The organism is Dactylosporangium cerinum (assembly GCF_042653625.1).
Lineage (GTDB): Bacteria > Actinomycetota > Actinomycetes > Mycobacteriales > Micromonosporaceae > Dactylosporangium > Dactylosporangium cerinum.
Genome location: NZ_JBHSIU010000050.1, coordinates 1 through 57,067, shown reverse-complemented (window position 1 = coordinate 57,067; position 57,067 = coordinate 1). Strand labels below are relative to the sequence as shown.

The following is a 57,067-nucleotide window of genomic DNA, read 5'->3' as shown; positions in this document are numbered from 1 at the left end:
ATGTTCCACAGTGTCGCGGTGTCACCGCTCGTCGTGGCAATGGTATGCCCGTCCGGACTGAACGCGACGTCGAACACGGGTTCGCCGTGGGAGTCGAGCGTGGCGAGGAGGCGTGGGGCGGCGCGGTTGGTGACATCCCACAGCGCGGCGCCGCTGTCTTCCCGGGAGGCGGCAAGCAGATGACCGTCATGGCTGAACGCCACGCCACCCGGCGGGCCCGATAGGCCGGGAAGGAGCGCGGTGCGTTGCGGGGCACCGCGTTCAGCGGTGTCCCACAGCCGGACCGGACCGCCGTCAGTGGCAGTGGCCACCGACTTGCCGTCAGGGCTGAACGCCACCGCCGACACCAACCCCGAATGGCTCAGCACGGCGGTCCGCCTGGGCGGCAGATCGGTGAGATCCCACAGCGCCGCGGTGTTGTCATCACCGCCGGTGGCGAGGGTCTGATTGTCCGGGCTGAACGCCAGCGTTTCGACTGCCTTCTGATGGGCGGTGAAGGTGGCGAGGGCACCGGGGGACGCCGGTGTGGTGACGTCCCACAGATGAACCAAGGTACCCACGCCGGTCGCGAGAGTCTTGTTGTCGGGACTGAACGCCGATGTTGCCGGATTGTCGATGGGGAGGACCGCGGTGCGGCGGGGGGCGGACCGGTTCGCGACGTCCCACACCTCGTTACCGATGGCGAGGAGCTTGCCGTTCGGACTGAACGTCGCGCTGAAAACATGATCGACGTGGGTGATCGTGGCCACCCGCCGAGGCGTGGTCGGGTCGGTGACGTCCCACAGGCCGGTGGTTGTGTCAGTCGTGTAAGTACTGGCCAGAGTCCGCCCGTCGGGGCTGAACGCGACCGCTGCCCCGACCGGTTGCGAATCGACATCGGCCGATCCGGTTTGCTCGCTGACGGTGCGGGTGATGGTCGCACTGAGCCGGGGCGTGGTCGGGTCGGTGACGTTCCACAGCGTGGTGGTGCTGTCCAGATTGGCGGTGGCGAGGGTACGGCCGTCGGGGCTGTACGCGAACGACGTCACGGCGGTTTTACCGGTCAGGGCTGCGATGCGGCGGAAGGTGCCGGGGGCGGTGATGTCCCACAGGACAACTGTGTTGTCGACGCTGGTGGCAAGGGTCCGCCGGTCCGGGCTGAACACCACCGTGGATGCGTACCCGTCCTCGCCTGGAAGGCTGCCGACGTACCGGTAGCCGGCAACGGTGGTGACCAGGCTGGAGCGGCTCTGCGGTTCGGGCGAGATGGTCACGGCGGCGATGCCGAGCCGAAGGGCGTCCACCGGCTGGGTGGTGCGGAGGAGTTCCGCCTGGATGGTGAGGCTTCGGCTGATGGCCGAGCGCTGCTGTCGGGCGGTGGCGAGGCTCTGTGCTGCCGCTACCCCGGCTGCGGTGAGCGCTCCCAACAGCAGCACCACAAGTGCGGCGCCGACGAAGCGGGCACGGCGAGCCCGCCGCCGGGTCTGCCGGGTGCTGGTGTCGAGGAACTCGACCGCGTTCGCCGGGAGGTCGACCAGGCGGGCCGCGGTAGCCCAGTCCCGGGCCAGGGCCAGGCGGGTCCCGGTGTACAGCGCGGACGGGTCGTCGCTGGCGCGCCACTCCCGCGCGGCGTCGATGAGCTGTTGGCGCACCAGTAGGCCAGCCCGATCGCTGTCGATCCACTCCCGCAGCCTTGGCCAGGCGCGCAGGAGGGCGTCGTGGGTGATCTCGACCGTGGCGTCGGTCATCGTGACCAGTCGAGCGTCATCGGCGGCGAGGGCGTTCAACACCGCTGCGGCGAGCGTCGGGTTTCTGGTCTGTGTCAGCACCTCGGCGTGCCCGATCCGGCGGCGGGAGTCGTCCGCACCGTCGCCGATGCGTACCAGGCTCAGCAGCAGTCGCCGCGCGATCTTCTGCCCGTCGGCGTCAAAGCGGGTCAGTACCCTGTCGGCGGTGGACGCCAGCGCGCCGTGGATCCCGCCGGTCTGCAGGTATCCGGCCACCGTCAATGTGTCCGTGCTGCGATGCTGCCAGGTCTCCCGCAGGGCGTGTTGGAGCAGCGGGAGCCGGCCGGGCTCATATGCGCCTGGGCTATCGGCGTCGTCGGATCGGCTGGCGCCCAGGTCGGTGAGCAGCAGCTCGACCAGGCCCGGTTCGACGTCCAACCCGACCGCTTCGGCCGGCTCCTCGATCGCGGCGCGGGTCTGGGCGACGGTCATCGCCTGGACCACGACCTGGTGGCCCTCGAGGACGGCGGCAAGTTCCGGATACTCGGTGCAGCGGCCGTAGAAGTCGGCGCGCAGGCCGATCGTCACGAGCGTGACGGGCGCAGGGTTCGCTTGGTGTGTGCCGGCCGCGAGGGCGCACAGTGCCTGAACGAACGCGTGCCGGTCGGCCGCGTTGTCGCATTGTGTGAAGATCTCTTCGAACTGGTCCACCACCAGGACCAGACCCTGGTGATGGACCAGGGCGTGTCCAAGAAGTACAGGCGCCTGCGCCGGATCCTCACGCAACACCGACGCAACCCGTTGTTTCCCCGGGTCGTCCTCGGCGGCCAACGTTCCCGTCCGGACCAGGCTCATGAGGCACACGGCGAGCATCCCGATCGGGTCCGCGGTGGGCTTGCAGACCAGCGCCAGCCAAGTCGACGAGCCTGGTACCCCGAGCTCGCCCCTTCCCAGCGCAGGCAGCAGGCCGGCGCGCAGCAGCGAGGACTTGCCGGAGCCGGATGCGCCGGTGACCATCAGCGGCCGCGGGTCGTCGATCCGGTCGGCCAGCCGTCGGACGAGCTGGGCAATCAGCGGCCGGCGGCCGTGAAACCAGGTCTCATCCGCGGCCTCGAACGCCGCCAGTCCCTTGTACGGGCACACGCCGAGTGCGGGTGCCCGCCGCACGGGCGCCGGGCGGGCCGGCTGCTGTCTCGACGGCCAGTACGCGGGGTTCACCGCGATCGGGAGGTCGCCGATCTGGCCGTCGACGCGGCGGTGCGGACGGGGAAATCCAGCGGCCGGCAGCGCCATTGACAGGTACCGGGAGACGTCGTGCAGCGTCAGCCACTCCGCGGCGCGAGGGTCGCCGGTGCGCAGCAGGTCGAGCAGCTTTCCGGTGAACGCGGTGTGCCGGGCGCCGACCGGTGCCAGCGAGACCTCCTCCCGGCCCGAGGAGGTCAGCACGAAGCCGCCGGCTATCTGCGCCAGGTTGGCGACCTCGGTCCCGGCGTCGTTCAGGCCCCCGAGCGCCTTGCCGGAGAAGCAGCAGTCGAGGATCACCACGCGGGAGCGGACCCGGCTCTCCAGCACGAGGTTTCGCAGTGTGGCGTACGGCAAGGCGGTCACCTGGACCCGGGACACCTGGCGGTCCGTGCGGCCGCTCACTGTCTGCCGTGCGGCCAGGTGCAGCGCGCCGTCGTGGCTGACGAGGCCATGGCCGATGTAGTAGATGAGCAGCAGGCCGTCGGCCTGCTCGGCGGCCTCGGCGATCTCCTGCCCCATGATCTGCGCCGTCGGGGGATCCGTGACCACGCGGATCGCGGTCTCCGACAGGCCGCAGTGGCGCGACAGCGCCAGTTTGAGGTCCGCGAGGGTGCCGGCGACGGCGGGAACGTCCGGCAGGCCGGAGCCTTCGTCGTGGGTGCCGGTGCCGATGAGGAGTGCCCGCGCGCCGGGAAACGCGCCGAGTCCGGTCGTCAACTCGGCTCAACACTCGTGCGGTCGGCGTCGCTTTCAGTCAGTACGCCGTTCGCGGACGGCGTCACGGAGGTACCGTGGTCCAGCCAGGAGCCGAGCGCCTGGACGACGGCCGGCAGCTCCGCCGCCGTCAGTCCCCGCAGCCGTGAGACATCGATCTCCACCTCGCGGCTGTCGGTGCTGCGCATCTTGATCCGCAGCGTCGATGTCCGCAGGCGAACCCACGACAGGACCGCGGCGGCGAGCACTGCGGCCGCGCCGCCGGGCGCTACCGCGACCTGCAACGCATCGACGAGTGCGCCCATCTCGCCCGGGCCGGGCGGCGACTCCACCAGGCGAACATTGCCTTGCAACTCGTCCTCATCGGCCAGCCAGTACCGCAGCGATCTGGCGTCGTCACCCGCCAGCTCGTCCTCAATTCCACTCATAATGATCACCGTGAAGGATGGCAGCTCGGGCACCGCAGGGGAGTTGTCCACCATGCGCAGAGGCTAGCTATCGACGGTGTGCTGCGGGCATCGGGCAGTCGGCTAGGTGATCGGCAAATGGCGAAAGATCGGGTCGACTCACACCGGACATTCGACGTACCTCGATGGCGTGTCAGCCCAGGATGGACAGAAGACACGGGTCGTCTGGTGCTGGTACCACCGCTGCCGGTGACCTCGGCCGGTAACCGGTTTCACCGAGCACCAGATCGGCCCTGGACCACCTGGCTCTTGACGCTCCGATCGGCGATGTGGCCCGGCTGGCCAGGGTGCTTGACAACGCGGGAGTTCCGAACAGCGGGGTCGAGGCGGACCCGGTGGGTCCAGCGATGATCACGTTTCGAGATCCCAACGTTCACTGGGAGTTCCTCGAGCAACTGCGATCGCCCCCGACTACGGCACGGGTTACGCCGGTGGGGTCCGTCGGCGGCAGGCCCGCGACGGCGGCGGCCCCCCGTCCACAACCGTGCTGCGCAAGCTCGACTCGGGCACGCGGAGGCTGACCATCAGCTGTTGACGTCGACCGCCCGCCATCAACGCAACGACCGGGTGAACCCAACCCGCACGCGTCCGTTGAGGGTTCCGCTTGCGCAGAAGGCCGGTCGAGCCCGGAATGCCGGACGTCCGGGCGGCGATCTATTCCCCGGCGCGATCCAGTCCGCGGATGACAAGCACGGTCTTACCGGGCCGGTGTTCGCGGCCAGGATTTTCGTAGGCCTGGCGTGCCTGCGACAGTGGGAACGTCTGTGCCACCACCGGCCGTAGGCGCCCGTCGTCAACGAGCTGCGCGAGGTGCGCCAGCTGGGCACTGTCCGGCCGCACGATGAAGAACACCGCTTCGACGCCGTGCCGGTTGGCCATCTCCTTGGCCGGCGGTGCGCCGAGCGTCACCAGTCGGCCGCCTGGGCGCAGGACGCCGTACGAGCGCTCCAGGATGGCGCCCCCGACCGTGTCGACAACCACGTCAAACCGCGACGCGGTCTCGTCGAACCCTTCAGTCGTGTAGTCGATGACCCGGTCCGCGCCCAATCGCCGCACGAAGGAAGCGTCGGTGCCTCGGCAGGTTGCGGTGACGTGTCCACCCAGGATCGTGGCCAACTGGACGGCGTACACACCCACGCCCCCGGCCCCGCCGTGCACCAGCACCTGCTCGCCGGGCATGAGCTTGGCATGGTCGACCAGGGCCTGCCATGCGGTCAGCGCCGCCAGCGGCAGCGTGGCCGCCTCCACATGCGACACCATTCGCGGTTTGCCGGCCAAATCGACTGCCGGCACCGTGACGTACTCGGCCGCTGCCCCGTTGCGGTCGAAGTCGATCAGCGCGAAGACGTCGTCGTCGATAGCGAGGTCGGTGACTCCGTCGCCCAGTGCGGCCACCGTGCCGCACATCTCGTGCGACGGAATCACCGGAGTCCGGTCGACACCGTCACGGGTCCAGGACTCCTCCCAGGTCAGCTCATCGAAGGTGATCGCCGCGGCGTGAACAGCGACGAGCACCTCACCCTCTCCGGCCTCCGGCTGGGGTGCCTGCTCGTAGAGCAGTCTCTCCGGACCGCCACGGCTATGCGCCCGCACCGCCATCATCACGTCCATCGCACGACCTCCCGTGTCGACATTTGGCACGACCTGGAGCAATTGGGTGTCAACCACGGGCTGATCGGCGCAACACTTACAGCCGGGTGATGAGCTGGGTCGCCTTCGACCGCGCCATGCGGCTCGCGCAGTTCCTCGGCCTGCCGGCCAACGTTCATCCTGCTCGATAACCCGCTCGACAGCGGGCGGCGACAATTCTGTAACTCGGCATGGGCAGCGGGCAGCGCCAGCCCGCAACGTAGGTCGAGCGGGCAGCGTCTTTAGGACGGCCGCGGTGCCCGCCGTCCGCGACGGCTCTGGAGTTCCTCGTCGTCGACTAGCCTGAGCATCGGTTCGCCAGGCACCATAATCATCATCACTACGAGCCGCAGCCACGTCGTTGGCAGGTTGTTGGCAGTTTGGTAGTGGATGACATCCCCGCCGGGCTCCCAGAACGCCTCGCCGGCCCGGATGACGCGCTCAGGTTCACCTTCCAGTTCAAAGATCATCTCACCTTCGAGCACGTAGCCATATACCGGACCCGAGTGGCGGTGCGGAGGCGTTCCCGGATCGCCCGGTGGCACCTCGACGAGCATGGTCATCACCTCGGGTGACTCCGGGACGAACGGGGGGGATTGGTCGAGCAGCATCGTCTGCACTGTGAGGTCGTTTCTCATCGTCATCCCAACATCGAGGCCGAAACCGCGGCGGACGGTCACCCGCCACCATGCTCGCTGGACAGCTGGGGACCGGCCACATGCCCGATGGGTGATTACAGGACTCGCCGGTTCGCCGGCTCCCACCGGGCGGTGGCTGTGACCGGACAACCCGGGACGGCCGGGACCGCCCCGACCCGGCTCTTGGACATCGCCTTGCACAACGCCCGCCCGTGGCGACAGCTCTGCCGTTCCGGGGTGCAGTACGACGCCCGCCCCGGGTCAGGGACCCCGCAGCACCGACCGCAGCGGCATCTGAGCCAGCCTGATCGCTGACCACCGGTTCGACCACCGCGTCGCAGTCCAAGATCCAGACTGGTCGGCGCGACGTAGCTGATCGGTCGGTTTCGTCACAGTCTTCGGACGGCGCCGCAGTCGCCTGGGGCCGGGAGATGATCGAGCCTGCACTGCCTGGCGAAGATCGGCGGCAAGCCTGTGCCGTGCCAGAACTGTTCGCACAGGGTGTGAGCTGCCGTTTCGCGGCTGTCGAGCAGGATACCGTGGCCACCCGCGAGGTCCACGTCGTCGGGGTCACCGGGCACCCAACCGGCGCCTGGGTGGCGCAGCAGGCGCGAAATTTGCTGATGAACCTCGACCAGCGCGCGGCGGGGCTGCGGTTCCTGCTCCGCGACCGGGACACGAAGTTCACGGAGGTCTTCGACGCGGTGTTCGCCGCCGAGGGCATCGAGGTGATCAGGACTCCGCCGCCGGTACCCCGGGCGAACTCATTCGCAGAGCGCTGGGTGGGCACCGTACGCCGCGGTCAGCATCCCTGACCGGAAGCCGTGCGGTGTGGTCAAGGGCAGCGCGTGCACGGGCGGACGCTTCGCTCTCATCGTTCGACAGGCGTGACCGTCGCCCGGCAGCGCGGTCTGCCTCGTCTACCCGCCGGTTCGCCTGGGAGAGGAAAAGGAACAGCCAGACCACGACGAAAATGGATGCCGCGTACGGCCACCACAGCAGTATCAGCAAGATGTCGACGCCGGGCTTGCCCGTCAGCCGGAACATCGAGCGCATACGCGTCATTGTTCGCGGTCGCCGGGGGTGAAAGGCAGACCTGGCATCTGCTGGGACATCGGTGGGCTCCTGCTCATTGTTTCAACGGACGCTGCCGACGGTCAGGTTGTGTCGGCCGGTCGGCGAGCAGAGCCGAGCATAAGATGAAGATCAACACCGTGGCATGGGCCGTACGGATGATCGACCCGTGCTGACACCGCCCACACGAACCCACCTTCGCTGTCGTGAAATGACGTCGGGCGTCGAGGCGACAAGCGTTGGCGAGATCGGACACGCCCGAGCGGTGACATCATCGATCCGTCCCGCCCGTGATTCGCCGGGTTCCGGCGTTGGTCGGAGAACAGCCGCTCTGCCCGGTCGCCCCAACCTTGCGTGCGCGCTCATCGGCAGTTCAGGAAACCGCCGGCGCCGCAAGGTCGATCACCGATCGTGACGGCCAGGAAGTCTCGCCGCGCACCAACGGCGGCCAGATGAGTGCGCCTGGAGGCTAGTCTTCCCTTCTGCTGTCTAGGGGAAGGTGCATGGATGGATGAACGCGGGACTGAGCTGTCTCCGGTGTGGTTCAGTGCGACGCTGCGGTTCGCCTCTTTCACGGAGGACGGCCAGTACTTCCAGCCGAATGTTTCGGTGTACACGTTCAAGGCTGTAGACCACACATCCGCCTTCGACCGAGCGTTGCAGATCGGGCGAGGTGCAGAACGTTCCTTTGTCAACGCGCTCGGCATCCGTATTCGCATTGCCCTTGTGGACATCGAGACCCTCAACATGCTCGGCGACGAACTGGACGGCGTCGAGGTCTTCTACTGGCCGGGCCAGGAGCACGACACATCTCCGTACGCCTGGGACCATACCTTCACGCCGGAACAGTCGACGCCGTACACCGCCTTGTAGGACGAAGCGGAGGTCGGCTCCTCGCATCCGCCCATCGGCAGATCCGCGTGCCTATCAGCGAGCACGAATTGCGCAGCAAGCCGGACGCGCCCGGCGGTCCACCGTCCGGCACGCCGGCGAACGGCACGCCCGCACGGGAACCGGCCCGGCGGTAGGCCGGACGCTCAGATGGCGACGGCGTTCGAGACCTTCCATGCCCCGTCGACGGGCACCATGGTGAGCACCACGCGGTTCTGGTCGACCTTCTCACCCGTGATGTTCGTGTTGCGACGGTACTGGTTGAGGTAGAGCAACAACTCGACGCGTTCCGGGCCGGCGCTGACGACGCCGGAGGCGGACACGGCCGCGCGGACGATTGCCTGTTCCGACACTGCGTTGGGTTTGAGTGCGGCGGTCGTCCGGCCGTACTCGTCGGCGAATTGGCCGGTCACAAACGTCCGCGCGTTCGCAACGCTGGTGTCGAAGCTGCGGTAGTCGTACGAGAAGATCGCCTGCGCGGCGGCGGTTGCGGCGGCGAGCGACTGGCGGACCGCCACGTCCCGCTGGTGCGCCTGCTGGTGCTCGTACCAGCCCGCGCCGGCGAAACCCAGACCCAGCGCGATGGCAAGGGCGAGCGCGACGACGCCCTTGCGGTACCCCTTCGGAAACATCGGCATGACGGACCTCCTGCTTCAGCCGACGAACTGCAGCCGGGACACGAGCCAGCGGCCCGATCCGCGGTCGTGGGCGACGTCGACCTGGATGCGGTAGTGCGAGGCGCGCCCTTCCGGCGACTTGGCGTTGCGGACGGTCGCGTCGACGGCGACCAGCACGACGGCCGTGCTGCGGTCGCCGGAGACCAGTGCTGCGCGCAGCACCGTCCCGCGCGACTCGACGTTGTTCTCCACGATCGCGGCCCGCACCTGCGTCTGACCGCGGGTGAACTCGTCGCGGAAGTCGCCGGTGGCACCGGCGACGATCCGCTGCAGGTCGCGGTCGACGCTGGCGGCGCTGACCGAGACGAAGTTGACGGTCGTCTGTTTCGCCGCGGCGAGTGCCTGCTGGTGGGCGCGGTCGAGCATCCGGTCGCCGTACCAGAGGCTGCCGAAGACGCCCGCCCCTGTGAGGGCCGCGCACATGACGACCACCAAGACGACGGTGCTGAGCGCGGGCCGGGAGAACCGGAGCCGGCTGCGCGGGGCCGGCTCGCAACGCTGCACCGTGCGGCGGTGCGGTCGCGGCCTGACCCGCTTACCCGGTTCCGGCGCGCGCTTCTGCTCCGTCGTGGACTCGGTCGTGGCCTCCGCGGCGTCCGGTGGGGCCGGGGCGTCGTCGGGCAGGACGGGCTCCTCGCCGAGCTGTCGCAGGACCGCGGTGATCGGGTCACGCTGCCGCCGCGTGCGGCGGGTGGCCGTGCGGCGCCGGACACTGCGCGGCGGGAGCTCGGTCCCGGCCGCGCCGCCCTGCACGAGCTTCAGCGTTCGGTGCTCAGGTGCGGACACAACTGCCTCCATCCGAAGGTGCGCTACGGGGCGAGCCCGGCGAGCAGGAGCTGTTTCCAGGACTGGTCCCCGGCGAGTTCGTACTGCCCACCGGTCGTGCCGAACAGCAGCGGGTGGCCGTCCGTGCCCAACGCCACCCCGGACGCCGGGTCGTACCCGCCGGTCTCGTCCGATGAGCCGGGCGGTGGCGGGTCGCTGCCGCCCGGGCGCGGTGCGTTGTTCGTGCCCCGGACGCTCGAGCCCTGGGCCTGGTCGGCGGCGCCGCAGCGGGTGCCCTGCCCGTATTTACAGGGCGGTGGGTCGTCGACGTTGAGCACCAGACCGAGGTGGGCGGTGCCATCCCCGGGCGTGACGGTGAAGCCGCCGGCGACCGCCATCGGGTACACGACGAGGATCTGCTCGATGCCGGGCAGGCGGCGCGCCGCGACGCCGTTGACCGACACGAGGTTGCCCAGCAGCGTGCCGATCGTGGGGTCGAGCGCGTCCAGCAGCGTCACGAGTTCTCGGGCGGCGGGTGGCGCGTCGGTGATGAGCCGCCGCAGGTCGGGGTCGGACGAGCGCAGTGTCGCGGCGATCTGCGCCAGTCCGCTCGCCCATTGCCGGATCGCCGCCGAGGACTCCTCCTGGGTGGTGAGCACGGTGCGGCCGTCGCGCAGCAGGGTGAGCGTCTGCGGCAGGTTCGCCGACGCCTCCCGCAGGATCAGGTCGCCGGCGTCGAGGATGCGGCGCAGCGCCTGCTCGTTGCCCTCGAAGGCGGTGCCGAGCTCGTCGATGACGACGGACAGGGCGGCCGGGTCGACGGAGCGCACGAGCGTGTCGAGGTTGGCCAGCAGCGTCTCGGGGGCCAGTGGGACGCCGGTGCGGCTGCGCGGGATGACCGAGCCGTCCCGGAGGTACGGGCCGGCGTCGGTGTCCGGGCGCAGGTCCAGGAACTGCTCGCCGACGGCGGAGCGCTGTCCGACGACGGCCCGGGTGTCGCTCGCGACCCGGACGCCGTCGTCCAGCCGCAGCCGTGCCCGGGCATTGCCGTCGTGCAGCGTGACGGCCTCGACCCGGCCGACCGGCACACCGCGGTAGGTGACCGGCGCGTTGGCGAAGAGGCCGCCCGCCTCGGCGAAGTCGGCGTGGACGACGTACCCGCGGCCGAGGAGCCGGTCGCCGAGCCCGACGTACGTGACCCCGACATAGACGACGCCGACCAGCCCGACCACGAGAAACGCCAGGACCTGCAGCTTGGCGGAGCGTCGGATCATGGCAGCAGCCCTCCTCCGAGCACGTCGGGCAGCCCGCCCTGCCGCCCGGTGACGGCGCCGGTCGCGGGTGGCAGCAGGCAGCCGGGCGACAGTGCGGTGCCGGGCGACAGCACCGTTCCGGGCGGGAAGACGGTGCCGGGCGGCACGATGCCGCCGGGCGGGAGCAGGCTGCCGGGCGGCGCGACGCTGCCGGGCGGCAGCAGGGTGCAGTCCTTCGGCAGGTTGCAGCCGGACGGGGGCTGCCAGCCGGGCGGCAGTACCCCGCCGACCGGCAGGCACGGCAACGGCAGTACGCCCGGCAGCGGCGGCGTGGTGACGGGCGGCTTCGTCGGGCTCTTCCCACCCGTCGCCGGGTTGGACTTCCCCGGTTGTGCGCCGCCGGTCGCCGCGGGCGCCGGACCGGCCGGCGCGGTCGCGACGAGCAGGTTCGAAAGGATCGTCGGGGCGTCGAGGTCCGCGGTCGCGCCGAGGTTGACGAAGTCCCCGACGATCGCGCCGGTGATGTTGGGCGGGAAGGGGAATGTCAGCATGAAGTCCAGGGACTTCGGCAGCGCGTCGCCCGCCTTCACCAGCTGTTCGAGGATCGGCTGGAGCGCGCGCAGGGACGCCAGGGTGTCGTCGCGGCTCTGGTTGACCACCTGGGTGCCGACCCGGCCCAGCTCACCCAGGGCGGTCAGCGCGAGGGTGAGCTGCTCCCGCTGGTCCTCGAGGACGGTCAGGCCCGGGGCGAGGGAGCCCAGCGCCGTGCCGATGACGTCCCGCTGCCGGGACAGCTGCCCGGTCAGGCGGTCGAGCGAGTCGACCGCGCGCACGATGTCGGCCTTCTGCTGGTCCAGGCCGCCGACGAAGGTGTCGAGCTGGTGCAGCGCGTCCTTCGCCTCCGGCTCGCGCCCGTTGAGAGCCTTGGCCAGTTCCTCGTTGATCGTCTTGAGCTGCGCCAGGCCGCCGCCGTTGAGCAGCATGCCCAGCGCGGCGAGCACCTCCTCGACCTCGGCCGCCCGCCGGGTCCGGGCCAGCGGCACGACCGCGCCGTCGGTCAACCGGCCGCGCGGCGGCTCGGTCGCCGGCGGGTCGAGCGCCACGTACTTCTCGCCGAGCAGGCTGGTCTGGCGCACGGCCGCGGTCGCGTTCGCGGGCAGCCGCACGTCCCGGGCGATCCTCAGCCGGACGCGGGCCGTCCAGCCGGACAGCGAGATCTTCTCCACGCTGCCGACGGTCACGTCGTCGACCTTCACCGCGGCCTGCGGCACCAGGTCGAGGACGTCGGCGAACTCGGCCGTCACGTGGTACCCGTCGCCGCCGGGTGCCCCGCCCGGCAGCGGGAGCCCGGCGACGTCGGGCAGCCCGCAGCCACCCACGAGGAGCGTGCCGGCGAGCACCGCGGCCAGGTGCCGTCCGGCGCGCTTCACGGCGTGCCTCCCAGGATGCCACCGACGGTGAGATCCCGCGTGACACCGGGCAGCTCAGGCAGTCCAGGTGGTGCCGGCAGTCCGGGCGCGGCCGGCTGGGCGGGCGCCGCGGCGCCGTTCGCGGCGGGCGGCGCGGCGGCCGGCAGCCCGAGAAGCTTGCGCAGCTGGTCGGTCATCGGCAGCCCCCGGGCGTTGAGGGTCTGGGCAAGTGCGAAGCACTCCTTGGGGATCTGCGCCGCCGGCACGAGGTCGACCATGACCGAGCACACGTAGCTCGCCGGGTCGTACGGCCCGAGCGCGTTGTCCCGCGTGTCGAGCGTCCCCGACCTGGCGTTGTAGGCCAGGTTGAGGTTCGACAAAGCCAGCGGGGTGACGTCGAGGATCTCGATGATCGCCTTCTGCTGCCGTACCAGGATGCCCGTCACGTCGGCCAGGGCGTCCACATCGGACTTCAGCGCGTCGCGGTTCTCCCGGATGAACGTGGTGACGTCGCCGAGCGCCGTCGCGAGGCTGCGCAGGGCGGCGGCCAGCTCGTCGCGCTCGCCGGCGAGCTGCCCGGCCACTGCGGCGAGCTGCTGGTTGAACCCCCGCACCTGCTGGTCGCTCTCAGCGAGAGCGGTGGTGAACAGCTGGAGGTTGACGACCGTGCCGAAGAGGTCCTGCCGCCCATCGGCCACAGTGGACAGTGCGCGGTCGAGCCCGTCGAGCGTGGCGTGCAGGTTGTCGCCGTTGCCCTCGAGATTCGCCCGCCCGGCGGCGACGAGGTCCTTGAGCGCGCCGTCGGCGTTGGCGCCGCCCGGCCCGAGCGCCCGGTTGAAGTCGTCGAGCGCGCGGTAGATGTCGTCGATCTCCATCGGCGCGGCCGTGCGCTCCACCGGCACGTCGGCGCCGTCGCTCAGGGCCGCGCCACCGTTGTACGCGGGGGTGAGCTGCACGTACCGGTCGCTGACGACGCTGGGCGGGATGATCAGCGCCTGGGCGCCGGCCGGGATCCGCCGGTCGGCGTCGTACCGCATCTCCACGCGGACGGTGCGGCCCTGGGGAGTCACCGAGACCACCTCGCCGATGCGCACCCCGAGAACCCTGACCGACGAGCCCTCGTGGATGCCGACGGTGCGGCTGAAATGCGCGACGAGACGCCGTTGCGGCCGCCCGCCCGCGAACACGACGGCTGCTGCCGCGGCGACGGCGAGCACCACACCCGCCGCGATGAGACGACGCCTGCGCATCTCAGCGACCTCCTGTCGTCGGCTGGTACGGCTGGAGCAGCCCGCTGACGTAGGAGTCGAACCAGCGGCCGTTGCCGACCACGTTGGCGAACGCGTCGACGAACGGTCCCATCCTCTGGATGGTCTGCTCGAGGTTGTCGCGGTTGCGTTGCAACGTGGCCACCACGCCGCGCAGCTGCCGCAGGGCCGGCTCCAGCTGCTGCCGGTTGTCGGCGATCAGGCCGGACAGCTGTGTCGCGAGCGCATTGGTGCCGACCAGCAGGTCGTGGATGGCGTCCTTGCGGCGGCTGACCTCGGCCAGCAACGCGTTGCCGTCGGTGACGAGCTTTCGGAACTCCTCGTCGCGCGCGGCGAGCACCCCGGTGACGTTGTGCGCGCGGGCGAGCAGCTCGCGCAGCTCGGCGTCGCGGTCGCCGACCGTCTTGGACAGCCGCGACAGCCCGTCCAGCGACAGCTGCACACTCGCCGGGGTGTCGGCAAATGTCTGCGCCAGCGTGGTGAACGCGTTCGCCAGCTGGGTGGTGTCGATCGAGTCGAGCGTGTCGGCCAGGCCGGTCACCGCCTGGACCACGTCGAACGGCCCGGCGGTGCGCTCCAGCGGGATCTCGGCGTCGTCGGCGAGCCGGCCCGGCCCGTCGGGCGCGAGCGCCAGGTACTTCTGGCCCAGCACGGTCTTGATCCGGATCGTCGCGCCGGTGCGGGTGCCCAGCCGCACGTCGTGGTCCTCCAGCCGGAACCGCACACGCACGTACGGTCCGGTGTTGCCCTGCGCCAGGTCGACGCCGGTGACCTTGCCGACGCGGACCCCGGCGACGCGGACCTCGTTGCCGGGGACCAGCCCGCTGGCGTCGCGGAACGCCGCGCGGTACGAACCCTGAGCGGTCAGCGCCGCGAGCGCGTCGAGCTGGAACGCGCCGAGCATCAGCGCCGCCAGGACGGCCAGGCTGACCGCGCCGACCACGACCGGATTGCGTTCCCGGAACGGTTTCACGCGCCACCCCCCGGTTGCCGGCAGCGCGCCGCCTGGGAGCTGAAGGTGGCCGGGTTGAGGTCGCCGCCCCCGGCCACGCTCACGTTGCCGTCGAAGTCGCAGAGGAAGAAGTTGAACCACGAGCCGTAGGACGCGACGCGGGTCAGCGCGGTGTACCGCTGCGGCAGCCCGCCGAGCGTCCGGTCGATGACCGCGGCGTTGTCGTTGAGCGTGCCCGACAGGGTGCCGAGCGCGTTCACGTCGGCGGCGATCGCCGGCCGCGCGTCACCGAGCAGCGAGGCGGTCGCCCCGGTCAGCTGGCCGAGGTTCACCAGGGCGTCGCCGATCGCCAACCGGTCGGCCGCGAGCCCCGACACGAACTGCTGCAGCTGGCTGATCGTCACGTCGAGATCGCCGCTGTGGTCGTCCAGTGTGGACAGTACCGCGTTGAGGTTGGTGACGACCCGGCCGATCACCGCGTCGCGGTCGGCGAGCGTGTTGGTCAGCGAGGCGGTCCGCTGCAGCAGGCTCGCCATCGTGCCGCCCTCGCCCTGCAGCACCTGGATGATCTCGAAGGCGAGCTGGTTGACGGCCTGCGGGGTCAGCGCGGTGAACAACGGCCGGAAGCCGTTGAACAGCACCGTCAGGTCCAGCGCCGGGGTCGTCTGCGACTCGGGGATGACCTGGGACGGCCGCAGCGGCACGCCGTCACCCGGTCCCTCGCTCAGCGCCACGTACCGCTGGCCGACCAGGTTGCGGTATCGGATCTTCGCCCGGACGCTCGTCGTCAGCGGGATGTCGTCGGCCACGGTGAAGGCGATCTCCGCGACGGTGTTGCCGGCGACCTTGATGTCGCGGACCTCGCCCACCTTGACGCCGGAGATGCGCACGTCGTCGCCGACGAGCAGCCCGGTGACGTCGGTGAAGCGGGCCCGGTAGCGGGTGCCGCCCGCCGAGAACGCGCCCAGCGTCTGTGCGAGCAGGGCGGTCAGCAGCACGGTCACGGCCGCGAAGACGGTCAGCTTCACCAGCGGTGCGAGCACAGTTCGGTTCATGGCGCGTTCACCACCGCTCCGCGCAGCAGCGGGCCCCACAGCAGTACCGCGATGTCCGGCACCTCGGCCGGCGGCACGCCCATCGTCGCGCCCAGCAACGGCTCCAGCAGCTTGCGCTCCTCGGCGGTGCCGGCGTCGGCGGTGGGCAGCGGCGCCGCAGGGACCGCGCCCGGGATCAGCCCGACGGGCAGCTTCGACGGTCCGGGCCGGGCGGCACCGTAGTCGTACCCGTCGTTGATCGGGGTCGCCGGCGCGGGGACGTGCGGGTCCGGCAGGCCCCGGCAGTCGGGGCCGTTCCTCGCGCCGTACACCGGCTCGTCCCTGCCCGGCACGAACCTGCCGTTGTCGCGGGTGATCTCCAGCGTGATGCGCATCCGCCCGGAGGCGAACACCTGCTCCACCCGCGGCTGCAGCGCCACCAGGCCATGCATCAGGCAGGGATACTCCGGCGCGTACGCGGCCAGCAGCTCCAGGACCGGCCGGCTCACGTCACCGACCTGGATGAGCTGGTCGCCGTGGCGTTCGAGGAAGAACCGGGTCACGTCGGCGGCCTCCGTGCTGTCGGCGAGGAACGCGGCGAGCTGGGTACGCTGGTCCGTGACGGTCGTGGCGGTCACCGACGCGTCGCGCAGGATGGCAAGCAGGTCCGGCATCGCGCCGTCGTAGACGTCCAGGACGTTGGCGAGCCTGCGCACGTCCTCGGCGATCAGCGGCATGTCCTTGTTCAGCGCGGCGAGGTAGCCGTCCAGGGAAACCAGCTGCTCGCCGAGCTGGTCGCCCTTGCCGTCGAGGGCCGTGGCGATCGCGCCCAGGGTCGCCGCGAGCTTGTCCGGCTGGATCGACTGCAGCAGCGGCAACGCGTCGTCGAGCACGCGCTCCAGCTCGACGCCGCTCGCGCTGCGGTCCTGCGGGATCACGTCCCCGTCGCGGATCGGGCGGCTGGTCTGCTGCGCGGGGGGCACCAGCGCGACGTACCGCTCCCCGAACAGCGTCTTGGGCAGCAGCCGGGCGCTGACGTCGGCGGGGATCTGCGGCACGAGCGCCGGGTCGAGCGCGAGCCGCAGCCGGGCGCCGGCGCCGTCGCTGGAGACGGTGCGCACCTCGCCGACGACCACGCCGTGCAGCTTGACCTCCGCGCCGGGGCTCAGTTGCATGCCCGTTCGGCTCGCCCGCAGCGTCACCCAGGTCGTGTCGTCGAACGCCTTGCGGTATTGCAGCACGGCGAGGCTGAGCGCCGCGCCGAGCAGCGCCACGAAGGCGAGGCCCAGGAATCTGTGCCGCGCGTTCATCCGGCGATCCGCACCGTGGTGGTCGCGCCCCAGATGGCCAGCGACAGGAAGAAGTCCACGACGTTCACCGAGACGATCGCCAGGCGTACCGCACGACCGACCGCTACGCCCACCCCGGCCGGGCCGCCACTGGCGGTGTAGCCGTAGTAGCAGTGCACCAGCACGACGATGACGCTGAACACCAGCACCTTGCCGAAGGACCACAGCACGTCCTCCGGCGGGAGGAACAGGTGGAAGTAGTAGTCGTACGTGCCGGCCGACTGTCCGAAGTACACGGTTGCCATCGTCCGGGTGGCGAGGTAGCTGGAGAGCAGGCCCAGCACGTACAGCGGGATCACCGCGATGAAACCGGCGATCATCCGGGTGGTGACCAGGAATGGCAGCGACGGCACGGCCATCACCTCGAGGGCGTCCACCTCTTCGGAGATGCGCATCGCGCCGAGCTGCGCGGTGAAGCCGCAGCCGACGGTCGCCGACAGGGCCAGCGCCGCGACGAGCGGCGAGATCTCCCGGGTGTTGAAGTACGCGGAGATGAACCCAGTGAAGGCGCTGCTGCCGATCTGGTCGAGGGCCTGGTATCCCTGCAGCCCGACCTCCGTGCCGGTGAAGAAGGTGAGGAAGCAGATGACGCCGACCGTGCCACCGGCGACGGCGAGCGCTCCGGTGCCGAAGCTCACCTCGGCGAGCAGGCGAAAGACCTCCCGCTTGTACCGCCGGATCGTCCGCGGCGTCCAGGCGAACGCCCGCAGGTAGAACGCCAGCTGCCCGCCGAGATTGTCGAGCTGTCGCAGGACCTGCATGTCAGCTCCCCTTCTGCGGCACGATCTGGAAGTACACGGCGGTGATGACGAAGTTCAGCGCGAACAGCAACATGAACGTGATGACCACGCTGTGGTTGACCGCGTCCCCGACGCCTTTCGGCCCGCCACGTGCCGTCATGCCCTTGTACGAGGCGACGAGCGCGGCGACCGCGCCGAAGCACAGCGCCTTGATCTCGCCGACGACCAGGTCCGGCAGCTGCCCCAGCGCCTGGAAGCTGGCCAGGTAGGCGCCCGGCGTGCCGCCCTGCATGACGACGTTGAAGAAGTAGCCGCCGGACACGCCCACCACGCTGACCAGGCCGTTGAGCAGGACCGCGACCAGCATCGTGGCCGCGATCCGGGGCGCGACGAGGCGGTGCAGCGGGTCGATGCCCAGCACCTCCATCGCGTCCAGCTCCTCGCGGATCTTCCGCGCCCCGAGGTCGGCGCAGATCGCCGAGCCGCCCGCGCCGGCGATGATGAGCGCGGTGACGATCGGGCCGGCCTCGCGAACCACCGCGAGCACTGACGCCGCGCCCGTGAACGACTGCGCGCCGAGCTGGCGGACCAGGGAGCCGAGCTGCAGCGCGATCACCGCGCCGAACGGGACCGAGACGAGTGCCGCCGGCAGGATCGACACCGAGCTGACGAACCAGGCCTGCTGCAGGAACTCGCGCACCTGGAACGGCCGTCGGCCGAGCCCCCGCAGCGCGTCGAGGCAGAACGCGAAGAACAGCCCGGACTGGCGCAGCGGCGCGGTCATCGGACCCGCCCCGGTTCGGTGTGGAAGGACCCCGGCGGAGGGGTGACGCCGTGCTCGAAGCACCATTCGCCGGGCGGTCGCTCGGCCCGGCGCGGCAGGCCGTCCGACGGCTGCAGTTGCGGCGGGATCGGCGGCAAGGGCGGGAGCTCGACACCGGCGTCGGCCTCGGCCTTGAGCTCGTCGGCGTCCTTCTCCTCGGCCATGCCGATCGGCCCGACCCGCTGTGCGTTGAGGAACTGCCGGACCACCGGCTCGGTGCTGGACAGCAGCATCTCGCGCGGGCCGAACATCGCCAGGTGGCCGTGGTAGATGAGCCCGATGTTGTCGGGCACCGTACGGGCCGTGTTGATGTCGTGCGTGACGATCAGGAACGTCGCGTCGATCTGCTGGTTGAGGTCGATGATCAGCTGGTTCAGGTAGGCGGTGCGCACCGGGTCAAGGCCCGAGTCCGGCTCGTCGAACAGGACGATCTCCGGATCGAGGACCAGCGCCCGGGCCAGGCCGGCGCGCTTGCGCATCCCGCCGGAGATCTCCCCGGGCAGCTTCCGCTCCGCGCCGATGAGGCCGACCATCTCCAGCTTCTCCGCGACGATCGCCCGGATCTCCCGCTCCGGCTTGCGGGTGTGCTCCCGCAGCGGAAACGCGACGTTGTCGTAGATGTTCATCGAGCCGAACAGCGCGCCGTCCTGGAACAGCACGCCGAAGAGCTTCCGTACCTCGTACAGCTCCCGCTCGCCGAGGCGGGTCAGGTCGTGCTCACCGATCCAGATTGCGCCTCGGTCCGGCTTGAGCAGGCCGACCAGCGTCTTGAGGAACACCGATTTGCCGGTACCGGACGGGCCGAGCAGGACCGAGATCTCGCCGGCGGGCAGGGTGAGGCTCACGTCGGACCACACCGGCTGGGCACCGAAGGACTTGGCCAGTGCCTCGACACGCACCTCGACGCCCATCCGGCCCTCCTGCCTGAACCCGTTGCCTGTGACATCGCGGCACGGGCGCCCGGCGTAACACCGCGGGCCGGAATTTTTCGCGACCGCCCGTCCGACTGGTGGGATCGGCCGCCGCCGGTTACCGTGCGGAAACCCCCCGGTAACGAAGGTGCGCACCCAACGCGATGACGGCAACGATCGAACCAGAGCTCGTGGACCGCGCCCTGCGGGCCGATCCGGACGCCATGGCGGCGCTGCTCGCCGGGCTGCGGCCCGGCATCGTCCGCTACTGCCGGGCCAGGCTCGGGCGGGTGGGCGGCGCGTACACGACCGCCGACGACATCGCGCAGGAGGTGTGCCTCGCGCTGCTGCGGGCGATGCCCAAGTACCGTGACCAGGGGCGGCCGTTCACCGCCTTCGTCTACGGGATCGCGGCGCACAAGGTGGCCGACGCGCAACGCGCCGCCGTCCGCGACGCCGGGACGGCCCCGGTCGACACGCTCGCTGACCGGCCCGACGCGGCGCCGGGCCCGGAGCAGCGGGCGCTCAGCACCGACCTGGCACGGCGCCTGTCCGGACTGCTGGCCCAGCTGCCCGAGCCGCAGCGGGAGATCGTCGTCCTGCGGGTGGCGGTGGGGCTGCCGGCCGACGAGGTCGGCGCGATCGTCGGCATGTCCGCGCCCGCGGTACGGGTCGCGCAGTCCCGCGCGCTGGCCCGCCTGCGTACGCTGGCAGGCGACACGTTGGGCGAGGTGGCGGCGTGAACGGGCCGGCGCGTGACCGCGCTGTCGAGCGGAGCGAGGTGACGTGGTGACGGAGCGCAGTGGCGAGCCGCCCGTCGACCTGGCCGAGATCCAGGCCGACGACGCACTGCTCGACGCCCTCGGCCGCGGCGAACCGGCACCGGACGACGACAAGTTCGCCGGCCTCCTGGCGGGCTGGAGGGCAGACCTCGGCACCGACCTACCCGCGGACCTCCCGTCCGGCATCCCGGTGCCGCTGCCAGCCCGCCGCCGCACCGGCGTCCGGAGGATGCTCGCCGGTGCCGTGGCGGCCGCTGTGCTCCTCGGTGGCGCGGCGCTCGGCGCCCGTCATTCGGGACCGGACAATCCACTCTGGCCGCTCACACGGGTGCTGTACCCGCAGCAGGCCAACGTCTTGGCGGTGGAGCACACGATCGCACTGGCCGGCGACGCGGCGGCGGCCGGACGCCACGACGACGCCCGCCGCCTACTCGACGTCGCCGCGACGGACGTGGAACGGATCGAAGACCCGGCAACGCGGCAGCGGCTGCAAAACCGGATCGAGGAAATCCGCCGCTCCCTGCCGACGGTGACCGGCCCGGCCGCACCCGCCAGCACGCCCCCCACGCCGGTCACCCCCTCGACCCTGGCGCCGTCGCCGGGCGTCACCACGCCGGGCCACACCCCCGGATCGGGCGGCGGGGACCCCACGACCGGTCCCGGTGCCCTCGTCCCCGACCTGCCGACACCGCAGGTGCCGCCGCTGCCCGGGCCGAGTCTGCCGCTGCCACCGCTGCCGTCGTCGTTGCTGCCCGGACTCACCGGCTGAACCGACCCCCCGGCGTCGTCGGCCGTTGCCGTATCCGGTGCCCTCGGATCGTCGTTCCTCCGGACCACATCGAAGGCTTCGTCCCTGTGGGTGCCGAAAATTCCATCCATGGGCTGTGACCTGCCGGTTCTCGATGCAGCTGAACGCCGTGACACCGCGTACGCCAGGATGATCCCATCGTGCTGCTGCGACTGCCCTACCTGGCGCTCACGAGCGTGTTCGCCTTCATCCGACTGCTGCCGAAGAGCGATGTGGACAAGAACGTCGAAATTCTTGCGCTGCGCCACCAACTCGCCATCCTGCAGCGCCAGATCGCCAAGCCCCAACTCACCCCACCCGATCGGGCGTTCCTCGCCGCCCTCCTACACCGGCTACCACGGCCGACACTGCGGCAACTGCACCTGATCCTCCCCCCGACACCGCCCTACGCCGGCACCGCAACCTCCTACGGCGTCACCACGCCAAGGCATCCCGCCCGAAACGGCCCGGCCGACCGCCCACCGTTCGCAGCATCCAGGCCCTCATCCTGCGCCTGGCCCGGGAAACCCGAGCTGGAGCCTACCGACGCATCCACCGCGAACAGGCCATGCCGGCAATCAAGATCGCCCCTTCCACGGTCTGGGAGATCCTTCACCGCAACGGGATCGAGCCCGCACCCCAGCGTGACCGCCAAACCTGGGCCACCTTCCTGCGCGGCCAAGCACACGCGATCCTCGCCGCCGACTTCTTCGAAACCCGAACCCTGACCGGAACACGGCTAGACGTCTTCGCCGCCATCGAACACGCCACCCGCCACGTCCGCGTCCTCGGCGCCACCGCCCACCCCACCGCGGTCTGGACCAGACAACCGGCCAGGAACCTGGTCCTGGACCTCCAGGACCCCGCCGCAACGGTGAAATATCTGATCCGCGATCGCGACAGCAAGTACACAGCCGCCTTCGACGCGGTCTTTAAAGACGAAGGCATCGCCATCGTGAAGACCGGGGTCCGCGTACCGCACACGAACGCGATCACGGAGCGGTGGGTGCGCTCATGCAGAGCCGAACTGCTCGACCGGACCTTGATCGTGACCCGGGCCCATCTTCTCTACGCGCTCCGCGAGTACGAGACCTTCTACAACCAACACCGATCCCACCGAGCGCTCCACGCCGCGGCACCCGTACGCCCGCTCCCCCAACCGATCACCGAACCTGACCGACTCGCCCACCTCGACATCCGACGACACGATCGACTCGGCGGCATCCTCCACGAATATCGACATGCCGCTCGACCTGCCCGGACGTATTTTTCGGCACCTACAGGCGCCGGACGCGCCGAACGCCGCTGTCGGCAACGCATTCCACGACACACCGGTCCGGGCCGCGAACAAGATCCCCTCCAACGCCGCCCGGTCCGAGGTCCGGGCCCGGCCCGGATAGCGGAACCGGCGCTGCCGCACCGGAATCAACGGCTCCAACCGCGACCACAGCTCATCCGTGAGCACCGCGTCAGACACCGCGCGAGTATCGATCACCCTGACCCGTCAGGCCATCAGACACGCCGACTCATTCTGAACTGATCTCTAAGGGCCGGGCCGGGCACTCAGTCGAGCGACGCGATGTTGTCCGCCTCTGCGGGGTCGGGGTCCTCGACGGCGAGAAACGCGGCGAGGACCTCAACCGCGACGTCGGGCGCGAGCCGCTTGAGGCTCATCGCGAGGACATTCGCGTCGTTCCAGAGCCGGGCGCCACGGGCGATCCACGGATCCCAGGCGAGCGCCGCCCGCCCGCCCGGCACCTTGTTGGCGGCGATCGCCGTGCCGGTGCCGGTCCAGCACATCACGACGCCGAGGTCCGCGCGGCCGTCGACGACGGCCCGGCCGACGGCGGTGCCGAGGTCCGGCCAGGGCGCGCCGGGCGCGGCGACGTCCAGCACCTCATGGTGCTCGGTGAGGTGCCGGACGACGGCCGCGGTGGTCTCGTTGGAGTCGTCTGCTGCGAACGCGATACGCACGCAACCAAACTACGGCCTAAGAACTCAGTTCAGAGGCGTGAGGCCGAAGCGGCGGACCACGTCGCCCACCAGGTGGCGACGGGAACGCCGTCGGGGTGCAGCAGCACGGCGCTCCGCGGACCGCGAGGTGGGTCGTCGAGCCGCACCGCGTCCTCGCCGTTGTGGACCACGAGGCCGACCATGGTCGACCCGCCGGAATACGGCTACCGAGCCGGCGTTTCACCTCGGCCGTGCTCGGTCAGCGGACGCGGTTGGCCCACGCCCAGTTCACTTTGAATCCGCCGACGACGTTGCCGTAGAAGTACGACCAGGTGTACGAGTCGACGTGTGGACCGATGCGATCGAACACGGCCTTGCACTCGTCGCGGCGGCCGGACAGGGCGTAGGCGAGCGCGAGCCAGTTCTCGCACGTGAGCGCCTTTGCATGGGTGGGTGGGCCGGGCGAACGCCACTTCGTCACGCACGCATCGAGTTCGCGCTGGACGTCGGGGCGCCGGAAGTAGTTCTGGCAGTCGACCAGCCCGCGCGCGCTGACCTTGCCCCAGGAATACTCCCGCATCGCGTACTCGAGATGGGCGAGCAGCGGCAGCATCGTGACACCAGTTCCGGCCGGGGCCTCGGACGCCGTCTCCCTGGCGGCGGCGAACATCGCGTCGTGGGAGCCGAACCACTTCTCGCAGAGAAACGTCACCGCGGTCGAGTTGACCTCGAAGGAGTACCTTTCACGCCGCCTTGCCTCGGCCAGAATCTCGCGGAATGCACCACGGCGACCGGCGTCGCCGAACATCGCGATCAACAGGATGTTGCACGGCACCGGGTCGTCGGGCGCAAGCGCGAGCGCGCGTTCCGCCTCGGCCCAGGTTTGCGTGGACAACTCGCCGAACGAGCGGAACTGTTCCTGCGACGTCCGCGCGGCCGGTGCAGTGCCTCGCGCCTTGCCGGCCCGCTCGCCGAGCGCGGCGGCGTGCACGGTCACCGCGATGGGGTCGTCCGGGGTCGCCGACAGCCACGCGTCGAGCCACTCACCGGCGTTGCCCGGCGCGGCCTCGGCCAGCGCCCAGATCCGGTGCCCACGACGTTCCCAGTCGGTGCCGGCCGCGGCGACGCCGTCGCGGGCGGCGGCCCAGTCACCGGCAACCGCGCGGTCACGCATCGAGCGGAGCTCGCGATCGTCGAGCGCCCGGTCGCGGTCGAGCACCGGCATGACGGGCGCTGGACCGCGCCTGAAGAGACGTCCGAACACGGGGAGAGCATACGGACCGCGCGATCGGCATCCCCGGCCACCCGGCTGAGCCGATCATGCGAACGCACCAGGCCGCGGCACACAGGGACGGTCGTCAACGCGCCTCAACCCGGGAGCGGTCCGGTCCGGAGGTCCTTGACCGAGCCGGTCAGGACGTCCTTGCCGGATGCCGCCGCCACGACACACCCGGTCCGCTCACCGTCGCGCGGCGTGGTCAGCCAGTGCGACCGCAGATCCTCTCAGGACGCCATCGGCGTAACGGCCGCAGGTGACCGCCATCGGCCGGTCCCCGCTCATCGTGCCCTGCAGGCTTCCGGTGTGCGGCGCGTCGGTGCCGTCGGAGTCGCTGACGACGATCAGCGCGCACGCCATCGACGTGAAAGTCCTTCCGCACGTAGTTGAGCAGGCGCAGCTCGATCCGGGCGTCCGCAAGCCGCCGCCAGCAGGTGGCACCCGACACGCCGAACGCCGCGGTCGGCAGTGCGTTCCACGTGACGCCGGTCCGGGCTGCGAACAGGATCCCTTCCAGCGCAGCCCGATCCGACGTCCGCGCCCGGCCCGGATACCGGAATCGCCGGCAGGTTGCCCGCCGCAGGGTAGGTCAGTGTTTTCGTGGACCCGTCGGCGTTGTACTCCATCGACGTGGTGTAGGAGCCGCTGGGCAGCCATGGCATGTTCAGGCTGGACGGGATGTCTGTAGTGATGCTCAGGGGTCGGTAGTCGTCGTCGTAGCTGGTGACGGTGCTGGTGAACGCGTCGGTGCCGTTGCTGCCGGAAACGTACCGGGTGGATGAGGTCAGCTGCCCCTTGGCCACCGTGTCATACGTCCACGAGGCCCGTTTGAACCCGCCGGTGCCGACCCGTCGTAGAGGCCGACGGCGCGGCCGAGCTCGTCGTACTTGAGGGTCGTGCTGTTGTTGCTGGGGCGGGTGTCGGTGACGGTGGTCGGTTGGCTGTTCGGCCCGGCGCTCGTTGGCGGCAACTTCGCCCGGGACGCGTTGACCGACCCGGCCGCGCGGGCCGCGGTGGCGAACTGGGCCCAGGTCGCCTGGGCCGGCCTGGACCGGCTGCGCCGCCACCAGCAGCGCCACCCGTTCGACCCGGTGCTGCAGGACCTCGTCGCGCACGCCGAGACGGCCCTCGCCGACGTCCCCCGGCCCCCGGACGCCGGGCCGGAGCTGCTGGTCTGTCCCTGGTTCCGGGTCGGTGACCAGATCGTCCGCACCGTCGTCATGGTCGCCCGGTTCGACGATCCGGCCGAGGCGACCCTGGACGAGCTGCGGGTCGAACTCATGTATCCGGCCGACGACACGGCCGAACGGTACTTCCGCGGCCAGGCCGCGGGAAACAATCTCGGCGGGGATGTCGAGAACGGCGGCGGCGGCTCCGACTGAGGCCCGACGCCCGGACGGCGGGCGCGGCGAAACGGAGGAAACCGGCATGAAGTACATGATCATGATGTTTGGTGGGCTCGGCGCATCGCTGGCCGACCGCGACCCCGACTGGATCATGCGGATGCAGACCACGATGATGCGGATGGACGCCGAGCTGCGTGCGTCCGGCGAGGTGGTCGAGAGCCGGCACCTGACCGACCCGACGCAGGCGACCACCGTGCGGTTCGTCGACGGTGCGCCGGCGGCGACGGACGGGCCGTTCGCCGAGATCAAGGAGTCCCTGGCCGGGTACTGGGTCATCGAGTGCACGCACGAGCGGGCGGTGGAGATCGCGGCGCAGGTGGTGGCGGTCACGGAGTATCCGATGGAGGTCCGCCGGGTCATGGACGAGCCACCCGCCCAGGACTGAGCCGCCGTGCCCGACGCGATCGAGGACCTGCTGCGCGGCCTCGCGCCGCAGGTCCTCGGCGTGCTCGTGCGCCGGCACGGGCAGTTCGACGCCTGCGAGGACGCGGTCCAGGAGGCGCTGCTCGCCGCCGCCGTGCAGTGGCCGGCCGGCGGAGTGCCGCAGCGGCCCAAGGCGTGGCTGTGCACCGTCGCCGGGCGGGCGCTGGTCGACCAGTGGCGCACCGACAGCGCCCGCCGCCGCCGGGAGGTCGCCGCCGCCCTCGACCCCGCCAGCGAGCCGCCCGAGCACCCGGACGACACGTTGACCGTGCTGCTGCTGTGCTGCCACCCGGCCCTGTCGCCGCCGTCGCAGCTCGCCCTCACGCTCCGGGCCGTCGGCGGGTTGACGACCGCGGAGGTCGCGGCGGCGTTCCTGGTGCCGGAGGCGACGATGGCGCAGCGGATCAGCCGGGCCAAGCAGCGCATCCGCGACGCCGGCGCGCGCTTCGAGCTCCCCGGCCCCGCCGAGCGCGCGGCCCGCCTCGGCGTGGTCGAGCACGTGCTGTATCTGATGTTCAACGAGGGGTACACCACGACCTCCGGGCCGGACCTGCAGCGCCCGGACCTGACCGCGGAGGCGATCCGCCTGGCCCGGCTGCTGCACCGTCTGCAGCCCGGCGACGGCGAGGCCGCTGGGCTGCTCGCCCTGATGCTGCTCACCGACGCCCGCCGCGCCGCCCGCACCGACCCCGACGGCATGATCGCGCCGCTCGCCGAACAGGACCGCCGCCGCTGGGACACCACGGCGATCGCCGAAGGACAGACGCTGCTGACCCGGACGCTCGGCGCGGGGCCGGTCGGGCAGTACCAGATCCAGGCCGCGATCGCCGCCGTCCACGACGAGGCGCCGACCGCCGCCGACACCGACTGGCCGCAGATCCTCGCCCTCTACGACGTCCTCGACCGCGTCGCCCCCGGCCCGGTCGTCACCCTCAGCCGCGCCGTCGCGGTCGCCGCGGTCCACGGCCCTGTCGCCGGCCTCGCCGCCCTCGGCACCCTGCACCACGACGGGCGCCTCAGCCACAGCCACCGCCTCGACGCCGTCCGCGGGCACCTGCTCGAGCTGGCCGGCGACCCGGCCGCCGCGCGGCAGTGCTACCTGCGGGCGGCGCGGACGACGGCGAGCCTGCCGGAGCAGCGGTACCTCACCCGCCGCGCGGCCCGCCTCCCGGGCCCTCCAGGATCGCCTTGAGCCGCGCCAGATCCTTCGCGTTGGCCCGGCACATCGCGGCCGCCAGCACCGGCGAGGTGACCCTGCCGAACCCGGCCGGCTCGCCTTATTTGCGCAGGATCATGCGGGTCCGGCCGGGATCGACCGGTTCCCAGGTGTCGGTCGTCTCCATCGGGAACGGGCCCTGCGCCGTACATATCACGAGCCGCTCCTCGGGCACCAGGTCGACGACCTCGTACGTGTAGGCGAGCCGCGGGCCGAGAAACCGGGCCACGAAGTCCATCGCCGACCCGACCTGCAGTGGTGGCTCGGTGCACCACTGGGGACTGGATGGAGTACCAGGCGGTGGCGTTGGACGGGTCACCGGCGAAGCCGGCGACCGTCACGCAGGGCCGGTCGATGACGATCTCGGTGCGCACGTCGACCGCTACGCGCCAATGTTACGCCTCCGCGGTGGCCAGGCCGGTCTGGAAGGCGGTGACGACCAGCTGCGCCCGGTCCCGGGCCCCGAGCTTGGTCATGGCGCGGCTGACGTGGGTGCGGGCGGTGGCCGGGCTGAGCGTCAGCGCGGCCGCAATCTCGTGGTTGCTCAAGCCTTGCCCGACGAGGGCGACGACCTCGCGTTCGCGGTGGGTCAGCACGGCGAGGCGTTCCTCGGCCCGCCGATGCCGGGTCCGGCCGGCCGTGAACTGGGCGATGAGCCGGCGGGTGACGCTCGGGGCCAGGAGGGCCTCGCCGTCGGCAACGACGCGGATGGCGTGCAGGAGCTCGGCGGGGCCGGCGTCTTTGAGCAGGAACCCGGCGGCACCGGCGGTGAGGGCGTCGTAGATGTTGGCATCGGTGTCGTATGTGGTGAGGATCAGCACCCGGACGGTCTCGAGGCCGGGCGTCGCGGCGATCTCGCGGGTGGCGGCGATGCCGTCGAGGCCCGGCATGCGGATGTCCATGAGCACCACCCGGGGCCGGTACGCGCGGGCCAGGTCGACCACGGCGGCGCCGTCGCCGGCCTCGCCGACGACCCGCAGGTCGGACTGCGCGTCTAACAGCATCCGAAACCCGCTCCGCACCAGAGCCTGATCGTCGGCGAGCACGACGGTGACCGGCTCGGTCACGACCGGGCGTCCACGGGCATCGGCAGCTCGGCCCGGACCTCGAACCCACCGTCGAGGCGCGGCCCGGCGCTCACGCGGCCGCCGAGCAGTTCGGCCCGCTCGTGCATCCCGTGCACGCCCCGCCCGTCGCCAGCGTCGCCCGGCCGGCCAGGACCGTCGTCGGTGATGGTCAGCCGCAACTGGTCGGCGTCGAAACGCACCCCGATCGTGACGGTGGCCGAGCCGGCGTGCCGGATGGCGTTCGTGATCGACTCCTGGACGATGCGGTAGGCGGCGTGATCGACCGCGGCGGGCAGGGCCCGGGCATCGCCGCCGACGTCCACCGCGACGTCGAGACCGGCGTCGCGGGCCAACGCCGCGAGCCGGTCGAGGTCGCCGAGACCCGGTGCGGGAGTGCGCGGCTCGTCGGCGCGCAGCACGCCGAGGATGGCGCGCAGCTCGCGCAGCGCCTGGGCGCTGGTCTGCTCGATCGTGGTCAGGGTGCCGCGGACCTGGTCCGGGTGGGTGTCGAGCAGGTGGGCGGTCACCCCGGCATGCACGTTGATCACGGCGAGAGCGTGGGCGACGGTGTCGTGCACATCCCGGGCGATCCGCAGCCGCTCGGCGTCGACGCGCTGCCGGGCCTCGGCCTCCCGGCCGCGTTCGGCCCGTTCGGCGCGGGCGAGAGCCTCCTCGGCGATCACCCGCCGGGTCCGGACGGACTCGCCGAGGGCGGAGGCCATCACCATGCCGCCGATGCGGAAGAACACCCAGCCGGCCGCGTTGAGCGGCGACAGGTCCGCGGTGGCCAGCCACAGCACGGTCAGCACGCAGGCGCCGCCGCCGATCACGGCGATCGACCGGCGGCCGTCGCCCAGACAGGTGACGGTGTACGCCGCGATGAACAACCCCACCCAGCCTGGGCCGTCGGGGAACCCGGCGACGTAGTAGACGACGCTGGCCAGCGCCAGGCCGGCGAACACGGCCCGCGGGTAGCGGCGCCGCACCGCCAACGCGAGACCGGTGCCGACCAGCAGGTACAGCGCGGCCCGGCCCGGCGGCGTCAGGCCGACCAGCACGGTACCGCGGACCTGGAAGTACGCCACGAACAGTGCCAGCAGCAGATCCTGCAGCCAGCCGGGCGGCCGCAACGCCAAAGGAATGCCGGCCATCACCCGATCGTATCGACGCCGTCGCCCGATCCGGATCGGCCGCAAGCACGACATGCCTACGTCCGCTGACGTATCCGGGCCGCCCGCAGCAGCCGTCCACTGCCGTATCCGCGGCCGATCCGGGGCCGACGACCACGACCCCCGCCCGGCGCCACGATCAGGGTCGATCAACGATCCGGAACGGGGGTACGGCGGTGCTGGCATGGTGGGGACGAGCCGTGGTCGGGCTGCGGTGGTGGCTGCTCGCCGCGGCGGCGGCGCTGGCGCTGGTCGGTGCGGGTTGGGGAACGGGGGTGTTCGGCGCGCTCAGCGGTGGCGGCTTCGACGCGCCGGGCAGCGAGTCGGCCCGCGCGGCCCAGCGCATCGCCGCCGAGTTCGGCCGCACCGACGCCGACATCGTCGTGCTCTACACCGCACCCCACGCCGTCGATGACCCGGCCGTGCAGGCCTCGATCGTCGCGGCCCTCGACGGGCTGCGCGGCCGGCCCGAGGTGGCCCGGGTCGTCGACTTCTACACCACCGGCGCGCCGCAGCTCGTCTCCGCCGACCGGCGCGCCACCTACGCCGCGATCACCCTGCGGGCCGGCACCGACGACGCCCGGCTGCGCGACTACCGCGCGCTGCGCCCCGCCCTGAACGTCCCGGGGCTCGACACGCAGGTCGGCGGCGCAGCCGCGCTGATGGACACCGCCGACACGCTCACCGAGCACGACATCGCCCGCGGCGAGGCCATCGCCATGCCGCTGCTCCTGCTCGTCCTGTTGGTGATCTTCCGCGGCGTGGTCGCGGCCGCCATGCCGCTGCTGGTCGGGGGCCTGGCGATCCTCGCCGCGCTCACGACCACCCGACTCATCGCGAGCCTGACCGACGTTTCGACGTTCGCGGTCAACGGCATCACGCTGCTCGGCCTGGGCATGGCCATCGACTACGCCCTGCTCATCGTCAGCCGCTTCCGCGAGGAGCTCGCCGCTGGCCACGACACCGCCGACGCCGTCGCGCGGACCATGGCCACCGCCGGACGCGCCGTCCTGGTCTCCGGCGCGATCATCGTGCACCGCCGACGCCGTCGCGCGGACCATGGCCACCGCCGGACGCGCCGTCCTGGTCTCCGGCGCGATCATCGTGCTCAGCCTGGCCAGCCTGCTGATCTTCCCGCAGATCTTCCTGCGCTCGATGGGCCTCGGCGGTTCCGCGGCCGTCCTCGGCGCCGCGCTCGGCGCCCTCACCGTCCTACCAGCCCTGCTGGCGATCCTCGGACCGCGGATCAACGCGCTGCGCATCCCGCTGCCCCGCACCCACGCCACGGCGCCGGGGCAGGGCTGGGCCCGGCTCGCGCACGCCGTCATGCGCCGCCCGGTCCGCACCCTGATCCCGGTCGTAGCCCTGCTCGCCGTGCTCACCCTGCCGTTCGCCCACGTCCGCTTCGGCGGGGCCGACGAACGGGTCCTGCCCGAGGGCACGCCCGCGCGGACCGTCGCCGAGCACGTCCACGCCGACTTTCCGCACGACATCCCGACCAGCCCGATCCGGGTGCTCCTCGACGGCGGCGGCGCCGACCAAGCCGACCGGCTCGCCGAGCGGATCCGAGCCCTGCCGTCGGTCACCGCCGTCCAGGTCACCGCCGTCCACGAGGGCCGGGCCGCGCTCATCACCGTCGGGTACACCGGAGAGGCGACCGGCGACGGCGCCTACGAGGCCGTCCGCGGCCTCCGCGCACTGCCCACCCCGCCCGGCACCACGACCCTGGTCGGCGGCGCGCCCGCCGTCGACCTCGACCTCGTCCACGACCTCGGGGCCCGGCTGCCGTGGCTGACCCTGGCCATGCTCGGCGTCACCACCGTCCTGCTGGCGGTCGCGTTCGGGTCCGTCGTGCTGCCGGTCAAGGCCGTCCTGATGAACCTCGTGTCGATCGGCGCCTCGTTCGGCGCCGTCGTCTGGGTGTTCCAAGACGGCCACCTGTCCGGCGTGCTGGGCTTCACGCCCACCGGGTACCTCGAGCCGAACCTGCCGGTGCTCATCTTCGCCGTCCTCTTCGGCCTGGCCACCGACTACGAGGTGTTCCTGCTCTCGCGGGTCCGCGAGGCATGGGACCACACCGGCGACAACCGCACCGCGGTCGCGGCCGGGCTGCAGCACACCGGCCGGATCATCACCGCCGCGGCGCTCCTGCTCGTCCTCGTCGTCGCCGGGTTCACCACCGGCCAGGTCGTCTTCGCCAAACTCATCGGCGTCGGCATGATCACCGCCGTCGTCATCGACGCGACCCTGGTCCGAACCCTGCTCGTCCCCGCCACCATGCGGCTGCTCGGCCGCTGGAACTGGTGGGCGCCACCACCCTTGGCCCGCCTGCACCGGCGGACCGGCCCGGACACCACCACGACCGCGCCGGCCACCGCGGCCGCGCCGCTCATCACGGAGGCCGCCCGATGACCGCCCGCACCGCCCTGCGCATCGCCCACGTCGTCGTCTCCGTCGGGGTCCTCGGCGCCGACCTGGCCCTGCTCACCCTCACCGCCGCCGGCCTGCACGGCACCGACCCCCACACCATCTACCCGGCCGCACACCGCATCGGGCTCTGGGCCGCCATCCCGCTTGCCGTCGCCGCCTTGACCACCGGCGCCGCCCTCGTCGCCGTCACCGGCCTCAAACCCTGGCACCACGGCTGGCTGGCCATCAAAACCGTCATCACCGTCACCCTCACCGGCCTGCTCATCGGCGTCCTCGTCCCCGGCCTCGGCCGCCTCGCCGCCGGCCAACCAGCCCACACCGGACAGATCCTCGACACCGTCGCCCCCGCCGTCGCGGCCAGCCTGCTCATCCTCAACGTCATCCTCGGCATCGCGCGACCCCGCCTCGCACGCCCGAAGCGCCCAACCCGCCCGGCACCCGCCTGACCTGCGAACGCCACGCCAACGTGGGCACCGCAATCAAACAGCTGGGCAAACACCACGAACACCTCGCCCAACGCCGGCGCACGCACCCGGCCCGTTCCTGCCCGTCGTGCACGTCACCGTCCCGCCCGCCGCCACCCCAAAAGTCCTCTCCGCAGAGTTCGGCCGGTTCCTCGGCCTGCCGCTGCCCCGCAGCCTCAACCAGGTCAACATCACCAACGCCGTCTGCGACCTGCTCTGCAAACTCGGCACCGACCCAGCCCGCTCCGCGACGGCAAGAGCCCGCCCGGCCATTGCCCATCTCCACCCGGCCATTGCCCGGAGAAGTGCTCATCTCCTACCTGCGGCGGCTCGCCGCGAACAACCGCATCACCGTCGCGATGCTCATCAACCACCTCGGCCGACGACGACAGCACCCCAACCAACGCGCCGGCGGCACACGCGGGGAACACCTCCTCAACGACGCCGCCCTCAACCGGCTCGCCATCTACAGCGGAACGCCCGCCACCGTACTGCGGCAAGCCACCCACACCCGCCCGCTCGGGACCGACGAGCCGACTCGGCCACCGACTGGACCACGCTCTATGGCGAGCGCCTCGCCCGGCCCTGCAGCCGCTGCGCCGCCACCCGCGGCGCCCCCCAACCGAGGCCACCGTCGCCCTCGCTGGTTGCTGGGCCGCCGTCGTACGTGCTGCGGACGAGCGAGGTCATGGGTTCCCTTGGGTCGATCCATTGATGGGTAGCTCGTCGTGTCGTGTTCTTGCGGTGGGATCGCCGCGCTGATTGGTAAGGCCAGGGTCGGCCGACGGCGGTCGTCTATTCGGGTTGGTTTGCGGTGATCCCGCCGGTGTGGAAGGTGGTGGTGACGCCGGTGTAGGCAAGGTGGAGGGTCATGCCGTCGGCGGCGTGTTCGAGGTTGTGGCAGTGCTCCATCCAGATGCCGGGGTTGTCGGCGCGGAAGCGGATGCGGTAGGTCTGGCCGGGGGCGACGTTGAGGGTGTCGACCCACCACGGGCTGCCGGTCGTGGGCCGGCCGTCGCGTTGCAGGACGAGGGCGTGGTGGCCGTGCAGGTGCATCGGGTGGTCCAGGCCGCTGCGGTTGATGATGGTCAGGTCGACGAGGTCACCGGCGGTGACCTGGAGGACTGGCGTGTCCGGGTAGAGGGCGTCGTTGAGGGTGTAGCCGACGACGAACCGGCCGTCGTAGAAGCGCAGCCGTTCGTCGATGCGCAGGGTGTAGTGCCGGTCCGGGGCACCGCCGGTCGGGACGGTTGTGGCGGTCAGTGTGCCGTAGGTGGCTGGGTCGAATTGGGCGGGTACGGCAACGGTGTGGGTGTCGGCACGTCCGTCGGGGCTGTAGACGATCCCGACAGTGCCGGCGCGCAGGACGACTGGGGTGGTGGGCATGGTGAAGATGAGGTCGGCGCGGGAGCCGCCGCCGAGCAGGATGCGGGTGCCGGGTAGGTCTGCGGGTTGGTGGATGTCGGTGCCGTCGATCGCGGCGACCCGCACGGTGGTGCCGGTGAGGGTGAAGGTGGCCGGGTCGGTCTCGGCGTTGATCAGCCGCAACCGGACTGGGCGGCCGGGGTCGACCTGGCGGGCCTGCAGACCGGCGTCGAGGCCGAGGGTGGTCACGCCCTCTTCGCTGCCCCACCGGTGCCGCAGGATCGCGTCGTCGACCGGCTGCACGGTGCCGGCATCGGGTTGAGGTTGGTCGCGTGGGGTGACGATGAACGCGCCGTACAGGCCGCGGCGGACCTGTTCGGAGGACTGCTGGTGGGAGTGGTACCAGTAGGTGCCGGCCTGGGCGGCGACGAACCGGTAGACGAAGGTGCCGCCGGGCGGGACGGCGTCCTGGGTGACACCGGCGACCCCGTCCATGGCGTTGGGTACGTCGACGCCGTGCCAGTGCACGGTGACACCGGCGTCAGGGAGTTCGTTGTGCAGGGTCACCTCGACCAGGTCGCCCTGGGTGACGCGGAGTTCCGGGCCCGGGATGGTGCCGTTGAACGTCCACGCCGACACCTGCTGGCCGGAGCTGAGCGGGATCGTGGCCGGCTGTGCCGTCAGCGTGAAATGGTGCACCACGGCCGACGGGTCCGGCCGGGTACCGGTCAACGCGGCCACGTCGACGGCGCCAAGCGATCCCGGTGACCCTGGAGACCCTGCAGACCCTGGTTGGTGGCCGCTGTGTCCGGTCACGGCCAGCTCTGGCGGCAGGGTACTGGCCTGAGCCGCGACGCTGATCCCGATCCCGATCGCTGCAGCGACCGCGACGACCCGGACCACGGTGCCGCGACGCCCCGGGGCCCGGAGCCGCCACCACCACAGCACCTCGGCGATGAGCGTCACGACGGCGGTGACGGTGACGATCCCGGCCAGGTCCGGGCTGACCAACTGGGCGTAGCTGGTAATGAACGCCACGGCGGTGGTGGCCCACACCGCGGCGACCGGCGACCGCCACCCCGGCACCTCGTGCGCGCCGGTAGGGGCGCTTGCACGTGGGACGGGCCGTACCCAGCCTGCGAGGAGGACCACGCAGACGACCGCGCAGCCGCCGGCGGCGGGCAGTCGGGAGGCTAGGAACACCCAGCCGAACCAGCCCAACGCCAGGGTGCACAACAGCCGGAGGATTGCCGTCGTGCCGAAGGCCACCACAGCGGTCCGGGCGGCGCTGCTGCCACGGGGCACAACGCTGCGCGGGCCGACTGCGGCCGCAGCGGTCAGCCCGAAGACCGGCAGCAGCAGCGCGAGGATCATGTCGGCGTAGTGCACGATCGAGTACAGGCCCACCCCGCCAGCCTAGACATCCATCCATGTCCACCGGTCTTGCACCCGAACCGACCGACCGCCGTTTTCGCCTGCCATGCACGGGGCCGGCGCCGCGACTGAACTGCTCACCTGCTGCCCGGGCGCCGGCGCCCCAGTGTCGTCAGAGGACTTGCATCCGGTACCCGAGTACAGGCTTACCGTCATGGAGACGGCGCCGGTGCGGCGCTGAACTGCCTGTCAAGGAGCCTGCCATGGCGTTCGCGATCCCTGATGCGTGCACCCTGCCCACCGTCGAGCGGCCGCTACGGCTGGCCGAGTTCGACGACCTGTTCGCCACCGCGGTGCGCCAGGTCGACGTGGTCAGCCCGACGCACGCGCGGATGCGGTTGACCGGCCCGGCCGGGCTGGAAGCGACGGTACGTGACCTGACGGCGCGGGAGGCCGCCTGCTGCTCTTTCTTCACCTTCACCTTCAGCGTCACCCCCGCCGAGGACGGTACGGCCGTGACCCTCGACGTGCAGGTCCCATCCCCCTACGCCGACGTCCTCGCGTCGCTCGCCGGGTGGGCCGGTGTGTCGGTGTTGCCGTCTCGTCGACGTTCGGTGACGGTGACGAAGCTGAAGGTGGGGTAGGCCATGTCGTTCGAGTCTAGTTCGGGATTGATGAAGTGTTTGCGGATGAACTCGCCGAGCAGGGACTCTGCTTCCCGTTTCTCGTCGGAGTTGCCTGTTTCGCGTCGCTGCTTGGTGTAGGCCTCGATTGCTGAGACCCGCAGTGCGATTCGCCGTCGGTCGAACTCGCGCCGCCGGTGGTTGTGTGATTCCAGTGATGCATATACGAAGAGCCCGAGGGCCGGCGTGAGTGTTGTCACCAGCGCGGTTTCGGATAGCGACAGGTATTTCGATATGGCGACGGCGCCGATTGACGCGATGATGAGAATGGCTACGGCGGTAATTCGCCATCGGTCGGCGATTCTGCTGTGGCGGTTGGCGTCTTGCGCGTATCTGCCAAAGAGTTCTGTTCCTTGCAGGAAGGTCGCGATTCGGGTGGCTTCTTCGCGGGCTTCCTTGATGCTTGCCAGGTCGGCTGCGACTTTGCCGGGCAGGTCGCTGGCGGCGCGTCGGTATTCGAGCTTGAGCACGTCGACTTGGCGGCGTAGCTCTTCGACTTCCTTCTGGAGCGTGCGTACGGTTCGGTTGTCGGGTTCCTCGTCGGTGCTCGGGTCCATCTCTAGCTCCTTGCCACGGGGAATTCGGACATCAGAGCGCGTCCGGCGAAGACCCAGGTGGTGAAGGCCATGGCGACGATGGCCGCCAGCATCAGCCAGGCGGCGCCGGAGGTGATGGGCACCTGCCGTGCGTAGAGCACCGCGTTGAGCGTGATCAGCGCGGCCGAGGCGGCGCCGACGGCAAGGGTCGAGCGTTCGAAGTTCAGAAGCGACTGTGGGGTGCGCCTGCTCTTGCTGTCGCTGGTGTCGGCGTAGAGCCAGGTCACCGGCTTGCGGACCACGATCACGGCGGTGAACGCCCACGCGGCGTAGACGAGCAGCGTCATCAGCCACACGTATTGTGGGTTGACCCCGACCAGTGGCTTGCCGTCGAATGGGCGCAGCAGGCCGAGCACGCCGTCGGCGGCGATCGTCGACACGGTGGTGATGATCGTCAGCAGGAACGCCTTGGCGTAGCGGAGCACGAGGCCGCGGAGGAACCGCTGGTGGCGGGCGATGGATGCTTCCATCTTCGCTGCTTCTTCCGGCAGGCTGCGAATGTGTGATGCGGTCTGGCGCAGCACGAACTCGCGAAGTTGCGCGGCGAGCATCTCTTCGTCGTCGTTCATCGAGTAGGCGGTGAGATCGCCTACCGATTTGGCCTCCTTCAGGATCCGTGCTCGCAGTCTGGCGGGACTCGGGACCAGCAGGTTCCTGACGTATTCGTTCTCGCGGGCGTCGTGCAGTTCGTCGATGCTGCTGAGCAGTGACGGCTCTGAGACCATGATTCCGGACAGGACGAACCGGGGGTAGATCCGGCTCTTGTTGTCGCGCCTGAACGTGCGGGCGGTGAAGTAGAACAGGATGAGGTCTCTGATCAGGAAGTACAGCGCCGCGAGCGGCAGCGTGATCGAGGCCAGGACGATGAGCAGCAGGAGCCAGCGTTGTACCGAGGCGGCCGGTGGTAGCCCAGGCGTTTCGTACAGCAGCACCAGTACGAGCAGGCCGGAGAACGTCCCGCCGATCAGCAGGGGCAGCAGGGTGAGTAGTCCGGCGCCGCTGATGAATGCGCCGGCGACGCGGTGCAGCGTCGATAGCCGGGTCTCGCCGCGCTGCAGGTATGCGCGATACTCGGCAAGATCGGATTGGTCCGGTCGCTGCTGCGCGGCTGTGTCCGTTGGAGGCGTCGGCGGCTCACCCGAGCGGTCGTCGCTGTGGTCATCGGCATTTACGTCCTGGACAGCGGTGGTGGACGCCATGAGCGCTCCAGTCGCACGGAGACAGTGATCAGCAACCATAGACGACCCGCGCAAGGATTGAATCGGCAAATGGGGTCGGCAGCGCCACCTGACGATACGGTGCAATCGATCTGGACGTCGGCCGTGTCCCGCCGGATGTCGATGCACGATCTTTCTGCCCCGGCCTCTACCCGGCACCGCCGGGTAGAGGCGGCAGACCAACTGGCTGCTAGCACATGCTCAATGCCGGCTCCGGGCAGCCCTTCGGGCGCCATGACCGGCGACGTCAATGCGGCAATACGGGGCCGCGGAAGGCGGTCGGCCTGCCTGAGTCGAACTCTGTCAGCACAGATCCGCGTGTAGATCATGTTTCGTGACGGGATCGGCTACACCATAAGAGGGATTCCGGTGACGGCGGCACCATCAGTCGAACAGGTCGCATTGGCTGCCGGGCAACGGCCCGTCCCGTTTGTGCGGCCAGCCTAGCGAGCGCGCCTGCCCGAGGCGGGCGGCCGCCGGATGGCCGAGCGTCTGACGAGACGATTTGCCAGCTTTGGTCGATTCCGTACATCGCCTGTGGGTGGCGGCGGCGAAAACTTCCAGTGGATCACGCACGTTCGGCTCTGGCTGATGCACTACATCTGGTGAGCGTGGTGTGCGACCCGGGCGGCATCGAGCTCATCCGATCAGATCTGAAGTTTGAAGGAGCTCTCTGATGTCGTCCTCACCGCCGTCCCCGTCTCCGCTTCCGATGCGTTGGATGTTGATTTTCGTGTCCGCAGCAGTGGTTGCGCTTCTCGTCGGCATGCTCACATTCGTGCAAACTGTAAGTTGGCCAACGACGCTGCTGGCGGCGCTCGGCTCAGCTGGGGCCGCGATCCGCCTGTTGCACCAGGTGCTGGGCAAGTAGTCGGCTGCAAGGGTCAACTTCAGGTACGGGAGCGGTCATGGATGACGAACGTATTGAAGCGGGCCTGGGTGGGGTCGGCGGCGTCGGAGCTTCCGGGTCGGCAGCCAGCCCTGAATCAGCTGATCTGCCATCGCTCGCTCCCGCGGCCGACCAGGCTGCGCGTGACGAGGAGTTCACATTATTTTATGTGCGCGAGATGCCTGCGCTGGTCGCGTTCCTCATCTGGCGCGGGATTGGACCGACACTTGCGGCAGATATCGCGCAGGACACGATGTTGGCCGCCTACCGGTCATGGAACAACCTGGATGCGCCTCGCGGGTGGGTACGGAAGGTTGCCCTACGCATGTGGGCAAAGCTGGCACCCCGCTACTACACCGAGCAGCCACATGAGCACCTGCCCGAGCCGAGCAGGGTGCTGTCCCAGAGCGAAGCAGCCGAACTTGTCCAACGACACGAAGTCCTCGCCCGCCTCGAGGCCCTCCCAGAGGCGCAGCGGGAAGTGATGGCCTTAGCGTTCGACGGCTACCAGCCCACAGAGATCGCCGGTCTGCTGGAAAAGAACCCTGGAACGGTGCGCTCACTGCTCCGCCAGGCACGCACCACCCTGCAGACCCAAGCGACAGCAACGGATGAGGGGATCAGATGAGCACCTCGCCGCCGATGCCGTCAGAGTCTCCGTACGCTGAGGAGCACGCTGCGTTAGTCGCCGACCTCGCCGCCACGCTGGATCTCCAGACTGGTCTAGAGCACATTATTGGCCGCCCAGTTCGGCGGACCCAGGAACAGTCCGTGACCGGTTCATCTCAGGCGTCCGGGACAGCCCCCTATCACGCCGAGCATGCTGACCTCGTGGCCGACCTTACGAGCACATTGCGTCTACCGGTCGGCATCGCAGACATCTTGGAGACCGCAGGCGCACACGCCAGCTTGCTCACAGACCTGACGTCCACCCTCGACATCCGACGCGGACTGGCCAACATCCTCACTCCGACACATGCACAAATCCCGAATCTGCCCTCCACCGGTGAGCGCATGTCGCTCCGTCGGCAGGAAGCACAGCAAGCTGCGCCGACGTCGCTTCCGCTTGTCCAGCCAGAGCTGGCTGCCCAACTTGCCGCCATCCGTGCTCTGCCCGGCCACAATCGGCTTCTACTGCGGACTGGCGATCGGCATCGCGAACTGCATCGGGCGATTCGAGCCCTTGAAGACCTTGACACTGCCCTGGGTTCGGTACCACCTGGCACCGATCAACGCGCAATGCATCTCCACAACACCCTGCAACAGCAACAACATCGCCTCGATGCCACGCTCGCCGCGTTTGCAGGCACCGCGCTCAGCAACCCCAAGCCGACCGATCTACACAGACCAGGCGATACCTTCAACGCGACCCTGCTCAAGCAGCGATCAGCGGGCGTACTGTCGGTAGCGATCGCACCGAATGGATCATGGATTGCCACTGGTGATCACGACGGCACGGTGCGAATCTGCGATGCAACAACCGGACAGGTGCGCACAGAACTGACCGGCCACACCGGGACCGTATGGTCGGTGGCGATCGCACCGGACGGAACCTGGCTGGCCAGCGGCGGCCGCGACGGCACGGTGCGAATCTGGGACGCAACAACCGGACAGGTGCGCACCCAGCTGGCTCACCGTCGAATGGTGCTGTCGGTAGCGATCGCGCCGGACGGATCATGGCTGGCGTCTGGCGGCCACGACGGCACAGTACAAATCTGGGACGCAACAACCGGACAGCCGCGTCGCGGCCTCACCGGACACACTGGGACAGTGCGGTCGATGAGGATCTCACCGGACGGCTCCTGGCTGGCCACCGTCAGCGACAACGACGGGGTGGTACGGATTTGGGACACCACGACTGGCGAGCCGCGCACCGAGCTGGCCAGCCGGCACGCACGGTCAGTGGCAATCGCACCAGACGGATCATGGCTGGCCGCCGGCGACCATGACGTGGTGCGGATTTGGGACACCGCCACCGACCAATTGCGCGCCGAACTGACCGGCCACACCGGGACTGTGTGGTCGGTGGCGATCGCACCAGACGGATCATGGCTAGCCACCGGTGGTGACGAAGGTGTCGTGCGGATCTGGGACACCGCCACCGAACAATTGCGCGCCGAACTGACCGGCCACACCCGGACAGTAAGATCGGTGGCGATCGCACCAGACGGATCATGGCTAGCCACCGGTGGTGACGATGGAGCTGCGCGCGTATGGCGGCGAGAAGAGCTGCCAGCCCACAGCGGGTCGGTGGAATCGGTAGCGATCGCAACAGATGGATCATGGCTGGCTACTGTTGACGACAACGACGGAGTGGTGCGGACTTGGAACGCGACAACCGGCCAACTACGCGCTGAGCTCACTGCACGCCTCGGGCCGGTGTGGTCCGTGGCGATTGCACCGGACGGATCATGGCTGGCCGCCCTCGAGGAAAACGATGGTGTCGTGCGTCTGTGGAACGCCTCGACAAGCCAAGTGCGCACCGAGTTGGCTCACCACCAAATGGTGTTTTCGTTGGCTGTGGCGCCAGACGGAACATGGCTGGCCACCGGCAGCAACGATGGGACGGTGCGTATATGGGATACCACAACTGGCCAGCTACGCACCGAACTGGCGGCACACACTGGCCCGGTGCAATCCGTCGCGATTGCACCGGACGGCACCTGGCTGGCCACCGGCGGCATCGACGGAGAGGTGCGTATGTGGAACACCACAACTGGTCGACCACGTATGGAACTGACCGGACGCATTGGTCCGGTGCGGTCGGTTGCGATTGCACCGGACGGATCATGGCTGGCCACCGTCGGAAATGACGGAACCGTGGAGATGTGGGACTCCGCAAACGGCCAGATCCGTGCCGAACTGACCAGCCGGCGGACGCGGTCACTAGCGATCGCGCCGGACGGATCATGGCTGGCGACCGGCGACGACGACGGAGCGGTACGGATATGGAACGCCGCAACTGGGCAACTTCGCACCGAACTGGCCGGACAAACCGGCCCAGTACAGTCCGTCGCGATTACACCAGACGGAACCTGGCTGGCTGCTGGCAGCGGCGACGGGACCGTGCGTATCTGGCCCAGCGCCACATCCCAGGGCCGTGCACACCGAGAGGGCCCAGGCAGCGAATTGGCTGGCGTGACATCCCAGCTGCGGCACTTCGCCGATCAACTGCGCCAAGTGGAGGATCGCCTTCGCAAGATGGCCCGAGGCGGTATGTCGGCAGGCGTTCGAGCTGCCTGCCGACACATCGTGGCAGTCATGTCAGAGCAGGCCAGCCGGGTGTGGTCGGCTCTATCTGAATTCCAGGGCACAGACTTGCACGCAATCGCCGACGTCGAAATCGATGATCTCGAAGGGGTACTATGGTCTGACGCCACTGCCGATGACGGCCCCACCGTCTGGTCCGACAGGCTGCGTCTCGTAGTTGGGGACCATTCGGTACCGACCGACACTGGATCCGGCGTGTTCATCGTTCAATTCGGTACGGTTGTCGGCACCGGACCAGCACGCGGGGCGTAGGCCCCCCAGGGCGTCTCGAATGGGACGATCAGTCAGGCCAGCGCGCTGCCCGCGCCGCCGGGCCCGGGCCCGGCGGCATAGACGCGCGACCAGCACTCCGCGGAGGCCAGCCGCTCTTGGCACCCGTTCCAGCCCGGCCCGGCAAACGGACCCGGTCGCGACGATCGGCACGCCGAGCCAGGAGGTGTCGGGAAGTATCCGATGGCCACCCACTCCCGCCGGCGGCAGCCACGCCGATCAGGACGCCGTGGCCCGCTCGCGCCACCGCCACTCGAGCAACGGGCGCACCAGAGGTCAGGCTACGTTCCTGATGCCATGTAGGCGGCGACGACGCAGTTGGGTGCCGGTCAGGGTTGTTATGGCTGCGGCGGATGTGGCCAGGTGTTTGAGCCGGCGGCTGGCGGCGTGGCGGTCCATGCGGGTGCCGAGCGTGCTGCGCATCTGGGTCACGTTCTCCACGGACGGAGCCAGGCAGTCATGCTTCTGTGGCCTGCCGCATCCGGAACTCGTACCAGTCTTGCGCGGCTGCCGTGATGTGTGTGGTCCACTGATCTGGGCAGGCGCCGCCGTTCTCGGTCCAGAGTCGTGCGTTGGCGGCTGCGAAGGCGTTCAGTCCGGCGATGCTGGCGGATTGCCATGCGGGGATGGTTGCGGCGTTGTGCTCGGCGGATTCGGGGGTGTGTCCGGCGGCGATGAGCCAGATCGTCCAGTAGGCGGCGTCGAGCCAGGGTGCGCCTCGGGTGGCCCAGGCCCAGTCCACGATCCGGATGTCGTCGCCGATGATGACGTTGCTGTGGTTCCAGTCGGTGTGCAGCAGGGTGTCGCCGGCAAAGTGTCGGAGGTCGTCTTCGCAGGTGACGTAGGCGGCTAGACGTTGGGTTGCGTCCCGCAGTTCGATCTGCGGTGTTGGTAGGTCGCCGATCCGGCGGATGAGGTCTGCGACGTTGGGCAGGTCCGCGGACCCTGGCTGGTAGTCGGCGCGGCGGCCGGGCAGGGCTTCGAAGATGAGGATGTTCCATCCGCTGGTCACGGTGTGGCCGATCAATGCGGGGGCGACGGAGCGCACATAGTGGGCGATATCGGCTTCGCGTTGTTGTGTCCAGACCCAGCGGTGGTCGACTGGGAGCGCCTTGGCGAAGTACGTCCCGGTTGCGGTGTGGAGCTTCGCTGCGACGGCGCTGTTGAAGCCTTCGTCCGGCGATTCGGTGGACAGGACGGGTCCGGTCGTCGCTTCGATCGCCGCTCGCGCGGCTGGAGGGAGATGTTCGTACGGGACACGGATGGTTGCCACGTCTGTTCCTCGCGGGGTGCGGAGCTCCCGGGCGGTGCCGCCATGGCGCGGCGGCCGCTCGGGGCTTCTAGGTCTCGGGTTCGGGTCAGCGATAGGGGTTGTCGTCGCTGCAGCCAGGCTGGTTGGTGTGGGTGAGCGCTTCGACGTCGGCGACGATGACAACGCCGGCGGGCTCGGCGGCTCGGTCGGCCGATCCCGGAGTGGTGCTGGTCGGGGGCGGGCGTCGGGTGAGCTGGACGGCGGTGACGCTCATGTTGGGTTCCTTTCGGCGTGCTGACAGTAGTGGTCCAGTGGTGCCTTCGCGTCCTGGTACACGCGCGCCATGGGTCGGCATACCCGGCAGGTGGAGGACAGCGTGCAGCCGCCGCATCCACTGGTGCGAAGCATTTGGGCGTCTGCGATGGCTGGCAGACGTCTCAGCCCGTCGGGGCCGTCCGCGGTCAGGTTGATCGGGTGGTCGCGGCCGATCTTGCACATCGTGGCGAGGCCGTGCGGGTCGACGTGGAAGGACGTGTGCCCGGCGGGGCAGCCGGCGAAGATCGCGCTTTTGTCGAGGTAGCCTGGCGTCTGCGTTTCGAGCGTTACGCCGTTGCCGGTGTAGGTCGGCGAGATGGACCCGTACTCATGTCGGGGAAGTCCGATCGTGTCGATCAACGCGCGCATGTCGTCCAGTTCGGCGACGTTGTGTTTGGTGATGATGATCGTTACTTCGACGGGCAGGTCGGCGGCTGCGGCTGCCTGCAGGCCGCGGTACATGCTCGTGAACGCGCCCCTGGTTTGGGTGAGGGCGTCGGCGGTCTCGGGGCTCGCCCCGTACATCGAGACTGTGATCTTGTGTGGTCGGCGTGCGGCGAACATGGCGAGGTGTTCGGGGCGGGCGAGGCGGGAGCCGTTGGTGAGGATCTCGAGCATCATCCCGGCGTCGTGGGCGCGTTCGTAGGTGGGCGGGAAGTCGGGGTCGATGAGCGGTTCCCCGCCGGTGATTTGGAGCCAGAGGACGCCCATGTCGCGCAGCATGTCGATCAGCGCGAGTTTCGCGTCCAGGGGTAGGCCGGCGAAGGGTCGTTGTTCGAGGTAGCAGTGTTCGCAGGAGAAGTTGCAGCCTTTGTTGATCTCCCAGGTGGCCCGGCTGTAGGTGACCGGTGCGGTGGAGGGGCGGCGGACCGTCACGACGCTGCCGGTGGAGCGCCCGGCGAGGTCGAGCTGCCATGCCTGCCGTACAGCGTCAACGAACCACGACGGCACTGGATGGCCGAGCGTCGCGGCGGCGGCAAGCTGCTCGTAGTGCGCTTTGGGAAGCTGCATCCCTGCCTGCGCGCCGGGTCGTACGGCGATGAAGATGTCCTCCTGCGGGCTGACGATCACTGGCATCTGTGCCCCTCTCGGTGCTGTTCAGGCAAGCGGCGTGGCAGGCTGTGCGGCCCGCTGGGCGGCGAGCGGAACCGCGGATGACGTTGGGTTGCGATGGCCGCAACGTTCGTGGGCCGGTCTGCCGCTTCGACTCGCAGCTCCTCGGCCAGTTCCTCAGCCAGCTGGGGCGCGCCGCTCATGGCAACCTCGCCACGACGGCGTCGAACGCGGCGTGTTCGGCGGGTGCCTGCGGCTTCGGGTCCTCGTCTGGATGCCAGTCGACGACCGACACGAGGCCGGGCTCGATCAGGTCCAGGCCGGTGACGAACTGTGCGATTTCGGTGCGGGTGCGGGCGCGGAACGTTCCGTGCCCGGCGACCGGTCGGGCGAGCGTGGTGAGGGTGCGGGTCGTGTCATCGGGCAGCGGGTCGAAGGTCACGTGGGACAGGACGAGGAAACTGCCGGGTGGTAGCCCTTCGATGAGGGCGTTGACCGCCTCGTAGGGGTGGTCGGTGTCGTCGAGGAAGTGCAGGACCGCGACGAGGAGCAGTCCGATCGGCCGGTCGAAGTCCAGCGTGGCGCGCGTCTGGGGGCTGCGCAGGATCGCTGCCGGGTCGCGCAGGTCTGCCCGCAGGTAGCCGATGGCGGCCGGCTGGGGGCTGGTCAGCAGGGCGCGGGCGTGGGCGACGACCACCGGATCGTTGTCCACATACAGCACTCGGCTGTCCGGGGTGATGGCGCGGGCGGCTTCGTGGACGTTGGGTGTGGTGGGGTAACCGGTGCCGATGTCGAGGAACTGGCGGATGCCGGCCCGTGCCAGCCACCGCACGGCGCGGATCAGGAACCGGCGGTTCTCCTGTGCGGCGGTGCGGATGTGTGGAAACGCCCGCGCGAGTTCGTCGGCCGAGGCGCGGTCGGCGGCGAAGTTGTCCTTGCCGCCGAGGAGGTAATCATAGCGGCGGGCTGGATGCGGTCGGCTGGCGTCGACGCCGAACTGGTGCAGTTCAGCTGGTGGGTCTGGTGCGCTGGCGTGCGCCTGGCGGTTGTCGGTCATGGCAGCAGGTCCAGCCAGACGGGGCCGCGACGCCGGCATGCGATGTCCTCGGCGATGGCGAGTGTCTGCCGGCACGCTTGGTCGGTGCACGCGTCGTCGGGGTGGTACCTGCGGGCGTGTTCGGCCATAACCGTCAGCCCCTGGCAGTGCAGCGTGAGCGCGGCGGCGGTGTCATGGTCGCTGAACGTGAAAAGGCTGACAGGATCGCTGACAGGGTGGCTGTCGGAGTCGCTGTCGGGGTGTTCGTGGTGGCGGTGGCAGCCGTCGAAGAGCAGACGTGCCCGCACGACGGCGACCGTTCCGGCGAGGGTGTTGCGATGCTGCCGGGTCCGCCAGGCAGTGACGGCGGCGGTGGCGGTGGCGAGTGCCGCATCGCAGCGCCCGTGCCGGTACTGCTCCTCCGCGATAGCCATGCGGCAGGTGACCGCGTCGTCGGGGTTGTCGGGGTCGAGGTGGTCGGTGTATTCGGCGAGGCGCTGCCACGCCCGGTCCGCCTCCTGCGGCTGGCTGAGCCGCTGGAATGTGCCGGCGGCCGTGCGGGTCGCGGTGACCGCCTGCGCGCAGTCAATGCCGGGAAGGTGCAGGACGGCGTTGTGGGCGTAGTGCGCCCAGTCCAGCGGCGCTACGGTGCACCGATCTGGGTGGGGGTCGGCGACTGTCGTGTACCGGGCGGCCACCGTGATCAGCGCCGGGTGCGGTGCTGCGCTGGCCGGGTCGTAGCCCGTCAGGAGCAGGCCGAGCAGCCGGGCTGTCATTGCTCGTTGCCGTTCGGTGGGTGGGGTGTCGCCGGTCGGGTCCGGGACGGGGCAGTCGCCGCGGTCGCAGACGGCGTCGGCGTGGACGCGGGCGGTGTGCTGCACGCCAATGCCGGTGTCTGACTCGATGCTGTCCAGGAGCGCGTCGAGCTGGTCGGTGTCGGCGAGGTCGGTGATGCGGAGGTTGGCTGCGACGGTCTCGGCCTGGTCGTGCCGGTGGCATGTTTCCAGGCCGAGGAGTATCGGCAGGGTCTGCACGAGCCTGCTGATGCTGGTGTCTGGGTGGCGGGCGTGCCGCTCGGCGAGCGCGGCGAGGGCGTCATGACTGGCCTCGTCGCATCGCCGCTCGTGCTCCTCGGCGGCGAGCAGGATGCGGCGGTCCACGACGTCGTCGATGTCGCCGCGGGCGAACGCGAGGTCGATGCCCTCCCGACTCACCGCGACCGCCTCGTCGTGGCGTTCCAGCCCGTAGAGGGCGTCGGCGTAGGCGTCGGTGCCGGCCTGGCGCCGGTCGATGTCCGCAGGCTTGCCGGGCAGGGCGCGGCTGGCGTCGTAGGCGTAGCGTGCCCACGCCAGCCGCGCCGTATACGTGTCCGGGTCGTCGTAGGTGAGGTGGACCCACAGGACGGCGGCGTCGATCAGCCACCGGTCCGGTGCCGCGCCGATCGGCGGTTGCGGCGGCAACGTCGCCTCCAGCAGCGACCGCGCGTCCACCGTCCGGCCCTCATCCAGCAGCCGTCCCGCCCGGCCGACGGCGGCGCGGCGGGCGGTGCGCCGCGGCATTCGGGACCTGCCGAGACGTCCGATCATCTCGGGACCTCCGAACCATCGAACGCCGCGACAGGTGCGGGCAGCGCTGCCAGATGGACGGCGTTGCTGGTGGTCATGTCGGATCCAATCGGGTGCGCGGCGGGCAGTGCGGGTTGAGTGGGTGCGGGGTGGCCCCGTGCCCTGGGAGGCTCGGCTGGGCCACCCCGCACAGGGCAGCGGCTCGCCCCTCGGCGGCGGAGGCGTTGTCGCCGCTGCCTGACTACGCGTCCCGGGCCGGTTCGCAGGCGGCTCGGGACGTGCAGACCGTCGGGCGCGGTGGTGCGCGATCCGGCGCTGTCAGCCGTACACCGCCACCGCGGTCTCGGCGATCAGGTCGTCGGTGGCGGTCAAAATCTGGTGGACTGCCGGGTCGTGTTCCTGGACCCGGGCGGTCATGTACCCGAGCAGGTCCCGTAGATCGGGCCGGTCCAGATACAGCTCGGAGGTGAGGCTCAGGGCCTGGATCAGGCCACCGAGCGCGTCGGTCTGCGGATCGGGGTGGGTGTACCCGGTCAGGACGCTGCACAATCGGCCACGGGTGCGGGCGATGTTGCCCGGGTCGGTCGGCGGGTACCGGCGTCCACGGTTCAGGCCGCGTCTGGTGACCTCCCGGGCAAGGTCCCCGGCGTACAGGCCGGCGGTGGTGCGTTTGTAGGCGTCCACGGCCAGAACACGGATCGCCTCCCGCAGCGGCATCGACCGCTGCCGCTCCGACACCGACCTGACCCTGGCGCCGCCGAGCGCGGTGACCGCCCAGTCCGCAACGGGGTCTGCGGACACGTCCGGGTTGACCACGATCACCTGCGTGCCGAACAGCCGGAGCCGGTCGTGCGGCTGCAGCTGACGGTCGTTGCCCTGCCGCCACAGCGGGCGCAGCAGATGGTCGACGATGATCGCCCCGGCCAGTGCCACAGCGAGGGCGGCGGTGTTGGCGAGGGGTTCGCCGGTCTCGGAGTGGGTAAGGAAGAACAGCTCCACCCGCAGCGGCTGCCGCAGGTTCGGTGGTGGCGCCTCGCCGATCGGGTAGGTCATGGCGGTTTACCACATCGCCCCGGCCAGCTGCCGCAACCGCCGGTGCACACCGCCGTACGCGGCAGCGCCGCGCAGCAGCACGGTGTCGATCGCGGCGTGCATCGTGTAGTTCGGGTCGCACACGTTGCCCGGCGCCGCCCGCCCCGCCTGCGACACGAGCTGGTACGCGTCCAGGACGTCCAGCCCGGTCAGCTCCACGACCCAGTCGATGAGGTCACGCTGACTCATGCGGAAGGCGTCCTCGAGCGGGCGGGCGACACCGATAGACATCAGCTGCCGGTCGGTCTCGATCCGCGGCCACGGCGTCCGGACGCCTTTGATGACTTCGACGGTGAGGGTGACCCGCATGGCGCATTCGACCCCGACGCCGCACACCTCGCCCTGCCCTTGGCGGGCGTGGCCATCCCCGAACGCCAACAGCGCACCCGGCACGTTCACGCCGAGATACAAGGTGCTGCCGGCCCGCAGTTCCGGCACGTCGAGGTTCCCGCCATGCGCGTCCGGCACGATCGAGGACCGGACCTCCCCCGCTGCCGGCGCGACCCCGACCGTGCCGAGCATCGCATCCAGCGGCAGCTCGACCGTGTAGGCAGATCGCCGGGCGTGGAAACGGACCACGCCGGCGTGCCGGTCGATGTCGTACCGCCAGACCCGCTCCTCCAGTGGCGGGTGCAGCATCGCCGTGGCCCGGGTCGCGGTCAGGGCGCCGAAGTGCGGGAACGTCGCCGACGTCCCCCAGTCCTTCGCCGGGTCCAACGCCAGCAGATGCACGGCGAGGGTGTCGCCAACCTCCGCGCCCTGCACGTAGAACGGCCCGACGACCGGGTTGAACTGCTCACACACCTTCGACGGCAGATCATCCACAGTCAGCACAGCGCCGCTGAAACAGTCCTCGGTGACCGTGCGCAGGACCTGACCCGGGCGGAGCATCGCCACCGGTTCAGCACCGCCGCCGAACGTGTACAGCATCGGCTCGTCCGGCTCGAAGTCCACCACCCCGCCCGCCGACGTCACGACCGACCATCCCCAGCCAGACCCGACAGCGTCGGGCGGCGACCGGCAACGTACAACCCGATAAGCACGACCACGCCGGCACCGACCCACACGAACCCCAGCCGCTGCGCGGCAACGTTCGCGTTGATCACGACGTAGGCGAGGATCGCGAACCCGACCACCGGCACGAACAGATGCGACCACAGGTTCCGGGACCGTTGCCGGACCAGGTAATGCCAGACCACCGCCACGTGCAACACCAGAAACGCCGTCAACGCCCCGAAATTGATCAACGAGGACAGCAGCGCGATCCCGTCGGTACGCCACGCCATGTACAGGCCAATCCCGACCGACAACACACCAGTCAAAACGATCGCGTTGGCCGGGACACCATGCCGCACGGAGATCCTGCGCAGAAACGCCGGCAGCTGCCGGTCACGAGCCATCGCGAACAACAGCCTGGACGTGGCGACCTGCGCCACCAGAGAGTTGGCGACACCCCACGCGACCGCCGTCGCGACGGCACACAACGTCGACAGCCACGCCCCACCCGCCTGCCGAGCAGCGTCATAGAACGCCGTGCCATCCGGATCACCGTCGGCCAGCAGACCAGCCGGATCCGGTACGAGCAGCGCAGCCACCCACGTCTGCACGATGAACAACACACCCGCCAGGGCAAGGGCAGCAGCCATCGCCCGACCGATCTGGCTCGGGCCACCCCGGTTCTCTTCAGCCAGCATCGAGATACCGTCAAACCCCAGGAAACTGAGCACCGCGATCGACACCGCACCGAACACCAACGGCCACGTGAACGTGTCCGCGTTGAACAGCGGCGTCCACGAGAACCCGTGACCGCGACCATCCAGCAGCGCGTTCACGCCAACAGCGAGGAAGATCGCCAAGACCAGAAGCTCGCCGATCAACATGACCCTGGTGATCAGCGCCGTCATTCGGATACCGAACAGGTTGACAACCGTGTTGAACCCCACGAACCCGAGCAACCACGCCCACACCGGCACCGCCGGGACGGTGGCGTGCATCGCGACCGCCGCAATCAGGTACAACAAGCTCGGCACCAGTAGGTAGTCCAGCAGGATCGCCCACCCAGCGAGGAACCCGACCGGCGCCGCGAGCCCCCGCCCGGCGTAGTTGTAGACCGAACCGGCCAGCGGGAACGCGCGAACCATCTGCGCGTAGGAGGCGGCGGTGAACACCATCGCCACCATCCCGACCAGATACGCGAGGGCGACCATGCCGCCGGAGCCCGCGTAAACCGAGCCGAAGATCCCCATCGGAGCGATCGGCACCATAAAGACCAAGCCATAGAAGATGAGATCCCGCAGCCCCAGCGTCCGGCGCAACTTCGACCCATCACCGGCCTCAGCTGCCACCGCCGCCGGGCCGTACTCGACCGGTAGGCGTTGTTCCGTACTCATGGCTGCAGTCCTCCCATTGATCAACATCGCCAGCGCCCCTTGAGGTCGGTCATGACTCATCGGCGCGCGTCACCGCCTGGCGGCCCGAACGATCGAACACTTGAAGCGGGGGTCCAGGCTGTTCGCCGCCCACAGCCAACGCAGGGACGGCGAACAGGGCTCCTAGGTCCGCCGGGTACGGGTACTTCTCGACGCCCGTTTCGCCGCTCTGTTTGCGGTAACGAGAGCCTGGCGACCCGCTCTGGAAGCAGCCAACGGGTCTTGTACGGGCCTCACGTCGCCTACTTCCATCGCCGCGTACGGGTTGTTGGTATGCCAGACGGCCGTGTGCCGGTGGCTCAACCAGCACACCCCGTCCGACCCTCGACAGGAAGGCGATCAAACTGTCAAAAACGTCAATCCCGTGACACGCGGTCGACCACGATCCGCTAGCCTGACATCACTGTGGGAAAGACTTAGGAGAGCCATTGCCAGCTCCGTCGGACCGCATGAATCGCCCGCTCGCGGCGCGCCTGAGCGAAGCCGGCCTGACGCCGCGTGGATTGGCACGCGAACTCAATCGGCTCCTGGGTGCTGGCAGTCTGGCTGAGACCGCGCCGTATCACTGGCGCGATGCCGGCGGAGTTCCCCGCAGCCCACTGCCAGCGCTCACCGCATACGTCGTTTCCCGTCGGCTTGGAAGAATCGTCACCGCGGGTGATCTCTGGCCTGGGAGAAAAGAGGCCGCCGATGGCACGCTAGTACTCGAAGCCAGCGCTGGTCTGACCGGGCCGTGGGCATCCACGAGCATCGTGCAGGTCGCGGAAGACTGGCTGCTGGGTGGACTGATGGACCGCAGGATGTTCTTGTACGTGTCGGGCTCGATGCTCGCCAGCACGGTCGGTATCTACCTCGACACACATGCCGGCGACCAATCCACCTATCTTCCTGTCACGTCGGCCGACGATCCACTGGTCGATCAGATCGAAGCGAGTGTGCCCCGCTTGCAGCTCCTTGACGACGAACAGGGCGGCGGAGCTGGTCTGAGTTATGTGGGTGCTCAGATGCGAGCCGTTCTGTTGGTGCTCCGCGACGGAGGGCACACCGACGGCGTGCGCCGGCGACTGCTGCAGGCATTGGCCGATCTGGCGCAACTAGCAGGATGGAAGGCTATCGATGCGGCACAGCCTGGACTGGCCCAGCGATATCTGTTAACAGGGCTCCGAGCGGCGCACGAGGCGGGGTATCGCGCGATGGAGGCACACATCCTCGCCGATCTGTCGTTTCAGGCAGCATCGCTCGGCGATGCCTCTGATGGTGTCGCCCTCGGCGAAGCTGCGTGGCGCGTCGCCTACCGCTCCGCAGAAAGCGTTAAGGCTTCGGTGCAGTCACGGCTCGCATTTGCATACGCCGCAGCGGGACGTCCAGACGACTGCGAGCAAAGCTGGCGGTGCTCACACGAACACCTTGCGCGGCGCCAGGTCGAGCGTGACCCATCGTGGATGTACTACCTCACGCCTAGCCATCTGGACTGCCAAGCCGGGTACGCCATGATCCTCGGCGGGCGTTGCGCCGTAGCCGAGGGAGACGGTGCGGGCGGACGCGCATGGCTTCGCAAAGGTGCCGCTCTACTGCGGACGGGCGCATACGCGCGCAGGCCCGACGTTCCTTATCAGCGTCGCGCGCTCTATGAAGGCACCTGGCTCTCGCTGGCCTACACCGCCCACGGCAAACTGGACGACGCCTGCGCGGTCGCGCGGCTGACGCTTCCCCGCCTCAGCCGGGTGCGCTCACCACGCAGCACTGCACTGCTCAAAACCTTGACTACAGAGCTCCGCCGTCGGAAACGGAATCACTCCGTTGCGGACTTCTTGCCTGCGCTGGAGACGGCGCTGAGCCAACACGCGATACAACAGTTACCGTCAGCGTCGTGAACAAGGCCAAGTCTGAAGCGATCGTGATTGGCGCGGGAGTGTCCGGGTTGACCACGGCAATCTGCCTCGCCGAAGCCGGCGTCCGAGTCACCATCTGGACTGCTGAACCAACCGAAGTGACGACCTCGATGGCCGCCGGTGCGATGTGGGGTCCGTATCACGTTGAACCATTCGACCTGGTGGCCGCGTGGGGGGCCACCACTCTCGATACGCTGCGACGCCTTGCCGTCCAACCCAGCACCGGTGTGCGACTGGTTTCCGGTATTGAGGCGGCCCGTGACGAGGTCGACCCGCCCGCCTGGGGCGATCAGCTCGACGGGTTCAGCATGTGCGCGCGCGCCGAGCTTCCGCCTGGATTCGCAACAGGATGGCGGTACACCGCGCCACTCGTAGACATGCCGGTCTACCTCACCTACCTACGGCGACGGCTGGCCGACAGCGGCAGTCAGATCCGCATGCGACGCGTGGCAGCACTAACGGAAATCGTTGGCGAAGCTGACGTCGTCGTCAACTGCACCGGCATCGGCGCACGCGGCCTGGTCCCCGACCCCGGTCTCTTTCCCGTTCGTGGACAGCTTGTCGTCGTGCAGAACCCTGGGATCACGGAGTTCTTCTCCGAGGACACCGGATCGTCCCCGGACCTGCTGCATTACTACCCGCATGGCGAGACGGTCGTACTCGGCGGCACAGCCCAACCAGGTTTGTGGAACTCTGAACCCGATTTCGAAGTCGCGGCCGCGATTGTTCGCCGATGCGCCGAGGTAGAACCGCGCCTGCGGAACGCACGGGTCATCGCGCACCGCGTCGGCCTTCGACCGACTCGCGACCAGGTCCGCGTCGACAGCCAAGACTTGAAGGGGACTCGGATCATTCACAACTATGGCCACGGCGGCGCCGGCGTCACCCTGTCCTGGGGATGCGCGATCAATGCGACAACGCTCGCTCTCGCCGCTTGACCCTCCAATCGAACGCTCCGATTGCGCGCAAAAGGCGAGTCAAGCCACCGTCGTTGCGATGGAGCGCACCGGCTCCGCCAGTACGGCAAAAGCCGGTTCGGAGACTGGGTCGTATGCCGTGACCCACTCATCGACTCAAGGTCGGCTTCGGCACCTCCCACACAGTCGCTATGTTCCAGCCGGTCCGGCGGCTGCCGCACCGACCTTGCCGACCTTCGGCGGGTCGCCAAGCCGACCATCGACGATCTACGCGGCATCATTTGATGAGACCACGGTCGGCTGCGACGCGTCCACCACACACAGCGCGATCCCTCTCAAGCAGGCCGGAGCTCGGGTGGCAACGCCCGATCACAGCGACTGCGCACCGCGCAACTGTCACCGTTCCCGAGCAAGCAACTAATGCGTCAACGGCAGTCCAATAGGACCGGGGACTCGGGTCGCCTACTTAATCGACTTTCATCACTACTCAATCTTAGCCAAATGCGACGTTACGGTCACCTTCAGTTGCTAGCCATGGTCAAGAATGTCGATGTGTCGATAGATGAGGTGATCCGACTCGGCGTCGCAGTTGGTCGGTCCCGGCTGCGGGCTGCGGTGGCATGGCCGGACGGCACTGCGATGGTGTTGCCGTTGGCCGGGGTTGGTTGGTTCGACATCAGCGCGTTCGGTGGTGCGCGTTCGGCTGGATCGTTTACCGCGGTGCGAGACCGTCTTCGTGGAGCGGTCGCTGCTGGTACGCCGACCCCCCGCAGCTGAGGTAGGCGTTCCGCATCGGGTGACGCGGATGTGGTGGCGTTGCTGCGGCAGATCGTGTCGGCTGTTCAGCAGGTAGTTGGCCGAAGCGCCGATGTGGTGACGCTGGCGGTGCCTGCTGGGTGGAGTTCGCGGCGTGTGGCGGCGTTGCGGGAGGCGTGTAGTCGCGCTGGCCTGGGTCCGGTGGAGCTGGTGTCTGCGCCCGTGGCGTTCGGATGGCATTTGCTGGCCGGCGGTGCCCAACTGCCGGCTGGCGCCCCGGTGCTGATCTCTGAGATCGGAGAGGACGCCTGTACGGCGACGGTGCTGCGACGGGCCGGCGTCGGCTTCGAGGTCATGTCGAGCGTGGACGCCGACACGGTCGCCGCTGACAGGGGTGGCCTTAACGCCACGAGCTACAGCGCGGCCGATGACGGTGGCGGGATCGGTATGCCGGTCGGTGATGTGGCGGCTCGTGCGGTTGCCGGCGCCGAACTGCCTCCCGGCGGGTTGGCTCTGGCGTGCGCGGTTGGTACGGCGGCAGCTGACCCACGCGTCGGCGAGGAGCTTCGGCAGGCGACAGGTGTTGAGCCGATGCTTGTGGCGGAAGCCGAGCTGGCGGTCGTGCTCGGGGCGGCGCAGGCGCCGGTGTCTGCTGTCGTGGTCGACGAGGCGGCGCCGGAGGCGGGTTGGACGGACCTGGCGGCTGTGATTGTGCCGACGGCGTGGTCGGTGGCGTTGTTCTGGCAGTTCCTCGCCGGTGGTGAGCGGTACGGGCCGCGGGAGAAGGTGTACGCGTCGGGAATGCTGCTCGCGGCGTGGGGCGGCCTGGCGTTCGCCGCCACGTTCGGGTTCATCGCGGTGGTCGGCGGTTTGGTGATCACGAACGCGTTGCGGCACAGCGAGGATGGGCGGCTTAGCGAGGGTGGTGCTGACCTGCCCGACTGGGTGCGGCATCGCCTGATCGCGTTGACGTTGCTCGGTGGCGCGGTGGGTGGGGTGTTGGTGGCGGCGGTGTATGCGATGGTCGCCGCCGGATACTTCGACCTGGACATCGGGCCGTTGTTGCGGTGGTCGGTGCTGCCGGTCGTACCGGCTGCGGTGGTGGTGCTGCTGCTGGGGGTGGTGGTGTGGCGGCATCCGACGCCGCCGGGCGGATCGTGGGTGACGTGGTTGCGATTCCCGCTGCCGGTGACGCTGCTGGCCGGTGCGTTGCTGCTGTCGTACGACGAGGTTGGCCGTCCGTTGCTGTTGGATCCTCTCGCCTATCAGTTGCAGCAGTGGTTCCCGACAGCTGGAAGCCCGATCATCGGTCCAGTCGGGCGCCTCGGCGGGTTGTTGATCGGCGCGGCGGTGGGCTTGCTCGTGGTGCGGCGATTGTTGCATCGGCTGCTGTTTGCGGTGCCGATGGCGTTGCTGGTCGCCGGCGCGTTGGCGTGGCGGGTGACGGGCACGGGTCGCGGTCGGGTTTTCGATCGCGGTGGCGGGCTGGTGGGCGGCCCGCATGTTGTGGCTGCTGCTGCGGCCGAGGCTGTTCGTGCCACCGGCAACGGCGTCTCACCAACCGGTGCTGCACGGTCATGCGCTGCCCGGCGGTGCGCACGGCGACGTGGCAGCGCCTGCGCGCTCGTCGGATGACGGTGTGGGCGGCGGCTGGTGATCGCGCGGCTGGTGCGCAGCGTCCTATCCGGGCTGGCGCTGCTGGCCGTGCTTGCGGGGTTGCCTGCAGGTCTGGTGCGTGTCCAGCGCAGCGTGCTGTGGGATTGGCATCTGCTCGTTGCGCAACCACTGTCTGCGGCTGGCGGCTTGGCGGCTGTGATCGCCACTGGGCATGTGGACGGGAGTGGCTGGACAGGCGAGTGTCACACCGGCGCGGACCGGCACTCGTCTCCGTGGTTGCGGCGCCGGGCCGTGGGATCGACCGCGGCCCGGCCGCCGCCCGCCCGGGCAGTGCCGTCACGGCGCGCCCGGCGGCACGCCTACGCTCCCGGGCCGGAGGAGAAGACGATCGGGCGGACCTCGACGGCGTTGAACTTCGCGTCGGGCATCATCCCGGCGATCTGGTTGGCGCGCGCCTGGTCGGCGCACTCGATGAGGTAGTAGCCGGCCATGTACTCCTTGGACTCGACGTACGGGCCGTCGGTCTCGGAGAGCATGCCGTCGCGCACCCGCACGACCGAGCTCTTCTCCGGCTCCCCGAGCGCGTGCGTGACCACCATCTCGCCCGTTTCGGTGAGCATCTTCTGGTAGTCCGCGTGGCCGGTGAGCACCGCGTCGCGCTCCTCCTGGGTCAGCGACTCCCAGGCGGTCGGGTTCATGTAGATCAGCAGCAGGAACTTCACGCAGCTCTCCCTCACGTCGTCCCGGCGCCCGGCGGGCGCCCCCTCAGATACGTCGGAGCCGCCGGGCTCCGCTCGACAGGCGGCGGTGCATGGGTGCTGTTGCGTTGGCGGGCGCTGTGGCCGGGCCGCTGTCGTTCCGCTGCCGTGACCACCCGCACCGGGCGGAGCGCTCGCCGGTCGAGGAGAACCGGGCGAACCGTGTGTTCGTCGGCGTTGCAGGCGTCCGCCCGGCCGCCCCG

At 69.7% G+C, this 57,067-nt stretch carries 51 protein-coding genes and 3 pseudogenes (1 of these 54 cut by a window edge); 18 read left to right on the top strand and 36 right to left on the bottom strand.

Translation table 11 applies throughout. From position 1 onward, the window contains the following. From ACFPIJ_RS36635 to ACFPIJ_RS36620, 4 genes are all read right to left on the bottom strand, one after another. Positions 1–3,668 carry the 5' portion of a caspase, EACC1-associated type gene (locus ACFPIJ_RS36635; protein ID WP_380122276.1) on the bottom strand. 799 nt of this gene lie to the left of the window's left edge, so only the first 3,668 of its 4,467 coding nucleotides appear in the window; it begins with the start codon at positions 3,666–3,668; the stop codon falls past the left edge of the window. Continuing rightward, positions 3,665–4,147, bottom strand: coding sequence for an effector-associated constant component EACC1 (locus ACFPIJ_RS36630; RefSeq protein WP_380122274.1), 483 nt, complete (start codon positions 4,145–4,147; stop codon positions 3,665–3,667). The genes ACFPIJ_RS36635 and ACFPIJ_RS36630 overlap by 4 nt, the downstream gene beginning before the upstream one ends. A gap of 639 nt (positions 4,148–4,786) precedes the next feature. After that, positions 4,787–5,743, bottom strand: coding sequence for an NADP-dependent oxidoreductase (locus ACFPIJ_RS36625; RefSeq protein ID WP_380122272.1), 957 nt, complete (start codon positions 5,741–5,743; stop codon positions 4,787–4,789). A 260-nt stretch (positions 5,744–6,003) separates the two neighbouring features. Further along, positions 6,004–6,441 carry a cupin domain-containing protein gene (locus ACFPIJ_RS36620; RefSeq protein WP_380122270.1) on the bottom strand — a complete coding sequence of 146 codons (438 nt, stop codon included), beginning with the start codon at positions 6,439–6,441 and terminating at the stop codon, positions 6,004–6,006. Positions 6,442–6,830: 389 nt separating this feature from the next. Between ACFPIJ_RS36620 and ACFPIJ_RS36615 the strand changes: the two genes are divergently transcribed. After that, positions 6,831–7,214, top strand: a complete 384-nt coding sequence (locus ACFPIJ_RS36615; protein ID WP_380122269.1) for a hypothetical protein — start codon at positions 6,831–6,833, stop codon at positions 7,212–7,214. Positions 7,215–7,980: 766 nt separating this feature from the next. Further along, positions 7,981–8,346: a hypothetical protein gene (locus ACFPIJ_RS36610; RefSeq protein ID WP_380122267.1), complete on the top strand. Its 366-nt coding sequence runs from the start codon at positions 7,981–7,983 to the stop codon at positions 8,344–8,346. Between the two features lie 164 nt (positions 8,347–8,510). On the opposite strand, the gene ACFPIJ_RS36605 is transcribed toward ACFPIJ_RS36610, so the two are convergent. Genes ACFPIJ_RS36605 through ACFPIJ_RS36555 form a run of 11 tightly spaced genes read right to left on the bottom strand, consistent with a single transcriptional unit; the run spans position 8,511 to position 19,545 of the window. Next, positions 8,511–9,002 carry a hypothetical protein gene (locus ACFPIJ_RS36605; RefSeq protein ID WP_380122265.1) on the bottom strand — a complete coding sequence of 164 codons (492 nt, stop codon included), beginning with the start codon at positions 9,000–9,002 and terminating at the stop codon, positions 8,511–8,513. Positions 9,003–9,017: 15 nt separating this feature from the next. Beyond that, positions 9,018–9,827: a hypothetical protein gene (locus tag ACFPIJ_RS36600; RefSeq protein WP_380122264.1), complete on the bottom strand. Its 810-nt coding sequence runs from the start codon at positions 9,825–9,827 to the stop codon at positions 9,018–9,020. A gap of 23 nt (positions 9,828–9,850) precedes the next feature. Further along, positions 9,851–11,080, bottom strand: a complete 1,230-nt coding sequence (locus tag ACFPIJ_RS36595) for an MCE family protein (RefSeq protein WP_380122262.1) — start codon at positions 11,078–11,080, stop codon at positions 9,851–9,853. Beyond that, the gene (locus tag ACFPIJ_RS36590) at positions 11,077–12,489 is read right to left on the bottom strand and encodes an MCE family protein (RefSeq protein WP_380122260.1); all 1,413 of its coding nucleotides are present in this window, start codon (positions 12,487–12,489) and stop codon (positions 11,077–11,079) included. Before ACFPIJ_RS36590 ends, ACFPIJ_RS36595 begins: the two co-directional genes overlap by 4 nt. Next, complete coding sequence (locus tag ACFPIJ_RS36585) at positions 12,486–13,718, bottom strand: MCE family protein (RefSeq protein WP_380122258.1); 1,233 nt, start codon at positions 13,716–13,718, stop codon at positions 12,486–12,488. The genes ACFPIJ_RS36590 and ACFPIJ_RS36585 overlap by 4 nt, the downstream gene beginning before the upstream one ends. A 1-nt stretch (position 13,719) precedes the next feature. Beyond that, positions 13,720–14,709: an MCE family protein gene (locus tag ACFPIJ_RS36580; RefSeq protein ID WP_360563159.1), complete on the bottom strand. Its 990-nt coding sequence runs from the start codon at positions 14,707–14,709 to the stop codon at positions 13,720–13,722. Continuing rightward, complete coding sequence (locus tag ACFPIJ_RS36575; protein WP_380122256.1) at positions 14,706–15,743, bottom strand: MCE family protein; 1,038 nt, start codon at positions 15,741–15,743, stop codon at positions 14,706–14,708. Before ACFPIJ_RS36575 ends, ACFPIJ_RS36580 begins: the two co-directional genes overlap by 4 nt. Then, positions 15,740–17,032, bottom strand: coding sequence for an MCE family protein (locus tag ACFPIJ_RS36570; RefSeq protein WP_380122254.1), 1,293 nt, complete (start codon positions 17,030–17,032; stop codon positions 15,740–15,742). Before ACFPIJ_RS36570 ends, ACFPIJ_RS36575 begins: the two co-directional genes overlap by 4 nt. After that, complete coding sequence (locus ACFPIJ_RS36565) at positions 17,029–17,832, bottom strand: MlaE family ABC transporter permease (RefSeq protein WP_380122251.1); 804 nt, start codon at positions 17,830–17,832, stop codon at positions 17,029–17,031. The genes ACFPIJ_RS36570 and ACFPIJ_RS36565 overlap by 4 nt, the downstream gene beginning before the upstream one ends. 1 nt (position 17,833) lies before the next feature. Further along, positions 17,834–18,595: an MlaE family ABC transporter permease gene (locus ACFPIJ_RS36560; protein WP_344508909.1), complete on the bottom strand. Its 762-nt coding sequence runs from the start codon at positions 18,593–18,595 to the stop codon at positions 17,834–17,836. Continuing rightward, the gene (locus tag ACFPIJ_RS36555) at positions 18,592–19,545 is read right to left on the bottom strand and encodes an ABC transporter ATP-binding protein (RefSeq protein ID WP_380122249.1); all 954 of its coding nucleotides are present in this window, start codon (positions 19,543–19,545) and stop codon (positions 18,592–18,594) included. The genes ACFPIJ_RS36560 and ACFPIJ_RS36555 overlap by 4 nt, the downstream gene beginning before the upstream one ends. A 164-nt stretch (positions 19,546–19,709) precedes the next feature. Between ACFPIJ_RS36555 and shbA the strand changes: the two genes are divergently transcribed. From shbA to ACFPIJ_RS36540, 3 genes and pseudogenes are all read left to right on the top strand, one after another. Then, positions 19,710–20,288: an RNA polymerase sigma factor ShbA gene (gene shbA / locus ACFPIJ_RS36550; RefSeq protein WP_380122247.1), complete on the top strand. Its 579-nt coding sequence runs from the start codon at positions 19,710–19,712 to the stop codon at positions 20,286–20,288. 46 nt (positions 20,289–20,334) lie between these two features. Next, positions 20,335–21,096 (top strand): anti-sigma-D factor RsdA, encoded by a 762-nt coding sequence (locus ACFPIJ_RS36545; protein ID WP_380122245.1) that lies wholly within the window; start codon positions 20,335–20,337, stop codon positions 21,094–21,096. A gap of 586 nt (positions 21,097–21,682) precedes the next feature. After that, positions 21,683–22,195: pseudogene (locus tag ACFPIJ_RS36540) on the top strand (transposase family protein); the annotation flags it as partial. Here the strand turns inward: ACFPIJ_RS36540 and ACFPIJ_RS36535 are convergent. The 5 genes and pseudogenes from ACFPIJ_RS36535 to ACFPIJ_RS36515 form a co-directional block, all read right to left on the bottom strand. Further along, positions 22,127–22,534, bottom strand: a complete 408-nt coding sequence (locus ACFPIJ_RS36535) for a transposase (RefSeq protein ID WP_380122291.1) — start codon at positions 22,532–22,534, stop codon at positions 22,127–22,129. The pseudogene ACFPIJ_RS36540 and the gene ACFPIJ_RS36535 overlap by 69 nt on opposite strands. A gap of 143 nt (positions 22,535–22,677) precedes the next feature. Then, positions 22,678–23,088, bottom strand: a complete 411-nt coding sequence (locus tag ACFPIJ_RS36530) for an RpiB/LacA/LacB family sugar-phosphate isomerase (RefSeq protein WP_380122243.1) — start codon at positions 23,086–23,088, stop codon at positions 22,678–22,680. Positions 23,089–23,117: 29 nt separating this feature from the next. Further along, positions 23,118–23,270, bottom strand: a complete 153-nt coding sequence (locus ACFPIJ_RS36525) for a hypothetical protein (RefSeq protein WP_380122242.1) — start codon at positions 23,268–23,270, stop codon at positions 23,118–23,120. Positions 23,271–23,326: 56 nt separating this feature from the next. After that, positions 23,327–24,331, bottom strand: coding sequence for a hypothetical protein (locus tag ACFPIJ_RS36520; RefSeq protein ID WP_380122240.1), 1,005 nt, complete (start codon positions 24,329–24,331; stop codon positions 23,327–23,329). Positions 24,332–24,749: 418 nt separating this feature from the next. After that, positions 24,750–24,908, bottom strand: a pseudogene (locus ACFPIJ_RS36515) (transposase); the annotation flags it as partial. A 331-nt stretch (positions 24,909–25,239) separates the two neighbouring features. Here ACFPIJ_RS36515 and ACFPIJ_RS36510 point away from each other — a divergent pair. Genes ACFPIJ_RS36510 through ACFPIJ_RS36500 form a run of 3 tightly spaced genes read left to right on the top strand, consistent with a single transcriptional unit; the run spans position 25,240 to position 27,364 of the window. Beyond that, entirely contained in the window at positions 25,240–25,725 is a 486-nt protein-coding gene (locus ACFPIJ_RS36510) for an MmyB family transcriptional regulator (protein WP_380122238.1), read from the top strand. Between the two features lie 46 nt (positions 25,726–25,771). Further along, entirely contained in the window at positions 25,772–26,134 is a 363-nt protein-coding gene (locus ACFPIJ_RS36505) for a YciI family protein (protein ID WP_380122236.1), read from the top strand. 6 nt (positions 26,135–26,140) lie between these two features. Further along, complete coding sequence (locus ACFPIJ_RS36500; protein ID WP_380122234.1) at positions 26,141–27,364, top strand: RNA polymerase sigma factor; 1,224 nt, start codon at positions 26,141–26,143, stop codon at positions 27,362–27,364. Between the two features lie 85 nt (positions 27,365–27,449). On the opposite strand, the gene ACFPIJ_RS36495 is transcribed toward ACFPIJ_RS36500, so the two are convergent. From ACFPIJ_RS36495 to ACFPIJ_RS36485, 3 genes are all read right to left on the bottom strand, one after another. Further along, positions 27,450–27,626, bottom strand: coding sequence for an SRPBCC family protein (locus tag ACFPIJ_RS36495; RefSeq protein WP_380122232.1), 177 nt, complete (start codon positions 27,624–27,626; stop codon positions 27,450–27,452). 157 nt (positions 27,627–27,783) lie between these two features. Continuing rightward, a complete protein-coding gene (locus ACFPIJ_RS36490) occupies positions 27,784–28,455 on the bottom strand; it encodes a response regulator transcription factor (RefSeq protein WP_380122230.1) in 672 nt (223 codons plus the stop codon). Next, entirely contained in the window at positions 28,452–29,606 is a 1,155-nt protein-coding gene (locus ACFPIJ_RS36485) for a sensor histidine kinase (RefSeq protein ID WP_380122228.1), read from the bottom strand. Before ACFPIJ_RS36485 ends, ACFPIJ_RS36490 begins: the two co-directional genes overlap by 4 nt. Between ACFPIJ_RS36485 and ACFPIJ_RS36480 the strand changes: the two are divergent. The 3 genes and pseudogenes from ACFPIJ_RS36480 to ACFPIJ_RS36470 all read left to right on the top strand — a co-directional run. Beyond that, positions 29,546–30,598: pseudogene (locus ACFPIJ_RS36480) on the top strand (MMPL family transporter); the annotation flags it as partial. The gene ACFPIJ_RS36485 and the pseudogene ACFPIJ_RS36480 overlap by 61 nt on opposite strands. Before the next feature lie 85 nt (positions 30,599–30,683). Beyond that, entirely contained in the window at positions 30,684–32,036 is a 1,353-nt protein-coding gene (locus tag ACFPIJ_RS36475) for an MMPL family transporter (protein WP_380122226.1), read from the top strand. Continuing rightward, on the top strand, positions 32,033–32,500 hold the full coding sequence (locus ACFPIJ_RS36470; protein ID WP_380122293.1) for a hypothetical protein: 468 nt from the start codon (positions 32,033–32,035) through the stop codon (positions 32,498–32,500). The genes ACFPIJ_RS36475 and ACFPIJ_RS36470 overlap by 4 nt, the downstream gene beginning before the upstream one ends. A gap of 813 nt (positions 32,501–33,313) precedes the next feature. Here the strand turns inward: ACFPIJ_RS36470 and ACFPIJ_RS36465 are convergent. After that, positions 33,314–35,290, bottom strand: coding sequence for a multicopper oxidase family protein (locus ACFPIJ_RS36465; RefSeq protein ID WP_380122224.1), 1,977 nt, complete (start codon positions 35,288–35,290; stop codon positions 33,314–33,316). Between the two features lie 230 nt (positions 35,291–35,520). Between ACFPIJ_RS36465 and ACFPIJ_RS36460 the strand changes: the two genes are divergently transcribed. Further along, positions 35,521–35,901: a hypothetical protein gene (locus ACFPIJ_RS36460; protein WP_380122222.1), complete on the top strand. Its 381-nt coding sequence runs from the start codon at positions 35,521–35,523 to the stop codon at positions 35,899–35,901. Here the strand turns inward: ACFPIJ_RS36460 and ACFPIJ_RS36455 are convergent. Both ACFPIJ_RS36455 and ACFPIJ_RS36450 read right to left on the bottom strand, forming a co-directional pair. Then, complete coding sequence (locus ACFPIJ_RS36455) at positions 35,802–36,497, bottom strand: hypothetical protein (RefSeq protein ID WP_380122220.1); 696 nt, start codon at positions 36,495–36,497, stop codon at positions 35,802–35,804. The genes ACFPIJ_RS36460 and ACFPIJ_RS36455 overlap by 100 nt on opposite strands. A gap of 2 nt (positions 36,498–36,499) precedes the next feature. Then, positions 36,500–37,735, bottom strand: a complete 1,236-nt coding sequence (locus ACFPIJ_RS36450) for a hypothetical protein (protein ID WP_380122219.1) — start codon at positions 37,733–37,735, stop codon at positions 36,500–36,502. Between the two features lie 739 nt (positions 37,736–38,474). Between ACFPIJ_RS36450 and ACFPIJ_RS36445 the strand changes: the two genes are divergently transcribed. The 3 genes from ACFPIJ_RS36445 to ACFPIJ_RS36435 all read left to right on the top strand — a co-directional run bounded on the left by ACFPIJ_RS36445 (position 38,475) and on the right by ACFPIJ_RS36435 (position 42,164). Further along, positions 38,475–38,624: a hypothetical protein gene (locus tag ACFPIJ_RS36445; RefSeq protein ID WP_380122217.1), complete on the top strand. Its 150-nt coding sequence runs from the start codon at positions 38,475–38,477 to the stop codon at positions 38,622–38,624. Positions 38,625–38,661: 37 nt separating this feature from the next. Continuing rightward, positions 38,662–39,270, top strand: a complete 609-nt coding sequence (locus ACFPIJ_RS36440) for an RNA polymerase sigma factor (RefSeq protein ID WP_380122215.1) — start codon at positions 38,662–38,664, stop codon at positions 39,268–39,270. Between the two features lie 203 nt (positions 39,271–39,473). Beyond that, complete coding sequence (locus tag ACFPIJ_RS36435; protein WP_380122214.1) at positions 39,474–42,164, top strand: WD40 repeat domain-containing protein; 2,691 nt, start codon at positions 39,474–39,476, stop codon at positions 42,162–42,164. Positions 42,165–42,458: 294 nt separating this feature from the next. Here the strand turns inward: ACFPIJ_RS36435 and ACFPIJ_RS36430 are convergent, their stop codons facing one another. The 9 genes from ACFPIJ_RS36430 to ACFPIJ_RS36390 form a co-directional block, all read right to left on the bottom strand. Further along, a complete protein-coding gene (locus ACFPIJ_RS36430) occupies positions 42,459–42,605 on the bottom strand; it encodes a hypothetical protein (protein ID WP_380122213.1) in 147 nt (48 codons plus the stop codon). Positions 42,606–42,639: 34 nt separating this feature from the next. Continuing rightward, positions 42,640–43,455 (bottom strand): phosphotransferase family protein, encoded by an 816-nt coding sequence (locus tag ACFPIJ_RS36425; protein WP_380122212.1) that lies wholly within the window; start codon positions 43,453–43,455, stop codon positions 42,640–42,642. 85 nt (positions 43,456–43,540) lie between these two features. Continuing rightward, complete coding sequence (locus ACFPIJ_RS36420) at positions 43,541–43,708, bottom strand: hypothetical protein (protein ID WP_380122210.1); 168 nt, start codon at positions 43,706–43,708, stop codon at positions 43,541–43,543. Further along, positions 43,705–44,820, bottom strand: coding sequence for a radical SAM protein (locus ACFPIJ_RS36415; RefSeq protein ID WP_380122208.1), 1,116 nt, complete (start codon positions 44,818–44,820; stop codon positions 43,705–43,707). Before ACFPIJ_RS36415 ends, ACFPIJ_RS36420 begins: the two co-directional genes overlap by 4 nt. 181 nt (positions 44,821–45,001) lie before the next feature. Beyond that, entirely contained in the window at positions 45,002–45,859 is an 858-nt protein-coding gene (locus ACFPIJ_RS36410; protein WP_380122206.1) for an SAM-dependent methyltransferase, read from the bottom strand. Beyond that, entirely contained in the window at positions 45,856–47,424 is a 1,569-nt protein-coding gene (locus ACFPIJ_RS36405; RefSeq protein ID WP_380122204.1) for a hypothetical protein, read from the bottom strand. The genes ACFPIJ_RS36410 and ACFPIJ_RS36405 overlap by 4 nt, the downstream gene beginning before the upstream one ends. Positions 47,425–47,721: 297 nt before the next feature. Further along, entirely contained in the window at positions 47,722–48,456 is a 735-nt protein-coding gene (locus ACFPIJ_RS36400; protein WP_380122202.1) for a GPP34 family phosphoprotein, read from the bottom strand. Positions 48,457–48,462: 6 nt separating this feature from the next. After that, entirely contained in the window at positions 48,463–49,470 is a 1,008-nt protein-coding gene (locus ACFPIJ_RS36395) for an acetamidase/formamidase family protein (RefSeq protein ID WP_380122200.1), read from the bottom strand. After that, on the bottom strand, positions 49,467–50,759 hold the full coding sequence (locus tag ACFPIJ_RS36390; protein ID WP_380122289.1) for an APC family permease: 1,293 nt from the start codon (positions 50,757–50,759) through the stop codon (positions 49,467–49,469). The genes ACFPIJ_RS36395 and ACFPIJ_RS36390 overlap by 4 nt, the downstream gene beginning before the upstream one ends. Before the next feature lie 614 nt (positions 50,760–51,373). On the opposite strand from ACFPIJ_RS36390, the gene ACFPIJ_RS36385 reads away from it, so the two are divergent. From ACFPIJ_RS36385 to ACFPIJ_RS36375, 3 genes are all read left to right on the top strand, one after another. Beyond that, a complete protein-coding gene (locus ACFPIJ_RS36385) occupies positions 51,374–52,798 on the top strand; it encodes a carph-isopro domain-containing protein (RefSeq protein ID WP_380122198.1) in 1,425 nt (474 codons plus the stop codon). Beyond that, complete coding sequence (locus ACFPIJ_RS36380; RefSeq protein WP_380122197.1) at positions 52,795–53,754, top strand: FAD-dependent oxidoreductase; 960 nt, start codon at positions 52,795–52,797, stop codon at positions 53,752–53,754. Before ACFPIJ_RS36385 ends, ACFPIJ_RS36380 begins: the two co-directional genes overlap by 4 nt. A gap of 786 nt (positions 53,755–54,540) precedes the next feature. Further along, on the top strand, positions 54,541–56,124 hold the full coding sequence (locus ACFPIJ_RS36375; RefSeq protein WP_380122195.1) for a hypothetical protein: 1,584 nt from the start codon (positions 54,541–54,543) through the stop codon (positions 56,122–56,124). 341 nt (positions 56,125–56,465) lie between these two features. Here the strand turns inward: ACFPIJ_RS36375 and ACFPIJ_RS36370 are convergent, their stop codons facing one another. Beyond that, positions 56,466–56,828 (bottom strand): YciI family protein, encoded by a 363-nt coding sequence (locus tag ACFPIJ_RS36370; protein WP_380122193.1) that lies wholly within the window; start codon positions 56,826–56,828, stop codon positions 56,466–56,468. Positions 56,829–57,067: the final 239 nt, after the last annotated feature.

Excerpts from the sequence above, each read along its gene's own strand:
- ACFPIJ_RS36630 (WP_380122274.1), bottom strand. The coding sequence starts at position 4,147 with ATGGTGGACAACTCCCCTGCGGTGCCCGAGCTGCCATCCTTCACGGTG.
- ACFPIJ_RS36625 (WP_380122272.1), bottom strand. The coding sequence starts at position 5,743 with ATGGACGTGATGATGGCGGTGCGGGCGCATAGCCGTGGCGGTCCGGAG.
- ACFPIJ_RS36615 (WP_380122269.1), top strand. The coding sequence starts at position 6,831 with ATGATCGAGCCTGCACTGCCTGGCGAAGATCGGCGGCAAGCCTGTGCC.
- ACFPIJ_RS36610 (WP_380122267.1), top strand. The coding sequence starts at position 7,981 with ATGGATGAACGCGGGACTGAGCTGTCTCCGGTGTGGTTCAGTGCGACG.
- ACFPIJ_RS36605 (WP_380122265.1), bottom strand. The coding sequence starts at position 9,002 with ATGCCGATGTTTCCGAAGGGGTACCGCAAGGGCGTCGTCGCGCTCGCC.
- ACFPIJ_RS36595 (WP_380122262.1), bottom strand. The coding sequence starts at position 11,080 with ATGATCCGACGCTCCGCCAAGCTGCAGGTCCTGGCGTTTCTCGTGGTC.
- ACFPIJ_RS36585 (WP_380122258.1), bottom strand. The coding sequence starts at position 13,718 with ATGCGCAGGCGTCGTCTCATCGCGGCGGGTGTGGTGCTCGCCGTCGCC.
- ACFPIJ_RS36575 (WP_380122256.1), bottom strand. The coding sequence starts at position 15,743 with ATGAACCGAACTGTGCTCGCACCGCTGGTGAAGCTGACCGTCTTCGCG.
- ACFPIJ_RS36570 (WP_380122254.1), bottom strand. The coding sequence starts at position 17,032 with ATGAACGCGCGGCACAGATTCCTGGGCCTCGCCTTCGTGGCGCTGCTC.
- ACFPIJ_RS36565 (WP_380122251.1), bottom strand. The coding sequence starts at position 17,832 with ATGCAGGTCCTGCGACAGCTCGACAATCTCGGCGGGCAGCTGGCGTTC.
- ACFPIJ_RS36560 (WP_344508909.1), bottom strand. The coding sequence starts at position 18,595 with ATGACCGCGCCGCTGCGCCAGTCCGGGCTGTTCTTCGCGTTCTGCCTC.
- ACFPIJ_RS36555 (WP_380122249.1), bottom strand. The coding sequence starts at position 19,545 with ATGGGCGTCGAGGTGCGTGTCGAGGCACTGGCCAAGTCCTTCGGTGCC.
- shbA (WP_380122247.1), top strand. The coding sequence starts at position 19,710 with ATGACGGCAACGATCGAACCAGAGCTCGTGGACCGCGCCCTGCGGGCC.
- ACFPIJ_RS36525 (WP_380122242.1), bottom strand. The coding sequence starts at position 23,270 with ATGGTCGGCCTCGTGGTCCACAACGGCGAGGACGCGGTGCGGCTCGAC.
- ACFPIJ_RS36505 (WP_380122236.1), top strand. The coding sequence starts at position 25,772 with ATGAAGTACATGATCATGATGTTTGGTGGGCTCGGCGCATCGCTGGCC.
- ACFPIJ_RS36495 (WP_380122232.1), bottom strand. The coding sequence starts at position 27,626 with ATGGACTTCGTGGCCCGGTTTCTCGGCCCGCGGCTCGCCTACACGTAC.
- ACFPIJ_RS36485 (WP_380122228.1), bottom strand. The coding sequence starts at position 29,606 with ATGGCCGGCATTCCTTTGGCGTTGCGGCCGCCCGGCTGGCTGCAGGAT.
- ACFPIJ_RS36475 (WP_380122226.1), top strand. The coding sequence starts at position 30,684 with ATGGCCACCGCCGGACGCGCCGTCCTGGTCTCCGGCGCGATCATCGTG.
- ACFPIJ_RS36470 (WP_380122293.1), top strand. The coding sequence starts at position 32,033 with ATGACCGCCCGCACCGCCCTGCGCATCGCCCACGTCGTCGTCTCCGTC.
- ACFPIJ_RS36460 (WP_380122222.1), top strand. The coding sequence starts at position 35,521 with ATGGCGTTCGCGATCCCTGATGCGTGCACCCTGCCCACCGTCGAGCGG.
- ACFPIJ_RS36455 (WP_380122220.1), bottom strand. The coding sequence starts at position 36,497 with ATGGACCCGAGCACCGACGAGGAACCCGACAACCGAACCGTACGCACG.
- ACFPIJ_RS36450 (WP_380122219.1), bottom strand. The coding sequence starts at position 37,735 with ATGGCGTCCACCACCGCTGTCCAGGACGTAAATGCCGATGACCACAGC.
- ACFPIJ_RS36445 (WP_380122217.1), top strand. The coding sequence starts at position 38,475 with ATGTTGATTTTCGTGTCCGCAGCAGTGGTTGCGCTTCTCGTCGGCATG.
- ACFPIJ_RS36440 (WP_380122215.1), top strand. The coding sequence starts at position 38,662 with ATGGATGACGAACGTATTGAAGCGGGCCTGGGTGGGGTCGGCGGCGTC.
- ACFPIJ_RS36430 (WP_380122213.1), bottom strand. The coding sequence starts at position 42,605 with ATGCGCAGCACGCTCGGCACCCGCATGGACCGCCACGCCGCCAGCCGC.
- ACFPIJ_RS36420 (WP_380122210.1), bottom strand. The coding sequence starts at position 43,708 with ATGAGCGTCACCGCCGTCCAGCTCACCCGACGCCCGCCCCCGACCAGC.
- ACFPIJ_RS36410 (WP_380122206.1), bottom strand. The coding sequence starts at position 45,859 with ATGACCGACAACCGCCAGGCGCACGCCAGCGCACCAGACCCACCAGCT.
- ACFPIJ_RS36405 (WP_380122204.1), bottom strand. The coding sequence starts at position 47,424 with ATGATCGGACGTCTCGGCAGGTCCCGAATGCCGCGGCGCACCGCCCGC.
- ACFPIJ_RS36400 (WP_380122202.1), bottom strand. The coding sequence starts at position 48,456 with ATGACCTACCCGATCGGCGAGGCGCCACCACCGAACCTGCGGCAGCCG.
- ACFPIJ_RS36390 (WP_380122289.1), bottom strand. The coding sequence starts at position 50,759 with ATGGTGCCGATCGCTCCGATGGGGATCTTCGGCTCGGTTTACGCGGGC.
- ACFPIJ_RS36385 (WP_380122198.1), top strand. The coding sequence starts at position 51,374 with ATGAATCGCCCGCTCGCGGCGCGCCTGAGCGAAGCCGGCCTGACGCCG.